The organism is Aureisphaera galaxeae, assembly GCF_028561275.1.
Lineage (GTDB): Bacteria > Bacteroidota > Bacteroidia > Flavobacteriales > Flavobacteriaceae > Aureisphaera > Aureisphaera galaxeae.
In genome coordinates this window covers 57,282-114,952 of sequence record NZ_JAQQTF010000019.1, presented here as the reverse complement: position 1 = coordinate 114,952, position 57,671 = coordinate 57,282, and the positions used below count along the sequence as shown (strand labels likewise).

General features: G+C 41.5%; 58 protein-coding genes and 1 tRNA gene (2 of these 59 cut by a window edge). 36 read left to right on the top strand and 23 right to left on the bottom strand.

What is annotated here, in order from left to right; genetic code table 11:
* On the bottom strand, window positions 1-401 hold the 5' portion of the coding sequence (locus tag POV27_RS19080; protein WP_272864395.1) for a (2Fe-2S)-binding protein. 58 nt of this gene lie to the left of the window's left edge; 401 of the gene's 459 nt are visible here — the first part of the coding sequence; the start codon lies at window positions 399-401; its stop codon lies off the left edge, out of view.
* A gap of 345 nt (window positions 402-746) precedes the next feature.
* Between POV27_RS19080 and POV27_RS19075 the strand changes: the two genes are divergently transcribed.
* The 5 genes from POV27_RS19075 to POV27_RS19055 are packed head-to-tail and all read left to right on the top strand — an operon-like array spanning window position 747 to window position 8,448.
* Window positions 747-3,032 (top strand): PSD1 and planctomycete cytochrome C domain-containing protein, encoded by a 2,286-nt coding sequence (locus POV27_RS19075; protein WP_419179958.1) that lies wholly within the window; start codon window positions 747-749, stop codon window positions 3,030-3,032.
* 3 nt (window positions 3,033-3,035) lie between these two features.
* Window positions 3,036-4,493 carry a DUF1501 domain-containing protein gene (locus POV27_RS19070; RefSeq protein ID WP_272864393.1) on the top strand — a complete coding sequence of 486 codons (1,458 nt, stop codon included), beginning with the start codon at window positions 3,036-3,038 and terminating at the stop codon, window positions 4,491-4,493.
* On the top strand, window positions 4,494-5,537 hold the full coding sequence (locus POV27_RS19065; protein ID WP_272864392.1) for an NHL repeat-containing protein: 1,044 nt from the start codon (window positions 4,494-4,496) through the stop codon (window positions 5,535-5,537).
* The gene (locus tag POV27_RS19060; RefSeq protein ID WP_272864391.1) at window positions 5,534-6,319 is read left to right on the top strand and encodes a chitobiase/beta-hexosaminidase C-terminal domain-containing protein; all 786 of its coding nucleotides are present in this window, start codon (window positions 5,534-5,536) and stop codon (window positions 6,317-6,319) included. The genes POV27_RS19065 and POV27_RS19060 overlap by 4 nt, the downstream gene beginning before the upstream one ends.
* Window positions 6,319-8,448 (top strand): chitobiase/beta-hexosaminidase C-terminal domain-containing protein, encoded by a 2,130-nt coding sequence (locus POV27_RS19055; RefSeq protein WP_272864390.1) that lies wholly within the window; start codon window positions 6,319-6,321, stop codon window positions 8,446-8,448. The genes POV27_RS19060 and POV27_RS19055 overlap by 1 nt, the downstream gene beginning before the upstream one ends.
* Window positions 8,449-8,498: 50 nt before the next feature.
* On the opposite strand, the gene POV27_RS19050 is transcribed toward POV27_RS19055, so the two are convergent.
* The 3 genes from POV27_RS19050 to POV27_RS19040 all read right to left on the bottom strand — a co-directional run bounded on the left by POV27_RS19050 (window position 8,499) and on the right by POV27_RS19040 (window position 12,078).
* Window positions 8,499-9,344 (bottom strand): NAD(P)H-binding protein, encoded by an 846-nt coding sequence (locus POV27_RS19050; protein ID WP_272864389.1) that lies wholly within the window; start codon window positions 9,342-9,344, stop codon window positions 8,499-8,501.
* A gap of 103 nt (window positions 9,345-9,447) precedes the next feature.
* The gene (locus POV27_RS19045) at window positions 9,448-10,302 is read right to left on the bottom strand and encodes a helix-turn-helix domain-containing protein (protein ID WP_272864388.1); all 855 of its coding nucleotides are present in this window, start codon (window positions 10,300-10,302) and stop codon (window positions 9,448-9,450) included.
* Between the two features lie 234 nt (window positions 10,303-10,536).
* Complete coding sequence (locus POV27_RS19040; protein WP_272864387.1) at window positions 10,537-12,078, bottom strand: hypothetical protein; 1,542 nt, start codon at window positions 12,076-12,078, stop codon at window positions 10,537-10,539.
* A gap of 529 nt (window positions 12,079-12,607) precedes the next feature.
* Between POV27_RS19040 and POV27_RS19035 the strand changes: the two genes are divergently transcribed.
* From POV27_RS19035 to POV27_RS19025, 3 genes are read left to right on the top strand one after another with little or no spacing between them, the layout of a single operon-like run.
* On the top strand, window positions 12,608-13,735 hold the full coding sequence (locus POV27_RS19035) for a DUF8173 domain-containing protein (RefSeq protein WP_272864386.1): 1,128 nt from the start codon (window positions 12,608-12,610) through the stop codon (window positions 13,733-13,735).
* Window positions 13,736-13,739: 4 nt separating this feature from the next.
* Window positions 13,740-14,135, top strand: a complete 396-nt coding sequence (locus POV27_RS19030; RefSeq protein WP_272864385.1) for a nuclear transport factor 2 family protein — start codon at window positions 13,740-13,742, stop codon at window positions 14,133-14,135.
* Window positions 14,132-14,893, top strand: coding sequence for a GNAT family N-acetyltransferase (locus POV27_RS19025; protein ID WP_272864384.1), 762 nt, complete (start codon window positions 14,132-14,134; stop codon window positions 14,891-14,893). The genes POV27_RS19030 and POV27_RS19025 overlap by 4 nt, the downstream gene beginning before the upstream one ends.
* A 240-nt stretch (window positions 14,894-15,133) precedes the next feature.
* Here the strand turns inward: POV27_RS19025 and POV27_RS19020 are convergent.
* The 8 genes from POV27_RS19020 to POV27_RS18985 form a co-directional block, all read right to left on the bottom strand.
* A tRNA-Arg gene (locus POV27_RS19020) sits at window positions 15,134-15,207 on the bottom strand.
* Window positions 15,208-15,318: 111 nt separating this feature from the next.
* Window positions 15,319-16,179, bottom strand: a complete 861-nt coding sequence (locus tag POV27_RS19015; RefSeq protein ID WP_272864383.1) for a M57 family metalloprotease — start codon at window positions 16,177-16,179, stop codon at window positions 15,319-15,321.
* Between the two features lie 166 nt (window positions 16,180-16,345).
* Window positions 16,346-16,621: an ATP-dependent Clp protease adaptor ClpS gene (locus POV27_RS19010; RefSeq protein WP_272864382.1), complete on the bottom strand. Its 276-nt coding sequence runs from the start codon at window positions 16,619-16,621 to the stop codon at window positions 16,346-16,348.
* A gap of 63 nt (window positions 16,622-16,684) precedes the next feature.
* Window positions 16,685-17,521, bottom strand: a complete 837-nt coding sequence (prmA, locus tag POV27_RS19005; RefSeq protein WP_272864381.1) for a 50S ribosomal protein L11 methyltransferase — start codon at window positions 17,519-17,521, stop codon at window positions 16,685-16,687.
* 14 nt (window positions 17,522-17,535) lie between these two features.
* Window positions 17,536-18,285 carry a triose-phosphate isomerase gene (gene tpiA, locus POV27_RS19000; RefSeq protein ID WP_272864380.1) on the bottom strand — a complete coding sequence of 250 codons (750 nt, stop codon included), beginning with the start codon at window positions 18,283-18,285 and terminating at the stop codon, window positions 17,536-17,538.
* Between the two features lie 23 nt (window positions 18,286-18,308).
* Window positions 18,309-19,382, bottom strand: a complete 1,074-nt coding sequence (locus tag POV27_RS18995; protein ID WP_272864379.1) for an ABC transporter permease — start codon at window positions 19,380-19,382, stop codon at window positions 18,309-18,311.
* 1 nt (window position 19,383) lies between these two features.
* Window positions 19,384-21,096, bottom strand: a complete 1,713-nt coding sequence (locus POV27_RS18990) for a BT_3928 family protein (protein WP_272864378.1) — start codon at window positions 21,094-21,096, stop codon at window positions 19,384-19,386.
* A 21-nt stretch (window positions 21,097-21,117) separates the two neighbouring features.
* Window positions 21,118-21,663 (bottom strand): DUF1599 domain-containing protein, encoded by a 546-nt coding sequence (locus POV27_RS18985; RefSeq protein WP_272864377.1) that lies wholly within the window; start codon window positions 21,661-21,663, stop codon window positions 21,118-21,120.
* An 83-nt stretch (window positions 21,664-21,746) separates the two neighbouring features.
* Here POV27_RS18985 and folP point away from each other — a divergent pair, with 83 nt between their 5' ends.
* The 6 genes from folP to POV27_RS18955 all read left to right on the top strand — a co-directional run bounded on the left by folP (window position 21,747) and on the right by POV27_RS18955 (window position 26,184).
* Window positions 21,747-22,553 (top strand): dihydropteroate synthase, encoded by an 807-nt coding sequence (gene folP, locus POV27_RS18980; protein ID WP_336375849.1) that lies wholly within the window; start codon window positions 21,747-21,749, stop codon window positions 22,551-22,553.
* Window positions 22,554-22,685: 132 nt separating this feature from the next.
* Window positions 22,686-23,114: a VOC family protein gene (locus POV27_RS18975; RefSeq protein ID WP_272864376.1), complete on the top strand. Its 429-nt coding sequence runs from the start codon at window positions 22,686-22,688 to the stop codon at window positions 23,112-23,114.
* 66 nt (window positions 23,115-23,180) lie between these two features.
* On the top strand, window positions 23,181-23,918 hold the full coding sequence (locus POV27_RS18970; protein WP_272864375.1) for an SH3 domain-containing protein: 738 nt from the start codon (window positions 23,181-23,183) through the stop codon (window positions 23,916-23,918).
* A gap of 83 nt (window positions 23,919-24,001) precedes the next feature.
* On the top strand, window positions 24,002-24,397 hold the full coding sequence (locus POV27_RS18965; protein WP_272864374.1) for a toxin-antitoxin system YwqK family antitoxin: 396 nt from the start codon (window positions 24,002-24,004) through the stop codon (window positions 24,395-24,397).
* A 179-nt stretch (window positions 24,398-24,576) separates the two neighbouring features.
* The gene (locus POV27_RS18960; protein WP_272864373.1) at window positions 24,577-25,359 is read left to right on the top strand and encodes a diadenylate cyclase; all 783 of its coding nucleotides are present in this window, start codon (window positions 24,577-24,579) and stop codon (window positions 25,357-25,359) included.
* A 3-nt stretch (window positions 25,360-25,362) separates the two neighbouring features.
* Entirely contained in the window at window positions 25,363-26,184 is an 822-nt protein-coding gene (locus tag POV27_RS18955) for a DUF3667 domain-containing protein (RefSeq protein WP_272864372.1), read from the top strand.
* Here the strand turns inward: POV27_RS18955 and POV27_RS18950 are convergent.
* Both POV27_RS18950 and truA read right to left on the bottom strand, forming a co-directional pair.
* Window positions 26,148-27,929, bottom strand: a complete 1,782-nt coding sequence (locus POV27_RS18950; protein WP_272864371.1) for an ABC transporter ATP-binding protein — start codon at window positions 27,927-27,929, stop codon at window positions 26,148-26,150. The two genes, POV27_RS18955 and POV27_RS18950, sit on opposite strands and share 37 nt — an antisense overlap.
* Window positions 27,930-27,937: 8 nt before the next feature.
* Window positions 27,938-28,681 (bottom strand): tRNA pseudouridine(38-40) synthase TruA, encoded by a 744-nt coding sequence (gene truA / locus POV27_RS18945; RefSeq protein ID WP_272864370.1) that lies wholly within the window; start codon window positions 28,679-28,681, stop codon window positions 27,938-27,940.
* Window positions 28,682-28,786: 105 nt separating this feature from the next.
* Between truA and POV27_RS18940 the strand changes: the two genes are divergently transcribed.
* Window positions 28,787-29,278, top strand: a complete 492-nt coding sequence (locus POV27_RS18940) for a metallophosphoesterase family protein (RefSeq protein ID WP_272864369.1) — start codon at window positions 28,787-28,789, stop codon at window positions 29,276-29,278.
* A gap of 57 nt (window positions 29,279-29,335) precedes the next feature.
* Here POV27_RS18940 and POV27_RS18935 read toward each other — a convergent pair whose 3' ends face one another.
* A complete protein-coding gene (locus POV27_RS18935; protein ID WP_272864368.1) occupies window positions 29,336-29,746 on the bottom strand; it encodes a DUF4293 domain-containing protein in 411 nt (136 codons plus the stop codon).
* A gap of 203 nt (window positions 29,747-29,949) precedes the next feature.
* Here POV27_RS18935 and rho point away from each other — a divergent pair, with 203 nt between their 5' ends.
* Entirely contained in the window at window positions 29,950-31,569 is a 1,620-nt protein-coding gene (rho, locus tag POV27_RS18930; protein ID WP_272864367.1) for a transcription termination factor Rho, read from the top strand.
* Window positions 31,570-31,638: 69 nt separating this feature from the next.
* On the opposite strand, the gene POV27_RS18925 is transcribed toward rho, so the two are convergent.
* Together POV27_RS18925 and POV27_RS18920 are read right to left on the bottom strand one after the other, a co-directional pair.
* Window positions 31,639-32,853: a T9SS type A sorting domain-containing protein gene (locus POV27_RS18925; RefSeq protein ID WP_272864366.1), complete on the bottom strand. Its 1,215-nt coding sequence runs from the start codon at window positions 32,851-32,853 to the stop codon at window positions 31,639-31,641.
* A 194-nt stretch (window positions 32,854-33,047) separates the two neighbouring features.
* On the bottom strand, window positions 33,048-34,232 hold the full coding sequence (locus POV27_RS18920) for a T9SS type A sorting domain-containing protein (RefSeq protein WP_272864365.1): 1,185 nt from the start codon (window positions 34,230-34,232) through the stop codon (window positions 33,048-33,050).
* Window positions 34,233-34,401: 169 nt separating this feature from the next.
* On the opposite strand from POV27_RS18920, the gene POV27_RS18915 reads away from it, so the two are divergent.
* Complete coding sequence (locus POV27_RS18915; RefSeq protein WP_272864364.1) at window positions 34,402-36,150, top strand: M14 family metallopeptidase; 1,749 nt, start codon at window positions 34,402-34,404, stop codon at window positions 36,148-36,150.
* Here POV27_RS18915 and POV27_RS18910 read toward each other — a convergent pair.
* A complete protein-coding gene (locus tag POV27_RS18910) occupies window positions 36,112-36,741 on the bottom strand; it encodes an NUDIX hydrolase (RefSeq protein ID WP_272864363.1) in 630 nt (209 codons plus the stop codon). The two genes, POV27_RS18915 and POV27_RS18910, sit on opposite strands and share 39 nt — an antisense overlap.
* A gap of 7 nt (window positions 36,742-36,748) precedes the next feature.
* Between POV27_RS18910 and pyrE the strand changes: the two genes are divergently transcribed.
* Window positions 36,749-37,387: an orotate phosphoribosyltransferase gene (gene pyrE, locus POV27_RS18905; protein ID WP_272864362.1), complete on the top strand. Its 639-nt coding sequence runs from the start codon at window positions 36,749-36,751 to the stop codon at window positions 37,385-37,387.
* A 40-nt stretch (window positions 37,388-37,427) separates the two neighbouring features.
* Window positions 37,428-37,820: an SRPBCC family protein gene (locus POV27_RS18900; RefSeq protein WP_272864361.1), complete on the top strand. Its 393-nt coding sequence runs from the start codon at window positions 37,428-37,430 to the stop codon at window positions 37,818-37,820.
* On the opposite strand, the gene POV27_RS18895 is transcribed toward POV27_RS18900, so the two are convergent.
* Entirely contained in the window at window positions 37,817-38,542 is a 726-nt protein-coding gene (locus POV27_RS18895) for a biotin--[acetyl-CoA-carboxylase] ligase (RefSeq protein ID WP_272864360.1), read from the bottom strand. The genes POV27_RS18900 and POV27_RS18895 overlap by 4 nt on opposite strands.
* A gap of 85 nt (window positions 38,543-38,627) precedes the next feature.
* Between POV27_RS18895 and rsfS the strand changes: the two genes are divergently transcribed.
* The 14 genes from rsfS to POV27_RS18825 all read left to right on the top strand — a co-directional run bounded on the left by rsfS (window position 38,628) and on the right by POV27_RS18825 (window position 50,132).
* Window positions 38,628-38,999 (top strand): ribosome silencing factor, encoded by a 372-nt coding sequence (gene rsfS / locus POV27_RS18890; RefSeq protein ID WP_272864359.1) that lies wholly within the window; start codon window positions 38,628-38,630, stop codon window positions 38,997-38,999.
* Between the two features lie 16 nt (window positions 39,000-39,015).
* Window positions 39,016-40,968, top strand: coding sequence for an ATP-dependent zinc metalloprotease FtsH (gene ftsH / locus POV27_RS18885; RefSeq protein ID WP_272864358.1), 1,953 nt, complete (start codon window positions 39,016-39,018; stop codon window positions 40,966-40,968).
* Window positions 40,969-41,082: 114 nt separating this feature from the next.
* Window positions 41,083-41,685 (top strand): LUD domain-containing protein, encoded by a 603-nt coding sequence (locus tag POV27_RS18880; RefSeq protein ID WP_272864357.1) that lies wholly within the window; start codon window positions 41,083-41,085, stop codon window positions 41,683-41,685.
* Window positions 41,686-41,688: 3 nt separating this feature from the next.
* Complete coding sequence (locus POV27_RS18875; protein WP_272864356.1) at window positions 41,689-42,495, top strand: phosphatidate cytidylyltransferase; 807 nt, start codon at window positions 41,689-41,691, stop codon at window positions 42,493-42,495.
* Window positions 42,485-43,135 (top strand): phosphatidylserine decarboxylase family protein, encoded by a 651-nt coding sequence (locus POV27_RS18870; protein ID WP_272864355.1) that lies wholly within the window; start codon window positions 42,485-42,487, stop codon window positions 43,133-43,135. The genes POV27_RS18875 and POV27_RS18870 overlap by 11 nt, the downstream gene beginning before the upstream one ends.
* A gap of 3 nt (window positions 43,136-43,138) precedes the next feature.
* Window positions 43,139-43,405 (top strand): acyl-CoA-binding protein, encoded by a 267-nt coding sequence (locus POV27_RS18865; protein WP_272864354.1) that lies wholly within the window; start codon window positions 43,139-43,141, stop codon window positions 43,403-43,405.
* Between the two features lie 86 nt (window positions 43,406-43,491).
* Window positions 43,492-44,505 (top strand): tetratricopeptide repeat protein, encoded by a 1,014-nt coding sequence (locus POV27_RS18860; protein WP_272864353.1) that lies wholly within the window; start codon window positions 43,492-43,494, stop codon window positions 44,503-44,505.
* Between the two features lie 54 nt (window positions 44,506-44,559).
* A complete protein-coding gene (locus tag POV27_RS18855; RefSeq protein WP_272864352.1) occupies window positions 44,560-45,390 on the top strand; it encodes a hypothetical protein in 831 nt (276 codons plus the stop codon).
* Window positions 45,391-45,399: 9 nt separating this feature from the next.
* Window positions 45,400-46,206 (top strand): CPBP family intramembrane glutamic endopeptidase, encoded by an 807-nt coding sequence (locus tag POV27_RS18850; protein ID WP_272864351.1) that lies wholly within the window; start codon window positions 45,400-45,402, stop codon window positions 46,204-46,206.
* 116 nt (window positions 46,207-46,322) lie between these two features.
* Entirely contained in the window at window positions 46,323-46,556 is a 234-nt protein-coding gene (locus POV27_RS18845; RefSeq protein WP_272864350.1) for a thioredoxin family protein, read from the top strand.
* Between the two features lie 61 nt (window positions 46,557-46,617).
* Window positions 46,618-47,346, top strand: a complete 729-nt coding sequence (locus POV27_RS18840) for a hypothetical protein (RefSeq protein WP_336375848.1) — start codon at window positions 46,618-46,620, stop codon at window positions 47,344-47,346.
* Between the two features lie 3 nt (window positions 47,347-47,349).
* The gene (locus tag POV27_RS18835) at window positions 47,350-47,613 is read left to right on the top strand and encodes a DUF2024 family protein (protein ID WP_272864349.1); all 264 of its coding nucleotides are present in this window, start codon (window positions 47,350-47,352) and stop codon (window positions 47,611-47,613) included.
* A gap of 57 nt (window positions 47,614-47,670) precedes the next feature.
* Window positions 47,671-48,273: a MarR family winged helix-turn-helix transcriptional regulator gene (locus POV27_RS18830; protein ID WP_272864348.1), complete on the top strand. Its 603-nt coding sequence runs from the start codon at window positions 47,671-47,673 to the stop codon at window positions 48,271-48,273.
* A 128-nt stretch (window positions 48,274-48,401) separates the two neighbouring features.
* On the top strand, window positions 48,402-50,132 hold the full coding sequence (locus POV27_RS18825; RefSeq protein ID WP_272864347.1) for a tetratricopeptide repeat protein: 1,731 nt from the start codon (window positions 48,402-48,404) through the stop codon (window positions 50,130-50,132).
* A gap of 132 nt (window positions 50,133-50,264) precedes the next feature.
* Here POV27_RS18825 and POV27_RS18820 read toward each other — a convergent pair whose 3' ends face one another.
* Together POV27_RS18820 and POV27_RS18815 are read right to left on the bottom strand one after the other, a co-directional pair.
* Entirely contained in the window at window positions 50,265-51,116 is an 852-nt protein-coding gene (locus tag POV27_RS18820; protein ID WP_272864346.1) for a type 1 glutamine amidotransferase domain-containing protein, read from the bottom strand.
* Window positions 51,117-51,187: 71 nt separating this feature from the next.
* Entirely contained in the window at window positions 51,188-51,913 is a 726-nt protein-coding gene (locus POV27_RS18815) for an SDR family oxidoreductase (protein WP_272864345.1), read from the bottom strand.
* A 98-nt stretch (window positions 51,914-52,011) separates the two neighbouring features.
* Here POV27_RS18815 and POV27_RS18810 point away from each other — a divergent pair, with 98 nt between their 5' ends.
* Window positions 52,012-52,887: a LysR family transcriptional regulator gene (locus tag POV27_RS18810; RefSeq protein WP_272864344.1), complete on the top strand. Its 876-nt coding sequence runs from the start codon at window positions 52,012-52,014 to the stop codon at window positions 52,885-52,887.
* Between the two features lie 106 nt (window positions 52,888-52,993).
* Here the strand turns inward: POV27_RS18810 and POV27_RS18805 are convergent, their stop codons facing one another.
* Window positions 52,994-55,627, bottom strand: a complete 2,634-nt coding sequence (locus POV27_RS18805) for a valine--tRNA ligase (protein WP_272864343.1) — start codon at window positions 55,625-55,627, stop codon at window positions 52,994-52,996.
* A 134-nt stretch (window positions 55,628-55,761) separates the two neighbouring features.
* Between POV27_RS18805 and POV27_RS18800 the strand changes: the two genes are divergently transcribed.
* A complete protein-coding gene (locus POV27_RS18800) occupies window positions 55,762-56,154 on the top strand; it encodes a DUF1573 domain-containing protein (protein ID WP_272864630.1) in 393 nt (130 codons plus the stop codon).
* A gap of 50 nt (window positions 56,155-56,204) precedes the next feature.
* Here POV27_RS18800 and POV27_RS18795 read toward each other — a convergent pair whose 3' ends face one another.
* Window positions 56,205-57,530, bottom strand: coding sequence for an aspartyl protease family protein (locus POV27_RS18795; RefSeq protein ID WP_272864342.1), 1,326 nt, complete (start codon window positions 57,528-57,530; stop codon window positions 56,205-56,207).
* 127 nt (window positions 57,531-57,657) lie between these two features.
* On the opposite strand from POV27_RS18795, the gene POV27_RS18790 reads away from it, so the two are divergent.
* Window positions 57,658-57,671, top strand: partial view of a pyridoxal phosphate-dependent aminotransferase gene (locus tag POV27_RS18790; protein ID WP_272864341.1) — the beginning only. The gene runs 1,177 nt beyond the window's last position; 14 of the gene's 1,191 nt are visible here — the first part of the coding sequence; it begins with the start codon at window positions 57,658-57,660; its stop codon lies off the right edge, out of view.

Genomic DNA, 57,671 nt, shown 5'->3' with positions numbered 1-57,671 from the left:
CAGCGGCAGATATTGCCGTTCATGGCTTCGCGTATTTCTGCTTGTGAAGGATTTGGATTTTCCTTCAAGAAAGAAGCAGCGGTCATGATCTGACCCGATTGGCAGTACCCGCATTGCGGTACGTCGATTTCCTTCCAGGCTTCTTGCACAGGGTGCGAACCGTCTTCAGAAAGTCCTTCGATGGTGGTCACTTTACCTTCTACGGCCGAAACGGGGATCAAACAGCTTCGAGTGGCGGTACCATCAATATGTACGGTGCAAGCTCCACATTGGCCAATTCCGCAGCCATATTTGGTCCCAACCATATTGAGTTCATCGCGCAGTACCCAAAGTAACGGGGTATCGGCATCTGCCGTTATAGTAACGGTATTTCCATTAATTTTTAGAGAAAAGCTAGGCATAATAAATTGATTTAGTAGTCCCCTACAAGTTAGCCAAAATTGAGCGCCTTTCTCATTTTTTTAACAGTTTGGAATTGAATTTTATAAGAATTTTAGAAAAAACCTACAAACCCAACCTTATTCGGATAAACTGAAAATTAATTGGTTACAAAGAGGGGTAAGTTTCTAGTAAGTTTTTACTAGGGGTATCTATTGCATTCTAAATCAATATATTCATAAATTAGCAGGACATCCAAAATGAATAAGAGTGTAACTCACTCCATAACTGTATAGCATTACCGAATAGTGGCAAAAAAGAGCCCAAATAGCCCCTTTTCATGGGTATTATACTTCGTAATACCTTTTGTGCTTGTCTTGGCGTATAAATACGTAACCCGAGACAGCAAAGACAGTTATGTCCCAAAAGAAGAGAATGCTCTTGGAGTGGCAAACACCAAAGAAGTTCCTGAAACTGTGGATTACATCTTCGATGTAAAACCCATCCTTTCCGATCGATGTTATCTATGCCATGGTCCCGACGAAGGCACTCGGGAGGCAGGCTTGCGTTTTGACATTAAGGAAGATGCCTTTGCCGCCTTAGGTGAAGATAGGGATAGATTTGCCATAGTACCTGGCGATACGCTTGCCAGTCAATTGGTGTTGCGCATCAACAATATTGATACTGAAAAGAAAATGCCGCCAGAGGATTCTAACCTCAGCCTAAGTGAGTATGAACGAAAAGTCCTGACCCAATGGATCGCACAGGGAGCCGAGTGGAAAGACCATTGGGCTTTTGTCGCTCCGGAAAAAAAGGAAGTGCCTGAAATTGCTAACAATCAGCTTGCAGCAAATGAAATTGATCATTTCGTTATTCAGAAATTAGAAGAAAAAGGCTTGAATCCTTCCGTAAGGGCTAGTAAGGAAAAACTTATCCGACGGGTGCATTTCGACCTCACCGGATTGCCTCCAAGCCTAGCAGCCATAGATGCCTTTTTGCAAGATTCAGATGCAAATGCCTTCGAAAAAGTAGTCGACAAACTATTGAATTCCCCAAGCTACGGGGAACACATGGCCGCCAGTTGGTTGGATATTGCTAGATACTCAGACACACATGGCTATCAGGATGATTTGGAGCGTGTCATGTGGCCTTGGCGGGATTGGGTGATTAGTGCCTTCAATAGAAATATTCCCTATGATGAATTCGTAAAATGGCAATTGGCTGGAGACTTATTGCCTAATGCCACCTTGGAACAAATTGTAGCAACGGGCTTCAACCGAAATCATAAAATCACTCAAGAAGGCGGTGTCATCGACGAGGAATACCGTGTGGAATATGTACTGGACCGAACCAATACGGTTTCTAAGTCCTTGTTGGGCCTTACCATGGAATGTGCCCAATGCCATGACCACAAATACGACCCCATTTCACAAAAAGAATATTTCGAGTTCTTTGGATTCTTCAACAAGGTGAATGAAAAAGGGCGTATTGAATATGGTGAAATACCCGAGCCAAATGTTACGATTACACCCAAAGAGATTGAAGAAGTGCTCACTTTTATAAATATGCCGGACAGCATTCCAGAAGTAAAATTGATGGTGATGAAAGACGACGCTCCTACCCGAAAAACATTCATTCTGGAAAGAGGTGCTTACGATAAGCCTGGAGAAGAAGTGCAATTGGGCACACCGGAGTCGGTATTGCCCTTCACCAGACAGTACGAAGCCAATAGATTGGGATTAGCAAACTGGTTGTTCGATGAAAAAAATACACTGACAGCAAGAGTAGCAGTGAACCGGATTTGGCAACAAATCTTCGGGACAGGGATTGTTTCTACCAGTTCAGATTTCGGAAATCAAGGCGCCCTACCCACCCATCCTGAATTGTTGGATTGGTTGGCCATTACCTTTCGGGAAGAAGGATGGGATATGAAGAAAATGGTAAAACGCATGGTCATGTCCAATACCTACCAACAAACTTCGAAAACCACTCCTGAGTTACTAGAAATTGATCCTTACAACCAATGGTTGGCCCGAAGTTCCCGTGAAAAATTGACCGCCGAAATGATTCGTGACAATGCACTTTTGGTAAGCGGATTGTTGGTTGACAAAATTGGCGGGCCCAGCGTTAAGCCGCATCAACCTGAAGGCCTTTGGGCAGAGACCACATCGGGACAAGGTCTTACCAAATACATTATGGATTCTGGTGAGAACCTATACCGCCGAAGCCTCTACACCTTTTGGAAAAGAACGGTACCACCACCTTCCATGCTCACCTTCGATGCAGCTACCCGTGACTTTTGCGAAGTGAAAAGACAGAAGACAAGTACGCCCTTGCAAGCCCTTGTCATGCTGAATGATCCACAATTATTGAAAGCTGCAGAAACCTTGGCCCAGAAAGTGATAGCCAACGAAACCCTTTCAGATGAGGAGCGGATCGCGACCATTTTTAGGATGATTACCTCCCGAAGACCCAATGAAGGAGAGATTGAAAATTTAATGCAGTTTCTAGATGAAGAAATACAAGGCTATAATGAACTAGCCGAAGATGATGATACAAATGAGGTGATGACCGAACTGGATAAAAAAACACAGGCCTTTAGTAGGCTTACGAGTCTTATTTTTAATTTGGATGAAGCCATTGTAAAAGGATAACCTATGGAAGAGATCACCAACCATTTCCTAAACAATAACCGACGGCATTTCTTGAAGAAATTGGGCCTGGGTATTGGTGGACTGGCAGTTGCCTCTATGTTAGATCCTTTTTCCTCAATAGTGGAGGCTCAAGGCTCTCCTTTGGCTGGGATGAACTTGCCTCACTTCGCCCCCAAAGCGAAACGGGTTATTTATCTTTTCCAAAGTGGAGGACCCTCACAATTAGAACTATTCGACTATAAACCCTTACTCCACAAGCTTCGCGGTGAGGATTTGCCCGATTCTGTGAGGAAAGGTCAGCGCTTGACGGGAATGACCTCCGGACAGGATCGTTTTCCTTTGGTGGGAAGCAGCTACAAATTCGATCAATATGGAGAATCCCGGGCATGGGTGAGTGAATTAATGCCTTACACCGCAAAAATCGTGGATGAATTATGCTTTATAAAGTCCATGCATACTGAGGCGATTAATCACGATCCCGCCATCACCTTTTTCCAGACCGGTTCGCAACAGGCGGGAAGACCTAGTATCGGTTCTTGGATGAGCTATGGCTTGGGAAGTCTCAATGAAAACTTACCCACTTTTACGGTCTTGTTATCCCGTGGTACGGGCAGGATTATGGCTCAGCCCCTATATTCCCGACTTTGGGGGAATGGCTTCCTAAGTTCCCTACACCAAGGGGTGCAATTCAGATCTGGGAAGGACCCCGTGCTCTATCTTAAGGATCCCGAAGGCATGACGCGTGCGGAAAGAAGGAAGATGTTGGATCATATAAGCGAACTGAATGCCAAACAGGAACAAGAATTTGGCGACCCAGAAATAAATAGTAGAATTGCCCAATACGAAATGGCCTACCGCATGCAAACATCGGTACCCACTACCATGAATATTGAAGACGAACCCGATTATATCCTGCAAATGTATGGTGCGGATGCCGCGATTCCTGGCACCTATGCGGCTAATTGTCTATTGGCCCGCCGATTGGCGGAACAGGATGTTCGGTTTATTCAATTGTATCATATGGGTTGGGATCAGCACGAAAACTTACCTACCCAAATAGAAAAGCAAGCCAAAGACATTGATCAAGCTACGGCCGCTTTGATCTTAGACCTGAAACAACGTGGATTGTTGGAAGACACCTTGGTTGTTTGGGGAGGAGAATTTGGGCGTACCAATTACAGCCAAGGAACTTTGACGAAAACGAATTACGGAAGGGATCATCATCCTAAATGCTTTACTATGTTTATGGCTGGCGGCGGCGTAAAACCCGGCTTTTCGTATGGTGAGACGGACGACTTCGGGTACAACATTCAAAAAGATCCCGTGCATGTGCATGACTTACAAGCTACCATGATGCACCTTATGGGAATAGATCACACCAAGTTTACATTTAAACACCAAGGAAGAAGGTACCGTTTGACCGATGTTTCCGGCCATGTTGTTCATGATATCCTAACCTAAATGAGCCGTAGAAAATTTCTGAAACAATCTTCGTATCTGGCCATGGGTTTGTTAACCTATCCTGCCTACAGCCGTGCCTTTTCCCTTAGTGCTTCCAATGATGTCATAATAGGACACAATTCGCATCGTTATAAGGTAGATCTTAACTGGGGAAATCTAGATCCATTGCAAACACCCGTTCAGGATTGCCATGAGATGGCACAGGATTCCAAAGGGCGCATCGTTTTGTTGACCAATCACACCAAGAACAATGTCATCGTGTATGACAAATCTGGAAAGTTATTGGAAACATGGGGTACAGAATATCCCGGAGCGCATGGATTGACATTGGTTAAGGAAAATGGTACCGATTTCTTATTGATTTCGGATTATGAACGTCATCAGATCATTAAAACCACCATAGATGGCAAAGTGGTAATGACAATTGATTACCCTGAAGAAACGGGTAAATACAAGACCAAAGAAGAATTTAAACCCACAGAAACCACCGTTACGGAAAATGGCGATATTTATGTGGCCGACGGCTATGGAAATCAGCACATTCTTCATTACAACCATAAAGGGGAACTGTTGAATTATTTCGGTGGAAGGGGAACGGATAATGGACAATTCCTGAACGCTCACGGAATCTGTTATGACAACAGGGATTCCAACAACCCTTCGTTATTGGTTTCAGCAAGAGAAATGAATGTCTTGAAACGATTTAGTTTGAATGGGGAATTTTTAGAATCCATAGCGGTGCCCGGTGCTTTGATTTGCCGTCCAGTAATTCACAAAAATGATATTTACTTTGCCGTGTTGCGTTCGAAAAGTGCTGCACAGTCAGACTCGGGATTCATCCTGATTATGAACGAAAACAACGAAGTGGTCTCCTGCCCCGGTGCCACAGGACCTTCGTACGAGGGAAATGAACTTCAGGAACTGTATCAAACCATTCGACTCTTCAGGCATCCCCATGATGTATGTATCGATAATGACGAAAACATGTATGTGGCCCAATGGAATTCGGGACAGACCTATCCTATAAAACTGGTACGAGTATGAGAACAGCACTGATTTTTTCCTTGCTTGTGGCTTGCCTAGGCTGTTCCGAAAAAAAGGAATCAACTTTTGTGCAGGAGCAAGCCATTCCCTTGACACAACCCCGCATTCAAACCACCAATCAGATGATCGATTCTACCGTGACCATCACAGCCGATTTACGTATGGAAGGTGTTGAACTGCGGTATACATCCGATGGTTCGGAACCGACGATGGCATCTTCTTTATATTACGCGCCTATTGTTACGGATCACCCGGGAACCTATAGTTTCCGTGCATTTCATCCTCACTGGAAGCCCAGTGAAACTGCCTCAATAACCGTATATGAAAAAGGACATATCCCTACCCGAACAGCATGGCAAACCCAAGCCAATGCACAATATCCTGGAATGGGTACGGGCACGTTGGTAAACAATACAAAAGCATCTTTAAGTTTTCGCGACAAACAATGGGTAGGATTCGATACCATAGCGAGTGCCACAGCTTATTTTGAAAACAAACCATTTATAAAAAAAATGACTGTAAGCTATCTGTTTGATACCAAATCATGGATTTTTCCTCCAGAAAAGGTGATGGTCTCTATAAATGAAAAAGACACCATTACCATGGATATTCCTTTGGCATCGGAAACTGATCCCGCGGGCCTACGCGATATTGGAATTTCTATCAATCAAGAAGTTTCATCCATCAAAATACAGCTGTACCCTACCGCCCAACTTCCCGAATGGCATCCGGGAAAGGGGAATAAAGCATGGTTATTTATGGACGAATGGATTTTTAATTAATGAAAGGAAAAGGCACACTATACAAACGCATTTTAATCGGGATTCTCGGTCTTTTCGTGCTTGCCGCCTTGTTTGCTTTACAAGCCGATGAACCCCCAAGATTCATTCTGTTTTTGGGTAGGTTCCATCCCCTACTTTTGCACCTTCCTATTGGTGCACTGGTTTTGGCCTTCTTCCTTGACATATTAGGGCGGATACAAAAGAACTACCCTTCAGCCGCTATTAAGAACATCTTGGGTTTCACCACCTTTTTTGCCATTATCACCTGCTTCTTGGGGTATTTTCTGTCCTTAGAAGGTGGTTATGAGGAGAACACCTTGGATTGGCACTTATATACCGGAATACTCACGGCATTGCTTACAGCAGTTCTTTTCTTCCGAAGTTTGAAAGCATCCTTTCACTCGGAAAAGTCCTTTTTAATCTTATTCATCATTTCCATAATCAGTATCAGTGTTGCTGGACATTTCGGAAGCGTGCTCACCCATGGCGATCAGTTTTTATTCGAATATGCTGGAGCTGCTAAGAAGGAACGGACCATAGAGATGGTCGACAGTCTAAAAATATACGATGATGTGGTGGCAAAGATTTTCAATGATAAGTGTTTGCAATGCCACAATGCCACCAAAATGAAAGGAGAATTGTCGCTCACTTCTGAAGCAGCCATGTTAAAAGGCGGGGAAACGGGTACTATTTTTCTAAAAGGTAATGCCGAAGAAAGCTTGCTCTATCAACAGTTGTTACTGCCCATTCACCATGAGGACCACATGCCACCCGAAGGCAAAGAACAATTGACCAAGGACGAAATATGGTTGATAAAGCATTGGATAGACCATGGCTTGGATTTCAAAAACTATGTGGTGAATCCCACTGAAAACGATACGTTAGAAAAATTGCTTTCAAAGTATTTGGTCTTCAACAAAATTGAAATCCCAAAAGCTTCCAAAAGCGATATTGAAGAAATTCAGGCCGCAGGTTTTAGAGTCTTGGAAATTGTCCCTGGAGAAGCTGCCTTGAACATAAAATACATCGATACCCTTCCCTCACAAGAAACCATCGATCTACTTTCGAACCTAAAAGAACAAATCGTGGAGTTGGATTTTGGAGCCAGCCCGATTACCGACCCCATGACACAGGTATTCCGAAAGTTCCAAAACCTAAAAACACTACGGCTGAACAGTGATAGCATTACCGATGCTTCGGTAAAAAACTTCAAAAACCTGAAGCAATTGGAGGTATTGAATATCTACAACACCAATATTACCAATAAGGGACTGGAAGCCTTGCTTGGGACCATTCAACCCCAACAAATTTACACCTGGCAAACTCACGTAGATCGGGATTTTGCCTATAAAATGGCCACCGATCATAACGTAACCATTCATAATAACATTCAGGACGGCTTTGTGGCCATCGGTAACCTGAAGCCCCCTACCCTAGCTGCTCGGAGTATCTTTTTTACCGATACGCTTTCCGTAGAAATTGAAAGTAAATTAAAAGGGGTGGATATACGCTATACCCTAAATGGCGAGACTCCCGATTCCACTTCGAATGTATACGATGAAAAAATCATGCTGGACCGCTCCAAAACCCTGAAAGTAGCCACCTTTAAAAAAGGATGGCTACCCAGCGAGATCATCGCTCAGGATTACACCAAGATACTGCACACAGTTCCTAATTATACGATGAGCAAACGGCCCGATGAGCGTTATGCACCTGCCGAAAAGCTGTTCGACATGGAAGAAGGCACCCTTTCGTTTAGGGACGAGAAATGGACAGGTTATTTTGGTTATGATGTGAACGCCACCCTCGATTTGGGAGCTTCGAAAATGGTGGATCATATTTCCTTCAATTGTTTGGAAGATGTGGGCAGTTGGATTTTATTTCCCAAAAGGTTTACGGTCTATGCCTCCAATAGTCCAACGGGTAACTTCAGAAAATTGGGGGAAGTAGCCATTGCTCGGGAAGGAGAAAGTCCAGAACCAGCCATTAAAAAAGTGACCTTGGACATCCCTGAAACCAAGGCGCGCTACTTCAGAATTGAAATTAAAAACCATGACAAACTACCGGACTGGCATCCCAGTGCCGGTAATCCTGCCTGGGTGTTTGTGGATGAAATCTATTTTTGGTAATTCTATGACAAAAAAAGGCGGTCCAAAGAACCGCCTCAATGGTTGATGGTTTAGATGGATTGTTTTACAGCAACGTCCCATACTCCGGTAGCCGCTGTTCTTCGAACATAGTCCGAAAAGTCGGTGGGCTTTCTACCGAGTACCTTCTCCACATCGTTGGTGATTTCTGAATTGTTCGGATTCCCCAATACTTCCGTAAACAAATACTCGATGAGCCAAATGAAGTCCTCTGGCAAGTTAGCCTGTCGCATTCCTTGGCCGTATTCTTCTACTGTGATAGGCACAAAAGTGATCGGCCTGTCAATCGCTTGGGCAACCGTTTCAATAGCCTGTTTAAAGTTCAATGTACGAGGACCAGTGAGTTGATAGATCTGTCCGTTATGTGTAGCATCTAACAGGACCTTCACCGCAACTTCTGCAATATCATCTGTATCTACAAAGGGAACCTGTACCTCTGCTTGTGGCAATGCTACAAATCCATCGAGAATGGGTTCCAACATAAAGCTTTCACTAAAATTCTGATTGAACCAACTGGCACGTACAATAGTGTAGTCCAATCCTGAGTGAATGATCACTTGCTCACACAATTCGGCTTCACGTTCTCCTTTTCCGGATAAAAGCACCAATTTCTTTACAGAAGCTTTTTTTGCTTCTTTCACTAATCGTTCAATGGCTTCCAAGGCTCCCGGTACAGCTAGGTCTGGCTGATAGGTAATGTATACTTTTTCCATTCCTTCCAAGGCCGTTGCCCATTGTTCGGGTTGGTGCCAATCGAAGGCAGGCGTTGCCGACCTTGAACCTATTCGGACATTGTGTCCCATTTGCTCCAGTTGATTTACAATTTTTCTTCCTGTTTTTCCGGTTCCTCCAATAACTAAGATGTTTTCTGCTTTCATTTCTGTTCGTTTTAAAGATTACTATTTGTTTCTGAAGCAAAATTCAGCAGAAAGCCATCGAATGATTTATTCGAAAAGAAGTTTGATTTGTTCGAAAAGTGCGCTATCGGATTTGACTGGGCCTATAGCCGTATTTTTTGGCAAAGGCATTGGAGAAGGAACTTAGGCTATCATACCCCACTTGCCAAGCAGCTTCCTGAACGGTGGCCCTCTTCTCGCTAATGAGTGCATGGGCCGAAGAAAGACGTTCGTTTTGAAGGTACTTGAATACAGGTACACCAAATACTTCCTTGAATTCTTTTTTGAGCTTGGTGGTGTTCAATCCAATTTGAAGGGAAAGTTCAGATAGCGAAGGAGGATTGTCCAATCGGGACAATAGAATTTCCCGAACCTCATTCAATTGATCCCGATAATCGGGTTTGGAAGCCCTTTCTTGCATGAGGGCCAACTGTCCGAAAAAATGGGAGAGCAAGGCCGTGATCTGACTCCGGAAGAACATCATTTTGGTTTTGCCTTCGTATTGATTGGAAAAGATGGCATCTACAATTCGTTCCATTTCGGGCGTCATGAAAAAACTGGGACCTTCCACATAATGATCTTTGGGATTGACCAGCTCTTGTAGCATTTCCATAAAGATCTCCCCATCTTGGTTGGGTAGTTGATCCAAATTCCGCAAAGCGGTGGCTACCACAATGCATTCTAAGGGTTTATCGGGAGAAATGGTATGCACAAACTCCACTTGATCATCGGCATAAAAGGAAAGTGCCAGTCCTTTGGTATGATTGAAAGCCTTCTTATTGGAGCCGTATTTCACGTCCAGATCCACATTCCCCGAACCATAGAATGCCACGGCGATAAGTGGTTCCTCGAAACGACAGGCGTCCACCTCGACCGTATTGGAGTTGCCTTCTTCCACTAGAATAATAAAGTCATTGATATGAATAAAATCGCGGGTCATAGGGTGATATAAAGGTAAGGATAAGATGGGTTATTTGGAGCTTGACAACGAAAAATCCTTCTATCAATTTCCAGATTTTCTAATCCTCGGGAACCACAATGTGAACATAAGAAAATCTCGATCTGGGATCTTCTGGCCGCAGTACTTTCCTAATGAAATATTTAATACCCATCTGGGTCAAAAGACAACCAGCGAAAGAGGAGTTAAGCTAAAAGTTACTGAAATATATTATTGTTATTTCCTAACGAATTTCCTGAAAGATCTAATTGTTTCATATATACCAATGGCTACAAATATTCTACCAAGGAAATCGAAAAGGACAAAGAAGAAGTTCGATGAGTATATATAGGAATCTATTTTATTATCCATAAAACTTAATTTGTGTGTGGGGTTAAGAAATTGCAAATAGTAAACAGAAATCTCCTTGAATTTATCTAACCCTTCTTTTGAAATTTCAATATCGTAATTAGTTAGAAGGATCATCAGAGAAAAAAATATACCAGCTAATATCGGAGTCGTTAAGAGCATTGATCTATGCCATTTGGTACCATGGTCGCTATAAATCTTGGAGACCCCTAAACTAAAGATGGAGGGAATATTTCTATACCACTTTTCTTCCATCAAGTGTTTAAAAAGCGCCGTTTGGCTTGCTTTATAATATTCAATTTGCTCTCTTTTATTATTTTTCTTTTGGGCTATTGAATAAAGATTATTAAATATCTCATAAAGCGAACGGTTATTCCCTTTTATTTTATGGATTGGGAAGGGAGCGTTGAAGGTGCTCAAACTTGTAAGTTCGGTATTTATAACTCTTACACTTGAAAAGTTTTGAAGCTCCATGTTCTTGAAGCTCATGTTGCCTATTTCGGCATTATTTAATTCGAGAGTTGAGTCACTAAAATTGTTTGGTAAAATTTTGATAAGTTTATCAGGGTAATGTTTCAGTAATAAAGGAAGCATCTGAGAACCAATCATATTCAATCCTGTCAATCTCCTTGATTCATTATGAATAAATTCTATTTCGGATTTCTTCAAATTTATATTTCTCATTATTTCATGAATATCGATATTCCCGAAATCAATCTCCTTGGTGCCATAAATCTGAATATTATTGAATTCTATCTTGCCTTCATTGGTTAAGGAATTTAAATTAATACTATTAAACATTGATCTACTAATAGAAACTCGGGTTCCTTCCATATAAGAACCACTTACAAATAAATAATTTGCGACAACATTGTGTATCGCAATATTTGATTTTGCCTCTTCTAGATCTAAGCTAAGGAGATTTATATAAACCCTATAACCGCCAAACAAAATGTTTTTAATTTTCCACCCCGTTATAATTAATTCATTGAATACTCCTTGATTTACTTTGATCAACGATATATCATCATTTGAATCAATATAAATCTGATCATATTTACCACCATTAAAACGTATGCCATTTTTTGGGACTACTGAATTGTTTATAAAAATCTCATCAAATTGACCATTAATATCTATTCCATTAGCAAATAAACACCTAGAAAAGATCAACTTATTATTGAAAACAACTCCACTTAACCTAAAATGCCCTTTAAAATTGCATAAATCGAATTTTACCGATAATGAGACTTTCTTTGACAATGAACTAATAAGAATATCTTCTTCAAAATCAACACCTTCAATGACAATACGTTCAACATCGTCTTTTATACGGTAATACTTTGAAAGCTCCATCCTTATGGAATTACCGTCACCCTGGATAATTTCTAACAATTCTTCTTGTTTCATCTATCTAATTTAATAAACCCTCAAATTCTCGTACAAATATTCTGTTTTGCCTTTAGAAAATCGAAATGGAGATTCCTCAATATGATTAGGACTTTAAGTCGCTAAACGTGTCTGGATAATTTAATAATTAATTAAGGGGAGTTAATTTAAAGGTAATGAATTCGAATAGAATAACGACTGTCTCTATTTAGATGACTTCAAACTTCAATTGGCTACAGCAAGTATTGATAAAACCCTTGAAGTGCATAGCAAAATTACCATGTAACCCCAATTATAGCCCTTATACAAAATTAGTCGATTAACCTTTTCAAGGTGTTCATCGATTATCGAATTAGGCGTCCTCCCCTCGTAATTATATGTAATCCAATCGGATTAATGGCCTTGGATCTGGGATACCACTATATTCGATATACCTATTACAGATTAATCCACATCAACTAGGGCATCCCAAGGCCTCATATGATTTTCATCATTTTTTAAATAATTGACAATCAATAGGTTTGCTGTTCATTTAAAAAACCTAACACCCATGAAAAAGCTAACTACCCTATGTCTTTTGTTATTCTCTATACTGGCATTTAGTCAGTCTGAAAACAAGGAAGGCATCATTATTAACGACATACAGCAGGACGATAAATACCTTGCTGATGAAAAAATACAAGTGAATGCTGCCGTACAAGGCGACCTTGTTATTGCTGGAGGAAACCTGATTGTAAAAGATAGTATTCACGGAGATCTTATTGCGGCTGGTGGAGAACTTTCAGTAGAGGGATACGTCATGGATGATGTTCGCATCGCGGGAGGAAAAGTAACCATAGATTCGGAAATCGGAGACGATTTGGTTGTCTTTGGCGGTGAAGTCCTCCTTTCCGAAAATGCCCGTATACATGGCCAGTTGCTCTGCTACGCAGGGGACATTACCATGAACGGGGAAGTCATGGAGCGACTAAAAGTCCGTGGAGGGGATGTTTCGATCAATGGAACCGTACGCGGTCCCGCAAAACTCGTCGGAGAAGAACTCACCATTGGATCTAATGCTAAATTCCATGGGAATGTGGAATACTGGAATGACGATGGCGAAATGGATTTCCAAAATTCCCTGGTAAATGGCAAAGCGCAATTCAATGAAGAACTTAGTAAAGAAAATTCACAATCCTCACTAACCACCTTAGGAACTGCTTCCATCAAATTATGGATATTCTATATACTGTCTGCCTTTTTAGTCATTCTGGTATTGCACGCCCTCTTTAGAAACGCATTTTCTAATGCGGTTGAAGGTCTAAAAGACAACTGGTTAAAGAGTTTTGGTTTCGGGCTGATTTATCTTATCGGTATTCCATTATTAATCCTCCTCGCCTTTCTAATGCTTATAGGGATCCCATTAGGGCTCTTCGCTACTGTCATATTTATATTTAGTCTTTTGTTCGGTCATTTGGTCGCGTCCCTATTGGTAACTTATTACTTGAAGGAACGAAATGGAAAGAATTGGGGCTTTTGGAGTATTACATTTCTGGCGCTATTGATTGCCATTGTATTGCGTTTGTTCACGATTATTCCCTACGCAGGCGTATTAGTCTCTATAGTCATACTATCAATCACCTATGGCGCATTGACGTTAAAGGTGCTTCAGTCTAAAAAACAACTTGCAAAAACATAAAACCATGAATAAGGAACATCCCAATCTAAGCGTAGTAATGGGCTTTAATCCGACCGATATGACTGCCACAGCAGAGGTATTGGCAGAAGATTTCATTTGGCACTATTTCAATCCCGAATTACCTGAGCTAGAAGGAGACTACCTGGGCTCTAAAGGTCTAACAGACTTCTTCCGAAAAATGGCTCAGAACTCCAAGGGAAGTTTTAAGGTGAACCCCATATCCATTACCCCTATGGGAGATGAATTTGTTGTAGGCCATGTGAAGGACACCATGATACTGGAAGACAATGCCATGGAGGTAGACGCAGTTGTAGTTTGGCGTATCGTGGATGGTAAGATTAAAGAAGCCTGGGATATGCCCGCGGTGAATACCGTAAAATTTTTAAATCAAAAACCATGAAACTCGTAGCCGTAACCCCCGAAAATGCACTGAAAGAAACTTTCTTCTGTATTAAAGACACCAAAAGGCAAGGATTTAAGGACAAACTCAATTGGTTTGAAAAACGCCACAAAGAAGGATTACGAATAAAGATCCTTAAAAATGAGGAAGAGAAAATGATCGGGTTCATTGAATATGTTCCTGCCAAATATGCTTGGCGACCTATCGATGCCGACAATTATATGTTCATTCATTGCACTTACATATACTCCAAAAAACAAAGAAGTAAGGGCTATGGCACCATGCTCATTGAAGATGCTGAAAAAGAAGCCAAGTCCCTTGGAATGGATGGTGTTTGTGTAATAACAAGCAAAGATGGATGGTTGGCCAATAAGACCCTTTTCGAAAGAAATGGCTTTGAACAAATTGAAACCAAAGATCGGTTTGAGTTATTGTCGAAGAAATGGAATGCCAAAGCCGAAAACCCGAAGTTTCACGACTGGACCAAGCAACAGAAAAAATACAAGGGCTGGCACATAAGCTATGCAGACCAATGTCCTTGGAGTGAAAAGTCTGTAGCGGCGATACTTGATGTTGCCATGGATCATGGCATAGATATGAAAGTTTCTAAAATAAGCACGGTAAAAGAGGCGAAAATGGCTCCTTCCGGTTTTGGGGTTTTCAATCTCCTGCGCGATGGCAGACTGTTGGAAGACCATTACATAAGTGCTACGCGATTTAGAAACATTTTGAAGAAAGAGCTAGGTATTGCTACTTAGGAGATTTAGTAACTTCTGGTGATCGAGCCTGCCGGTAGGCAGGCAGGTGTTCCGCAAGGCGAAATGTATCGAGAGCACCAACATGTCAGGATTACCGTGTGATCCTGATAAAGTTCCCCTTTGCAAATAAGAAACCCCGAGCTTACGCTCGTGGTTCTTGTTTTATTCCAAAGCTTCAAACTTCGTTTGGCTTTTCCATAAAAAAGAACCACGCCAAATGGCGTGGTTTCTTGCTTGTAGTGACCTCGGCAGGATTCAAACCTGCAACCTTCTGAGCCGTAATCAGATGCGCTATTCAGTTGCGCCACGAGGCCGTTTTAAGGGCTGCAAATATAAAACTTTTTTATTTATTTCGTCAAATATAAATTTAAAAAAACCGCCATCTTTAGATGGCGGCATAGCGTTGCAATACTAAGGTCGGTTTGTTAATACATATTTTGCAAAGCTGTAATGTCGTTTCCGTTAAACTCTCCATCCTCACTGCTGCTAAAACAAGCTAGCATTACGGAAGTAGAATCGTATCCGGTAGGTGTTCCACTTACGTGAACAGCGCCAACTCCGGCTTGTCCTTCGTTAACATTCTGCCCGCAACTTTGACGGCTGAACCAGTCCGTGTGACGGAATCCAACGGAGTGTCCAATTTCGTGGGTAATTACGTGCTCATTCACATTGGTACTGAAACCAGATAGTCCATAAATCTGAACGAACTGATACGGTAGACCGTTGCTTGGGAATCCAGCGCTTCCACCAGATCCAGACTGGTTAGGATTACGGTATACTACCATATCCTTGGTTTGCCAGTTGGTTCCAAAAGTAAGCGTAAAGCTAATAGAAACCCCGCTTAGACGGTTGTAATTGTTCACTGCCCATTGCAGTGCGGTACGCTCCTTATTGGAAAGCCCAAATCCGCCTCCACCGGTATAACCGATAATGGAAATATTTCTTCCTTGGCTAACTAAATTCCAGGTGCGATACTGACGATCGGTGTCACCAGCCTGCTCTTCGACGGCTTTTGATAAAGTGAACAGTTCATCTTCACTCAAAACGATGTCTTCTTCGAAGAATAAACGCTCTTCTGAAGTACCATCCGGGAAGTAGAAAGTATCGTACTTCACGAAGTTGGTGTTGAGGCCTAAAGTGCCTGCGGCATCGATGACTTCTTGCGGAACTTCTTTGGTAAGATTAGCCGTTTGTTGTTCGTCTGTGATTTCCTCATCTTTAGAACAGGAAACCACGGTGAGACCCAGGGCTAGAACGCCCAAAAGTCCATACTTGAATTTTCTCATAGTTGATGGTATTAGTGGTTTTACTAAATTACGTCTGTGGCCCAAATCTAATAGTTTTTTATAAAAAACACAAGCATTTGGGATTTTTTTTGAACATAATTCAATAAAAATCAAATATCACTGAATAATCATTAACCCATAAAACTGGTAGGGAAAAACCGTAAAATCAGATGATTTCGGCCGATAAGCCCGCTTCCAGCAACTTACTGCAACGCGGTTTCAAATCGTCATACGAACCGGATTTTACCGTACATTTTCCTTTGTAATGAACAATAATGGAACATTGTTCTGCTTGCTCGGGAGTATGGTCGCAAGCATAGATCAACATATTGATGACATGGTCGAAAGTATTCACATCATCATTGTATAAAACTATCTGATTTTCCTTTTGCTCATCTTCCAGAATGAGCAGCTCTTCTTGATATTTCTCCTGTGTACCCATAGCGACAACTAAAATAGAAATTTTCGCACAAAAACCATAAAATCAAACCCTTAGAAAGGCAAATTATGACTTCACGAATTTAGCCGCGATCCAACTGTTCTTTTGTTTGTGTTCTTGGTAGCGCATTCCCAACCCTTCACAACATTCCTTGATCATAGGTAAATCTTCTTCATAAAACCCGCTTAGGTAGAGTTCCCCCGAAGATTTTAATGCCGCTTCGTAGATGGGCATATCATTCAACAAGATGTTTCTGTTAATATTGGCAATGAGCGTATCGTAAGTCGCCTCTTTCGGAATTAAAGCTGCATCCCCCAATTGTACAGTAATGGCATTACACTGATTGCGCTCGCAGTTTTCAGTACTATTTTCCACGCACCATTCATCAATATCAATGGCATCCAACCGTACCGCTCCCCGCTTTTCAGCAAGTATAGCGAGGACCGCAGTACCGCAGCCCATATCCAAAACCGTTTTTCCTTCAAAATCATTTTCCAAGATAAACTGCAACACCATATAGGTAGTTTCATGGTGCCCAGTACCAAAAGACATTTTGGGCTCTATAATGATCTCATAAGGTACATTGTAAGGCTCATGGAAAGGCGCTCGAACTGCGCAGTCTTCACTTACCACAATGGGCTTGAAATTACTCTCCCATTCGGCATTCCAATTCACCTGTTCAATTTCTTTATGTTCATGGGTGATTTCGAATTCGGTGGAATTCAATATTTGGATGTCCTCCAATAGGTCGGCATTCCATTCTTCTTTCTGAATGTAAGCCTTAACTCCTTCTTCATTTTCAACGAAGCTTTCAAAACCCGCATACCCCAACTCAGCAATCAGGATTTCTGTTCCGGGTTGCAAAGGAGACACTTTGAAATCGTATTCAATATAAACTGCCACTGTATCTAGTAGTATTAAAAAGCATTTACGATAGCAGCGAAATCATCTGCCTTTAATGAAGCACCTCCAATAAGACCTCCGTCCACATCGGGTTTACCGAAAATTTCTGAAGCATTATTGGGTTTTACACTTCCACCGTATAAAATAGAAACTTCATTCGCAATATCCTGACTGTAAGCTTCGGCAATAGTTTCGCGAATAAATTGATGCATTTCTTGTGCTTGCTCAGGAGAAGCGGTCTCTCCGGTACCAATGGCCCAAACGGGTTCGTAGGCCAGGACTACTTGCTTCCAATCGTCATTGGAAATATGGAACAATCCTTCTTGCAATTGTTCTTTTACCACATCGAAATGGCGTCCCTCTTTTCGCTCCTGCAATTCTTCCCCGAAACAAAAAATAGTTCTCATTTCTTGAGACAGTGCCGTAGAAACTTTCTGGGCCAAGAGTGCGTTGTCCTCCCCAAAATATGCCCTTCTTTCACTATGCCCAAGTATAACGGTTTCCACGCCCACGCTCTTTAGCATAGTAGCTGAAACTTCTCCTGTATACGCCCCGTTTGCTTCTTGATGCATATTTTGAGCGGCAACATCGATGGGTGCATTTTTCAACAAATTGAAAGCGGTATATAAATTAGGAAAGGGGGGTGTTACGATTACCTCCACTTCTGGATTCAGTTTCTGCTCCATTAATCGGGACAACAGATAATCTGTTTCCGAAAGATCACAATTCATTTTCCAGTTTCCTGCAACGATTCTTTTTCTCATAGTTCAAATATTTTCAACAACGTTTAAGCTTTTACTTTTGGGTCCAACCATCCGTACAGGATATCGACCACAATATTGATGACGATAAATAATATCGCAATAATTAATACGGCGCCCATAATTATGGGTAGGTCCAAGGTATTTAGGGCATCTACGATTTCCTTTCCCAAACCATTCCAACCAAATATATATTCTACAAATACCGCTCCGGCCAGCATAGAGGCGAACCATCCAGACACCGCTGTCACCACAGGGTTAAGGGCATTCTTTAAGGCGTGCTTCCTTATAATCGTAAAGAAAGACAAACCCTTCGCCTTGGCAGTTCTAATATAATCCTGTGCCAAGACCTCGATTAGTGAATTCCGCATGAGCTGACTCACCACTGCCAAGGGTCTTATTCCCAATACAACAGCCGGTAGTAATAAGTTTTTCCACTGAATGTAACTTCCTTCCCCGAAATCGTCCACCTCGTACCAACTTCCAGTCATATTCAGGTTGGTATATTCGTGCAATACATAACCAAATAGCCATGCAAAGACAATGGCACTAAAGAAAGAGGGAACACTCATTCCCAAGGTGCTCACCAATTGTATCGTTTTATCCACCCATCGATCCTTGAACAGCACCGAAATGATTCCCAATCCTATTCCCAAAAAAATGGCAATGGCAATAGCCGAAACGGCCAAAATAAAGGTATTGGGCAAGGTCTCTCGAATGACACTACTCACTTTCTTCCCATTCTTCTGAAAGGACTCACGCAAATAAGGCTTTTTAAGAACGACTTGGGTATTTCCTATCGAAAAAAGGGAAGACGCTTGGTACTTGCCCTTCAACAAAAAGGTATAATCACCTTCGGTCTTACTATGAAAAGACAAGGGCGAAAGATCATTTAAATAATAAAGATATTGTTGATAAACGGGCTTATCGAACCCATACTTCTTTTTAACAATGGCAAGCTGTTCCTCACTTTCATTCTGTCCCAGCATCATCCGTGCGGGATCGCCAGGGAGAATGGTAAATAACAAAAAGATCACGGTAACTACCCCAAATAAAGTGAGTAATGCATATCCCAATTTTTGAAGTATGTACCCAGCCATCCTAATTCTTTATATCATCCAACGTAAGCACTTCGTACTCGAAATCGGCTCCAAACAAACGCTTGGCATATTCCTCTACGGTTTCGGTAAAGCCTACTTCGGTTCTTCTTGTATTTACATTTTCCGGATCTTCAATAGGCCAGATGTAGCTTTTACCATTCATACTTTGCCCTTGTGTTCCGTAAATTTGGGGCTCACCTTTACCCATAAGATACCGGTCTTCCATCATGGCTACCAATCGCATGGACAATTCTCCATCTTCTCCTGCCTTCTTTATGATCGAGATATAGTCTGGAATTCTATTGCTATGTTGCAGCACATACCAAGCGGCACTCTGTGTTTCCTCACCAACCATCGACTTACCTGGATAGCCCTTTTCATCGAATATCTTGGCCACCAATTCCATATTGGACTCATCAATGGCAGTCTGCTTCGCCCAAAGTGCATCAATGCTATAATCATCTTCTTGAAAGCCAGCCGCCTCAGCCATTTTGGCACGTTCTTCTTCAGAATCGGTAGACATAAGGTTACGATATTTCTGATCCAATACGGCTACACTGTCCAAGGTATGCTTCAATTCGAAATCCAAATTGGGCATGGCACCTTCCTGTTCACTCAGTTCTATATCCAAAGCATCGTTCCAATGCAGTTTCTGCATGATGGTTCCACTTTGTAATTCTAAGACTCCAGGATTACTACGCACAATGGTTTTAAGGGTAGTCATATCGCAGAAGTAGAATTTGAAATTCAGTTTGTGCAATTTGGCCAACTCTTCTGTTTCTGCAGTACTGGAAGCCGAAAGTCCGATCACCTTGTATCCTTTCTTAAGGGCGTCGTTGGTTACCGTTCTTATGTTTCCGAATCCTTGGTGCTCGGTATTGTCCAAATTGTAGGCAATTACTACCAACAGGTTCTCTTCCCCCAGGAATTCGTAAGTATAATCCTCATCATCCCGTTCCATAGAGAAATCGTGGATAGGCGGCTCATAGGGTTCTCGGATAAATCGCGTTTCCACTCCAATACGGGTGCCACCTTCGGGTTTGGGATCCCTTCCTGTAGTATTAGCAATGACCTCTTTCTCTCCATTAATTTCATATTCCCACAAATATTCAATGATTGGAGGCGGCGCATCTTCCGGTACGGTCATGCCTTCTTCAATATTGGCTCCAATCTTATAGGGCCTATAATCTTTTACGGGTAGGTGCATCAATACGTGATATCCCAACCAAAGGCAAAGCACCAATGAAATCGTTACTATAATGCTTCGTGTCAATTTGGAGAAAAAGGGTTCTATGTGTTTTCTTCCGAAGTATAAAACCAGAATCATGGCTAGCAGCACCACATCTTTCCAAAAAGATTCCCAAGGGGTCAATTTCATGGCGTCCCCAAAACAACCACAATCGGTTACTTTGTTGAAATAGGCCGAATAAAAAGTGAGGAACGTAAAGAATATGATCATTGCCAATAGACTGAACAACGTAAATCGCTTCGCATAACCTATAATGATCATCACCCCTACCATTACTTCAAATACCACCACGAAAAGGGCAATTGCCAAAGAATAAGGAACCAAAAACTCTAAGTTCAATACCTCGGGAGCAAAATAATCCTGAAGTTTGAACGAAAATCCTACGGGGTCGTTCAGTTTTATAAGCCCACTAATGATAAAGAATATCCCAACAAAAATTCGGAGGAATCCAACAATATATTTCATATGTAAAGGGTTATGGCAGTATTAATCCAAAGATTCACTCAAATGAATCATCGCAAAAACACTGTAATTAATCATATCTTGATAATTAGCATCTATACCTTCGCTCACCAAGGTTTTCCCTTGGTTATCTTCAATTTGCTTTACACGCAATAATTTCTGAAGGATGAGATCGGTTAAACTACTTACCCGCATATCCCGCCAAGCTTCCCCGTAATCATGGTTTTTGTCCATCATCAATTGCTTGGTAAGAGCCACCTGCTCATCATACAGCTCGGTAGCCTTGTCCAAATCCAAATCGGGTTGCTCCACCACACCTAACTGCAACTGTACCAAGGCCATGATGGAATAATTGATAATACCTATGAACTCACTTCGTTCCCCTTCGTCTACTTTTCGCACCTCATTTTGTTGAAGGCTTCTAATGCGCTGCGCCTTGATAAAAATCTGATCCGTTAGGGAAGGCAATCTAAGGATGCGCCAAGCGCTTCCATAATCTTTCATTTTATTGATAAACAACGATCTACAGGTCGCTATAACGCTATCATACTGAAGGGAGGTGTCTGACATAAATATGTGTAAGAATTTGTGTAAATTTCGCTTAAATAAATCAATTTAAAAAATTGTACACCCTCAATTGCAAAGGCTCCCTTTTGGACCTCTCCACACCCAAGGCCATGGGGATCTTAAACATAACCACAGACTCCTTTTTTGAAGGAAGCCGGGTCACGGATTCGGCCAAAATTCTTTCGAAAGCAGCAACCATGCTAGAAGAAGGTGCCACCTTTTTGGACATTGGCGGATACAGCACCCGTCCCGGAGCTCAGGAAGTGAGCGTTGATGAGGAATTGAAGAAGGTTATCCCGGCCATTGAAGCCATTTGCAAGGAATTTCCAGAAGCCATTGTTTCCATAGATACATTTCGAAGCAAAGTGGCCCAATCTGCACTAGAAGCAGGCGCTTCCATGATCAATGACATTTCTGGAGGGGGTATGGACGAAGCCATGTTATCGGTGGCGGCCAGCCATCAGGTTCCTTACATCATGATGCACATGCGGGGAACGCCGCATACCATGATGGATGACACCGAATACGACAACATTACAACGGATGTGTTATTATACTTTTCGGAACGCTTGGCGGCGGCACGTGCAGCGGGAATTAATGATGTGATTGTAGATCCCGGTTTTGGTTTTTCGAAAACCTTGGCCCAGAATTTCGAACTGTTCGATCATTTGGAGCAATTTCAACATATAGACGCACCTTTACTGGTGGGCATCTCAAGAAAATCGATGATCTATAAAACCCTTAAGAGTACGGCATTCGATGCACTTAACGGAACCACTGCCTTGCACAGCATTGCGTTGGAAAAAGGGGCTTCTATCTTACGCGCCCACGATGTAAAGGAAGCGGTAGAATGTATTACTTTATGGAAAAATTTGAAGCAGCATTCCTTCTGAAAATTCAAGAATGTAGAAAATTAATGAGGACTAGTTGGTTTTCTAAATAATACATCATTACATTTATTTCATAATTGACTGGATATAAGTAGTTTTCTACATATTGAATGGTTGACAGTAATTAAAACAAGCATGAAAACAACGACATTTCTAACATTTGTAGGTGACCAATGCGGAAAAGGGGAAGAAGCCATTAACTTTTACACTTCTATATTTCCGAATTCGGAAATTAAAAACGTAATAAAATATGCGGAAGGAGAGCCGGGAGGAACACCTAAACTTATTAAATATGGAGAATTTATATTAAATGGAACCGAGTATATGGTTTCAGAAAGTAATTATAACCATGCTTGGACATTTTCACCTGCAGTTTCAATTTTCATAAGTGATAGCTCTGAAGAAATGATACAAGAACTTTTTGACAAACTTTCTTCAAATGGCGGCCAAGTAATGGTTCCTCTTGATAGTTACAATGGTGAAGGCGATTACGGATTTGGCGAAAAATTTGGATGGTGTGCGGACAAATATGGCATATCATGGCAATTTGTTGTTACAAAATAGAAATTACTACTGCCAACAATAGCTTTCCGTAATTGCACCCAACTACGCATAGCAGAGACCTTTAATATGAAAGCAACAACTTCAATTTTACTTCTATTATTGTCATCCACTTTTCTTTTTGGACAAGACACAAGTTTTGTACTAGCCGAAAATGGACTCATTGTTCGAAAAAGCCCGGACCAAAAATCGGAAAGAATCGGAAAATTACTTTATGGAGCAGAAGTTGAAATACTAGATGAAACTGGAATTGAATTACAAATCAGAGACGGGGAAAAAAGCATAAAAGGTGAATGGTTCAAAATAAAAGAAGTTGACGGAATAAATAAAGGGTATGTTTTTAGTGCGTACCTGGTGGATGATAAATTATTTACTTTAGACGACCCAGATATCGAAAAATTGAAAAAGCAGATTGCCATTTCTGACCAAAACACTGAAGTTATTTATAATTACCTCATTAATAACTACAAACCACTTGGTGAAAAATCCGAGTTGGAGTATTATGAATGGGACAATAAAATGCTTTGTTCATTTTCTCAAGAGTTCGAGCCTGGAATAAAATATTCCATCTTTGAATGTAAGGAAGCTGGAGGAACAACAGTCGAGCTGAAATTACCTAGAATCAACAGAAAAAAACTGATGAAGTGGGTTGAACAAATTTACGAAGTGGGCAAAATGGACATAGACCAAAACGTATGGAAAGAGAATAATACCAAGTTCGAACCAAAAAAAACAAACCCTGGGTGTTATTTCAAAATCGAAGAAAAAGGGCAAGCTACATTGGTGGAATTATATTGTGGATGTTAAAACATACTACTGCCAACAATAGCTTTCCGTAATTGCACCCAACTACACATAGCCGAGACCGTAAGCAATAAAAAAGAATACCCATGAAAGACATTCCTGGAATCGATGAAAACGGCAATCCTAAAAATGGCCCTTTTAAGCTGTTCTTCAAAAATGGCCTTGTCTCTTGCCAAGGCGAATTCACCAACGGAAAGAAATCAGGAAAGTGGAAGTACTTTCTCAATAATGGCCAAATGCAATCCTCCGGAAGCTTCAAGGACGGAAAGATCGTTGGTCGATGGAAATGGTTCTTCAAGAATGGTGAAACGCGTGGGACGGGCAGCTTCGACGATGAAGGCCAAAAGCACGGTGTATGGAAGCGATACCATACCAATGGACAACTCTGGGACGAAGGCCGCTTCGAACATGGTAAGAAGAAGGGTACTTGGAAAGTCTATAATGAGGCTGGTGAGCTCCAGAAAACGCAAACTTTCAAGTAGCGGAACGGGTGTCGCCGTCTATCCACCAAGCTCTACATGCCATTGCTTTAGAAAAGGGCTTCTTTACTCTTGCTCATGACGTGAAAGAAACGCCAGAATGCATTAACTTTTGGGAAAACCTGAAACGGCATTCTTAACATTTCAAAAATTAACCTACTTTTACAAAAAGCCCAGTTGCATTGGAATTTTTTGATCTCCAGGAAATACGAATCATAGATATAATCGACGTCGTCCTTGTGGCGGCCCTCATGTACTACCTCTACAAACTGGTAAAGGGTACCGTAGCTATCAATATCTTCGTAGGGATTGTGATCATGTATGGTATTTGGCGTCTCACCGTGTTTTTGGACATGCTTCTACTCAGTAGAATCCTTGGAGGTTTCCTGGGGGTTGGGATGGTTGCTTTGGTGATTGTATTTCAGCAGGAAATACGTAAGTTCCTTCTTATGATCGGGTCTACGAACTTCTCGGCCCGAAAGCGGATGCTACAACGTTTTAACCTGTTTGCAGACGAAGAACTGCAAACCAATATTCCGGCTATTATCGGAGCTTGTGGAAAAATGAGTCGGAGTCAGACTGGAGCCATTATTGTGTTGAAACGCAATAACAGTCTGGAATTCGTGAAGACCTCCGGTGACCGAATGAATGCAGAAGTTAACCAACCCATTATAGAGAGTATTTTTTACAAGAACAGTCCCTTGCACGATGGTGCCATTCTTATTGAAGACAATATGATCACCGCCACCCGTGTTATCCTGCCCGTTTCCAACGAAAAGAAAATTCCGCAACGTTTTGGCTTACGCCATCGCGCAGCATTGGGCATTACCGAAAAGAGCGATGCGGTGTGTATTGTGGTTTCCGAAGAAAACGGTCAGATATCCTATTTAAAGGAAGGGGATTTTGTGCTTTTTGAAGGTTTGGACGAGCTTCAAAGACTCTTGGAAAAAGACCTCAGCCTCTAGCTCATGGAATGTAAAAACTGTACTGCTACCCTTACTTCCGAAAATAACTATTGCTCGGCTTGCGGAGCCAAGGTCATCCGCAATCGACTCACCATGCGAAATGTATGGGAAAATTTTAGTGAGCAGTTTCTCAATTATGACAATCGATTCCTGAAGACATACCTAACTATGTTTAGGAATCCATTCGATGTTATTACAGCCTACATAGATGGGATACGGAAAAGATATTCCAATCCCTTGAGTTACTTTGCTATTGCAATTACCCTTTCGGGTTTTCAGTTGTTCATACTACGTAAGTTCTTTCCCGAAGCGATGGACTTAAGTGCTATTGTGCCAAATCAGCCAAATGCTTCTGTAAATGTGGATTGGATTTATGATTACTACAGTATCGTAGCCCTAATCAATTTACCGATCTATGCTGTCATGGGAAAACTTTCGTTCATCGGGCTCAAGAAGTTCAACTATACCGAGCATCTAGTGATTATTACCTATGCTGTTGCTCAATTTTCGATTACGAATTTCTTTGTCCTTTCCATTGGGGTGGGACTGGGTGTGAATTATTATATCATGGGGAATGTAATGAATATCATCATGATGTTTTACATAGGATACCTATACAAGAAATTATATTCGCTGAGCTTAGGGCAAATTCTGTTGCGAACACTTCTATTCTTCGGTGTCATGCTTATCATGCTTATCATAGTAAGTATTATACAGTTCGTAATTCTGGTGTTTAATGGAGGCTTGGAAGAAATGATCCAAGCAGAAAAGGAAAAACGGGGTATTTCCTATATCGCCTCCTCGATCATAAACTGGACCTCGTAAAGATTTTTGTAGAAACCTTCTTCTTTTTTCAGTAATTCCTTGTGGGTTCCTTTTTCCACAATTTTACCCGCGTCCATTACCAGAATCTGATCGGCTTTCTTAATAGTCGCTAATCTGTGGGCAATCACAATAGAGGTTCTTCCTTGGGTAATCTTATCGGTAGCATTCTGAATCAACTCTTCGGAATAACTATCTACGGAAGAAGTCGCCTCATCCAACACCAAAACGCTAGGCTTGCTTACATAGGCTCTAAGGAAGGCAATCAATTGGCGCTGTCCTGAAGAAAGCATGCTACCTCTTTCTTTTACGTTGTATTGATAGCCTTCTGGCAAAGAAGAAATGAATTTATGCACCCCAATTTCCTTGGCTGCGGCAATGACCTCTTCTTCAGTAATGTCTGGATCGCCCAAAGTGATGTTATTGAAAATCGTATCCGCGAACAAGAATACATCTTGCAACACCACAGCGATATGGTTACGAAGGGATTTTAGGGTATAGTCTTCTATGGAGACGCCATCGATACTAATTTCCCCTCCATTAATTTCATAAAAACGGGAAAGCAAATTAATGATGGTCGACTTCCCTGCTCCTGTCGCGCCCACCAAAGCAATGGTCTGCCCTGGGGAAACGGAGAAAGAAATTCCTTTAATTACTTCTTCATCTTCGTTATATCCGAATCGCACGTCCTTAAAATCGATATGCCCGTTCACCTGATTCAGTTCTATGTTCCCTTCGTCGGTAATATGGGATTCCGTATCCAACACTTCGAACACGCGATTGGCGGCTACCATTCCCATTTGGAGGGTATTGAATTTATCGGCGATCTGCCGTAAAGGACGGAACAACATCTGGGTAAGGGTAATGAAAATCGTGATGAGCCCGAGGGTAATATCCCCTACTCCAGCTATATTTTCTGCCACCGCATTTAGACCTCCATACCAGACCAAAAGACCGATGGCAATGGAACCGGACATTTCAGCAATAGGGAAGAAAATAGAGTTGTACCACACGGTTTTTATCCATGCCTTTCTGTGCTTTCTATTGATCTCCTTAAACTCCGTATAATCCTTGGCCTCCCTTGCAAACACCTGTACGATCTTCATTCCTGTAATACGTTCCTGTACAAAGGAATTGAGGTTGGCCACTTGGGTACGCACTTCTTCGAACGCACTTTTCATGGCTCTTTGGAAAACGCGCGTAGCATATACAATAAAAGGTAGAATAGAAAAGACAATGAGCGCTAGTATCCAGCTTTCGTAGAGCATGTAGGCGGCAACGGTTAACATCTTCAATAAGTCGCTTACAATCATGAACAATCCCTGACTGAAGATGCTGGAAATCGTTTCAATATCATTTACAGCTCGTGTGGTTAATCTTCCCACCGCACTTTTATCGTAGTACTTCATTCTGAAACTCAACATTAATTTGAAGAGTTTCACCCGAATGTCCTTAATTACATTTTGTCCCAGCCAGTTCGCATAGTAGATAAAAGCAAACTGAAAGAGTACCTCAATAATCAATATCGCTAGCATAAGGGATACCAGCGTCACCATTAAGGAGTAATCGTATTTTAAAATGGCTTCATCGATCACCCTTCGGAGAATGGCCGGACTTAAAACGGCCAAGCCTGCCATAGCGATGGCAGCGAAGGCAGTGAAATAAAAAGTTAAGCGGTACTTACGGGTGTATCCCATTAGCCGCTTAAAAAGTTTAAAATCGAACGCTTTTCCTTTTGCGTCTGCCATGTTGCTTCTTACAATTTAATATCTTCTGGATAGACCACTTGTGTTAGGTACAATCCGGTAGCGGGAGCCGAGGCACCAGCCTTTCCACGATCTTTGCTCTGTATTACTTCATGGAATTCTTCCAACGTCATTTTTCCATAACCCACTTCCAATAGGGTTCCTACAATGGCCCTTACCATATTACGAAGAAATCGATCTGCCCTAATGGTAAAAATCAATTGATCTTCGTTAGATTCCCAAGATGCCATTATGATATCACAATGATACGTTTTTACATCGGTTTTTGATCTAGAAAAGCATTGAAAATCTCGATAGTCCAATAGAACCTGAGCTGCCTCATTCATAAGATCAACATCGGGCTTCTGATGCACGAAATAGGCAAAGCCTTCCCAAAAGGGATCTTTTTGAAGTGCCAGGTAATATTTATACTCCCTCTCGGTAGCGTGAAATCGTGCATGTGCCTCTTCCTTAACTCTAAAAATACGATGTATCGCAATATCTTTTGGGAGGAAAGCATTCAATCGAAACCGAAAGTGATTCAAATCCTCGATCCCTTCTGCGTCGAAATGGGCAAAAATTTGTTTGGCATGTACTCCAGTATCGGTCCTTCCCGCTCCTGTAATCTTTATCTCGGAACGGAGCAAGGTAGAAATGGCCTTTTCCAAAACCTCTTGTACACTAACGGCATCGGGTTGAATCTGCCAGCCGTGATAGTTTTTTCCGTTGTATGATAATTCAATAAAATACCGCAAGGGAATGCTTTCAAAAATTTCAGTAAAAATACAAAATACACCCTCGGCAAAAAGGTTAATCCTTTCTTAATAAATTACATTTGTAAAAGCCATAGCCCGTGTAGCATGACCAAAATCTTATTACTTAGCGACACCCATAGTTATATAGACACCAAAATACTGAAGTACGCTTCGGAAGCCGATGAAATCTGGCATGCAGGCGATATTGGCGACCTCAAGGTAACCGATGCCTTAAAAAAGCTAAAACCAATTCGTGCTGTATATGGAAATATAGACGATGCCAAGGCACGAACCGAATTTCCTCTGGACAACCGTTTTATGTGCGAGGGCGTGGATGTTTGGATTACCCATATTGGCGGCTACCCAGGGCGATACAATGCTCGAATCCGCGAGGAAATAAGGGAGCATCCACCACGATTGTTCATTACGGGACATTCGCATATTCTCAAGGTAATGCCCGATCCTAAGCTGAAATTGCTACACATGAATCCCGGTGCCATTGGTAAACATGGCTTTCAGAAAGTACGAACGATGTTGCGTTTCGAAATAGACGGAAAGGAAATAAAGAATCTGGAAGTGATCGAGTTTAAAAGATAAAACCCCCAAAGCTGGCATACTTTGGGGGTTTCGCACTAATAATACTAAGCAATAGTTTTAACGTAAACGATCTACAGATTTTACGAGATCCTCGTCCCTTTTAATGGCCTTATTGGCCAGCACTAAAAAAACGATAGAAATGATGGGAAGTAGCATCCCAATACCCTTCTCAGAAACCAAGGTTTCTCCGGATACGGTTAGAGATCGATATACGAAAACTCCCAGTAATACAAAGTTTAATATGATTGCCAAGCGGTTCAACACAAATTGTAATTGCCGCTTTTTGAAGTTTAAAATTGAAAGGATACACAACAATACCACACCGCCCATAAGACCCAATAATAAGGGGTTATTTTTGGCCATCACCACGGCCCCAGAATCGTCCGTTAGGGATGGAAACCATTGATACAAAGCCCCCATGGATAGGGCAGCTAGAATCATATATATGGTTTGTATGCGTTGTAACATTGCTTTTTTATATACCGAGGGCAAAAATAGGGTTTCTTTTGAAGAAATTAACTACTTGTTTTAAATTATTGTTGTATACTTGCACTAACAGTTCGTAACCATTTCAAATAAGGTTACTTAGTCTTCGACTTATTTTCAACTAATTTACCTACATCAAGTAAGATATTCTTTATCGCAATTAATTTTATTTATTCATTTTTTAAATGTTCGAAATTTCAGAATTAAAATCGAAAAAGCTGCCCGAACTTCAAGAGCTTGCAAAGACCTTGAGTGTCCCAAAATATCGTAGCTTAAAAAAGCTCGATTTGGTATATCAGATCTTAGATTACCAAGCGGCCAATCCTTCGGCTGTAAAAGCGGCAGTAGCTGTGGAAGAAAAACCTGCAGAAGCAAAACAAGAGAAAAAACAACCTCGCCAAAAAAGTGATTCAAGGGAACGCAGACCGCGTACCCCACGCAATGACAATCGCAACAACCAGCGAAACCAAAAAAATCAGCAAAATCAGCAAAACAAACAGGACAACGCTCCCAAAAAACAAGCTGAGGAAGAAAAGCACCAAAACAATGGTGAGGTAAAGGAAAGTGCTGAGCAAAAACCTAAGCAACAACCCAAAAACAACCAGCAAAAACAACAGGCTAACAAAGGCAAAAGCGACAAAAACGGGAATAAAGATACCCGAAACCGCTACCGCGAGCCTGACTTCGAATTCGAAGGAATCATTGAAAGCGAAGGTGTCTTGGACATCATGCAGGATGGTTATGGATTCTTGCGTTCCAGTGATTACAATTACCTGTCTTCACCGGACGACATTTACGTTTCCCAATCGCAAATCCGCCTTTTTGGTCTGAAAACAGGAGATACCGTATTAGGGGAAGTTCGTCCACCCAAAGAAGGTGAAAAGTACTTTCCGCTTATTAAGGTAAACCAGATTAATGGACTTTCGCCCAATGTGGTGAGAGACCGTGTTTCTTTTGAACACCTTACTCCCCTTTTCCCGGAGGAGCGATTTAAAATCGCCGAGCGACAAGGCAATGTCTCTACCCGAATTATCGATCTCTTCTCTCCTATTGGAAAAGGACAAAGGGGAATGATCGTGGCCCAGCCAAAGACGGGTAAGACCATGTTATTGAAAGACATCGCCAATGGTATCGCGGCAAACCACCCAGAAGTTTATCAGATCATTTTGCTAATCGACGAACGTCCTGAAGAGGTAACCGACATGCAGCGAAATGTAAGCGGGGAAGTAGTAGCTTCTACGTTCGATAAAGAAGCGTCCGAGCACGTTCGTATTGCCAATTTGGTGATTGAAAAAGCAAAGCGTCTTGTAGAATGTGGACACGATGTGGTAATCCTTCTCGATTCCATTACACGTCTAGCACGTGCATACAATACAGTACAGCCTGCTAGTGGTAAGATCTTGAGTGGTGGTGTGGATGCAAATGCACTTCACAAACCAAAACGTTTCTTTGGAGCAGCACGTAACATCGAAAACGGAGGTTCCTTGAGTATCATTGCTACGGCACTGACCGAAACGGGATCTAAGATGGACGAAGTAATCTTTGAAGAATTTAAAGGAACCGGTAACATGGAACTGCAGTTGGATAGAAAAATTTCCAACCGTAGAATCTTCCCTGCAATCGACCTTACCTCATCCAGTACGCGTAGAGACGATCTATTATTGGATGAAAATACCATTCAAAGAATGTGGGTAATGCGAAAGTACTTGGCCGATATGAATCCTGTAGAAGCTATGGAGTTTATTAACGACCGAATTAAACGTACCCGAAACAACGAAGAATTCTTAATATCCATGAACAGCTAATGTTCTGGATACATTCCATAAAAAAGCCCCGCATTGCGGGGCTTTTCTTTTTAAACCTAAAAAACCTATCTATTGTTTAACTACCTTCTGACTTAAAACCCCTTCAGAAGTATTAATTTTAAGTATGTAAATACCTCTTGGTAATTGAGAAAAATTGATTTTACTGTTTATCATTTCTATTCCCATATTTCTTCCAAGAACATCGAAAACAGACACTTCTTCAATTGCAATTCCAGCAAGACCTTCTAGGGTGAGCTCTGTAGTTACAGGATTGGGGTAAGTTTTAATATAGAACCTACTATTGTCTTCCACACCCAGATCTGGGATTCCTTCAATGGACATAACCGCTAATTCTACATCCAATGGAGTAGTTTCACCAATTAAAGTAGCAACTCCCGTTACTTTATCTATGGAATGAATCGCTCCAACACCCCCTCCTTGATAGCCTGCCATGTATAGAGTGTTCGTAACAGGGTCTATTGCGGCTCCTTGGGCAAAGGAAATATCCACCCCCAAAGGACCGATTAAGGTTGCATTTCCTGTATCCAAATCGACAGAATAAAATGAATCGTCCTGAATATCTGCAGCAAACGCATTTCCATTGTTATCAATTTCCAACCAAATCACTACGCCTCCTGCAGTGTCAAAACTACCTATTGGCGCTGCCGTTCCGTTAACATAATCGACTTCAAATAAAACATCTCCTGTTGTTGCGTACATCGTGTTGGTAGTAAAATCGAATGTAAGTCCCGTAGGAACATCTTGCCCCATATAAGTGCTCATATCTCCAATAACCGTTACAGACCCATCAGTTGTATCTATAGTTACTAAATCCTTGACATAGGGAAATCCATTTACAGGATCGGGTTCTGTGGTTAAGGCATATAAAGTTCCTGTATTATCAAAATCCCCAGCAAAACAAGTTGCCGACAAAGGTTCGATAATAGTATTTATGGCATCGAAAGGAGCTTCTCCATCGAGCGTACCAAATGTAAGATTCCCGGTAGACCTAATATCATGAACATAGAACGTATGGCTAAGTTGGCCTTCATGCATAGGACTTTGCGTGATCGCTTCCAATCGCTGTTGTTCAAGGTAATGGGATAATAGTTCCCTTTCTTCTGAATTAAAATAATTTTGAAGCACGTCGTGCTCACTCAATGCTGTACCGGAAAGGTCTTCATAACGTTGTATGCAATCCTCCAGATTTACTTCTTGTCCATATCCTTGGAAGAACATACATGTTGAAATAAGTACCGCTAAGCTAATTGTAGTTTTTTTCATGTCAATGTTTTTTAGATGATCACGAGAGATCATTTTCGATCTTTCTTCAGATAAAACTAAATACTCCGGTGCGCATATAAAATAGAGTCTGCATATGCGTACTGACAAATTTCATATCTGTGTTCATTGAATTCAAATATGAAAAAGAAAAAGCCCCGCATTGCGGGGCCCTTTTTAGTTTTATGTGGTGAAATCTATTGCTTCACTAGTTTCTGACTCAGCTTTCCTTCTGTAGTTTCCATAATCAGGATGTAAACACCTCTTGGTAAGGCAGACACATTCATAAATCCATTGCTATACCCAATCCCCATGTCTTCACCGAGAACATTGTACAATCTGGCTTGAGTGATTTCAATTCCAGAGTGGATGTCGAAATTCAATTCATTCTGCATCGGGTTAGGGTATACTGAAACTTTTTGCTCCAAAATGTCTTCAACCCCTAAAGAAGGTGGTGGAACAGAAAAGCCACCAAACTCTGCGTCCATTGCATCTGTTTCGCCAATAAACGTAGTCAATCCCGTATTTGTATTTACCGAATAAATTCCTCCGGTCCCAGATCCGAAATAAGCAGCCATAAACAGTTCCCCGTTCTCATGGTCATAGCTCGCATCCTGAGCAAAATTGATATTGATATCCAAAGGACCTATGGGGGTAGCAACTCCTGTAGAAAGATTCACCGAATACAATTGGTCACTAAATGCATCTGCCATCCAAGCATTTCCGTCATTATCTATTTCCAACCAGATTCCCACATTGGTTCCCGTTCCGGTTCCGATAGGAGTTACCACTGCCGTAAGTAAGTTCATACTGTACAATTGGGTTCCATTTCCATCGGTAGAAAGGGCGTACATTACACCATCGTCGAAATTATAACTCAATCCCGAAGGTGCATGCCCCGTAGACAACCCCGCAACCGCATCTACAACTGCAAAGGTTCCCGTATCCGTATTTATGGACACAAGGGCAGCTGTCATATTATCCGAATCGTAATCAAGTGCATAAAGGACATCATTCCCGTCAAAATCATCAGCGAAAGTATTGAGCCCATTCGCATTGATCAGGTTGAAGGTATCGTATGGTGGAGCTCCGTTAATGGTTCCGAAAGAATCGGCATCCCCTCGTATGTTCTGTACATAGAATAGTTCGGGAAGGGAAGAAGCCCTGTTGGCCGCAGGAATTTCTCTTATCTCCTTAAAATGAGCCAACAGTACTTGCTGTTCTTCTACCGAGAAATTTGCATTCATTACATGATCGAAACTAAGGGGAGAATCTGGTAAGTTTTCGTAACGCTGCAATAGGCTCTCCAAGGCAGCACTATCTTGGGCCCAAGCGAAGGTCGTCGCCAGAAGAAGGGCTAGTAGGGTAATTTTCTTTTTCATATTGGTTTTGTTATGTGTTTACCCAAAGATAAAAAATAGATTCCTTACTTCTTAAGATAGATCTTGCCCCCTTACTCTAGATACATAAATTACGACTCCTTTAAACTTAAATGTGTATCCCTTCCTTTATTTTGCATACTTATCTATCTTTGAGCAAAGTCAATTTCCCATGAAAAAAATCTTCGTTCTTCTTTTGGGCGCTTTATTACTTACCAACTGCGGTTCTAACGAAAGCCCTTCCGATTTCGATTTCACCACCCGATTCGAAAAAACCGAAGGTACCGAAACTGCCACCTATGAAGAAGTTATTACCTTTTACGAAAATCTTTCCGAGGCATATACCAGTGTATCCATGTATAAAATGGGGCGCACCGATAGTGGCGAACCCTTACATCTGGTGACCTTCAACCCCAATAGATCGTTCGAATCTGAATTCTCCGATGACAAGCGGGAAAATAGCATTCTTATCAATAATGGAATACATCCGGGCGAGAGCGATGGGATCGACGCTTCCATGATGCTCATCCGGGATTTTGCAAACGGAACATTAAAAGCCCCAGAGAATACCATTGTCGCTGTTATTCCTGTGTACAATATTGGAGGGGCACTCAATAGAAATTCAAGCTCCCGAACCAATCAAAATGGGCCTAAGGAATACGGATTTCGCGGCAATGCCCGGAATTACGACCTAAACCGGGATTTCATCAAGGCTGATACCCGAAATGCCCGCGCCTTTGCCGATATTTTTCAGGCGCTCGATCCCGACCTATTCATCGACAATCACGTGAGTAACGGAGCCGATTACCAGTATGTCCTCACCCACCTATTCACGCAACACAATAAATTGGGAGGCCCTTTGGGCAATTACCTGCACACCAGCTTCATGCCGCAACTGGAGGATTCCTTGGCAGTTAAAAAGTGGGATATAACGCCTTATGTAAACGTTTGGGGAAGGACCCCAGAAAGTGGATTTTCCCAGTTTATGGATTCCCCCAGATATTCTACGGGTTATACCACCTTGTTCAATACATTAGGAATGATGGTAGAAACCCATATGCTGAAACCTTACAAAGACCGGGTAGAAGGGACATACGAGCTTATGACCAGCTTTATTGCTATTGCCGATAATGAAGCAGAAGTCATTAAGGAACTTCGAAAAAATGCCAAAACCCGCTTCAAAGTTGGAGATGAATACCCATTGAATTGGAAAGTGGACAGCAGCCAGACTACTACCCTATCGTTTAAAGGATATGAAGGGGAAATGGTCCCTAGCGAGATTACGGGTGCCGACCGATTGAAATACGACAGAAATCAACCATTTACAAAGGATGTTACCTACTACAATTACTTTACCCCAACCACTACGGTAACTATTCCCGAGAAGTATATCATTCCGAAGGGGTATTGGAACGTCGTAGAACAACTTAAAAATAACAACATTAAATATTCAAAGATTCAAAAGGATACTACCTACAGGGTGCAGGTATATCGTATCAAAAATTATGAATCGCGAAGAAGTCCTTATGAAGGCCACTACCAACATTACAACACCGAAGTGGAGATGTTCGAGGAAGAAATGCAAGTAACCAAGGGGGATTACATCTTAAACACACAGCAACCCGGTATTCGATATATTTTGGAAACCCTAGAGCCTACGGCACCCGATTCCTTTTTCAATTGGAACTATTTCGATACCATTCTTCAGCAAAAAGAAGGTTTCTCCCCGTATGTTTGGGAAGACAAAGCATTGGCATTATTGGCTGAGAATCCAGATATAAAAGCAGAGTTTGAAGCCAAGAAAGCGAGTGACGAAAGTTTTGCCAGTAATTGGTGGGCACAATTGGATTGGCTTCACAAGCAATCCGAGCATTATGAAAAATCACACCTGCGGTACCCTATCGTTCGGGTGGGTGGTTAAGTATTCCTTCGGAAATAGCAGTTTTATGTTTTCATAGGAGTTCTGAAGGGCCTTTTGGGTTTTTTCAAAATTCTTCCATTTCACTTTTTTGATACCCTCGTTCTTTTGAGGTTTCAAATCTCCATCATATTCGGTATACATTTCATACCAATAGGTTACCTTTAATAGAAACTCACCATTCCTTCTAAAAACATGGTAGGTTTTCTGAAGGAATCGTTTTACCTCCAAATCCTTCACCCCTGTTTCTTCTTCTACTTCACGCTTGGCTGCGTCTTCATACGTCTCTCCCCTATCCAAATGTCCTTTGGGTAAATCCCATTTTTCATTCCGGTGTATAAAAAGGATTTCCTTTTTATTGTTATAAACCAAACCTCCGGCAGCTTCTACCAGTGGAAGTTTTTCTCTTAGGAATTTCTCAATTTTTTCCTCGTTTTTATGGTAAAGATTTACATAAACGAGCTTCCCATTATTGATCTTCTTAATGATCTTCTTAAAACGGGCAAACTTAAGCGGAATGGCGGTATACTGCTTCCCTATATTTTTCTGTGTGGAAAGAATTATGGGGATGTCTTTCACAAAAACTTTATACATTTGCACAATGGTTCTAAATAAGGAAACTGCTCAGAAAACAGCCGAATTACTTTTGCAAATTAATGCAATTAAATTGCAACCGCAAAACCCATTTACATGGGCATCTGGATGGAAGTCTCCCATCTATTGCGACAACAGAATTACCCTATCGTACCCTCCCATTCGGAATTACCTAAGGGAACATTTGGCCAATCAAATAGAAGAATTGTACGGAAAACCCGATATCATCGCTGGTGTAGCAACAGGTGCCATCGGAATTGGGATGTTGGTAGCCGATTATATGAATCTGCCCTTCTGCTATGTACGGCCAGAGGCCAAAAAACACGGTAGGCAAAACCAGATTGAAGGCAACCTTCAAGAAAACCAAACGGTAGTAGTGGTCGAGGACCTTATCAGTACAGGTAAAAGTAGCCTTTTGGCCGTAGATGCTTTGCGCGAAGCGAATGCCCAAGTAAAAGGAATGGTCGCCATATTTTCGTATGGGTTCGATATATCTGAAGAAAATTTTGAAAAATCAGGCCTTTCTTTAAACACCTTAAGTAACTACGACAACTTGCTGGAACAAGCGGAAAAATCGCATTATATCACTGCCGAAGAAGCCACCACACTGGCAGAATGGCGAGTCGATCCTGCCAATTGGAAATAGGCACACTATTTGTCATACTCCCACAAACGAAATACCCCTTATGGAAATAAAAAGTAAAAAAGTAAGCGTACAGAAATCTGCGCAAGGTCTTTATGAGTATCTAAGCGATGTAAAAAACTTCGAACATCTTATGCCAGATAATATCGCAAAGTTTGAAGTAATCCGTGAAGACGCTTTTGTATTCGCATTGAGTGGAATGCCAGAAATCGCTTTAGAATTAAAAGAAGTTGTGGCCCCTACCAAAGTTGTTCTGGGAGCTATTAGCGATAAAATTCCATTTACCCTAACAGGTAATATTACTGAAGTTTCCGATACTTCCTCTGAAGTTGAATTGTTATTCGAAGGGAAATTCAATCCCATGATGGCCATGATGGTAAAAGGTCCTATCACCAAGTTTTTAGAGACCCTTTCTACCAAATTGAGCGAGCTTTAATTAAGCAATTGAATTTCTTTGAGGCGATACGTTTGTACCGCTTCATCTTCCAATTCCACTTTCAATTCACCCATGGGGCTAATGCCCCTGATAATACCATTGAACTGTTTTTCATTGGCTGAAAAAACGGAAACTTGATCCTTTCGGAACAAGGATTCTTCGTACATGCCAAATAAATGGTGATGATCGGCATAAAAATGGGTTAATCCCCCTATAATTTCTTGGATAATGGTTTGAAACACCCCTTCCACAGGGAAAGTATGACCGCTCGACAATAGCATAGAGGTAGCTTTCGGAAGTTTTGGGAACGCATTATTGTTTACATTCAACCCAATCCCAACAACTGTTGCTGTAACACGATTTCCCTGCACCTGATTTTCAATTAAAATCCCGCATAATTTCTTTCCGTCTGACATAATGTCGTTAGGCCACTTTACAGATAGGTTGGGTATGCCAAATTGTTGCAGGCATTTTATCAAACTCAATGACACCTGAATTGTTATCGTAAATTGTTGGTCCAATGCAATACCTTCGAAGCTCTTAAACACACTAAATGCTAGGCTTTTCCCCGATTCGGACCACCAGGAAGTGCCCATTTGTCCACGGCCTTTGGTCTGGTCTTTGGCCATCACTACAGTACCATCTGCCAAGTTGGTTTCCTTGCTCAGATTTTTTAAGTACTCATTTGTAGAGCCAATGGCATTAAGTTTGATTATATTCACTGGAATTAATATTGTGTTAATGTTGCCGCGGAAATCGGCAGCAAGAAACAAAAAAGTAATAAATTTGTTGTATTAAAACGTTTGAATGGCAAAAAAAGAAGCAAGCACAGATCAACTTGTAACACAAATAATTAAAGGAATTGAAGAGGTAAAGGGACAGGATATTCAGATTTTGGACCTTCGGGAGATAGAAAATACAGTATGTGATTATTTTATTATCTGTAATGGTACTTCTAACACACAGGTGAATGCCATTGTAAACTCAATTCAAAAAACCGTTAGCAAAGCACTTAAAGAAAAACCCTGGCACATTGAAGGACGCGACAATGCAGAATGGGTATTGATGGACTTTGTGCACGTGGTAGTACATGTTTTCCAAAGACATATACGCGAATTTTACGATATTGAAGGTCTTTGGGGAGATGCCAAGACGGTGACGATAGAAACTACTTATTAAAACAGAAAAAAGCCCTATGGCCGAAGAAAATAAAAAACCTGAAGCTAAAAAACCGAAGTTTAACGCCTGGTGGATCTACATTGGCATCTTTGCACTTTTTGTAGGAATCCAATTTTTTGGAGGCGGAAGCTTAACACGCCCCAAGGATACGACCCAAAGAGAATTTGAAGAATACCTAAGGGCTGGTGATGTAGAGCGCATCTTAATCATAAATAAGACCAAGGCGCAAGTCTATCTTACGCCCGAAGCGCGACAGAAAGAAGAACACAAGCCCAAATCGGGCAGCACTATGTTCGCTCCCGGACCAAACGATCCGGTATACGAATTCGAAATTGGTGACCTTCAAAACTTCGAGAACAATTTTAACGGAATTAAGGAAGACAGTGGTCTGGCTACCTATGTAGAATGGAAGACAGACTCCAATATGTGGGGGGAACTATTGCTCACGCTTCTACCCTTTATTGTCATTATAGGAATTTGGATTTTCATCATGAGACGCATGTCTGCCGGTGGCGGTGGCGGTGCCGGTGGTCAGATTTTCAATATCGGAAAATCCAAAGCCAAACTATTTGATGAAAAGACCGACGTAAAAACTTCTTTTAAGGATGTTGCCGGTTTGGAAGGTGCAAAAGAAGAAGTACAAGAAATTGTGGACTTCCTTAAGAATCCGACAAAATATACTTCCTTGGGAGGAAAAATCCCGAAAGGAGCCCTTTTGGTAGGACCTCCGGGAACGGGTAAGACCTTATTGGCTAAAGCCGTAGCTGGAGAAGCCAAAGTACCTTTCTTCTCACTGTCTGGATCAGACTTCGTAGAGATGTTTGTAGGGGTGGGAGCTTCCCGTGTACGTGACTTGTTTAAGCAAGCCAAAGAGAAATCGCCTTCAATTATTTTTATCGATGAGATCGACGCCATTGGTCGTGCCCGAGGAAAAAATAATTTCTCCGGTTCTAACGACGAGCGTGAAAATACCTTGAACCAGTTATTGACCGAAATGGATGGTTTCGGAACCAATACCAACGTCATTGTATTGGCAGCTACGAACCGAGCGGATATTTTGGACAAGGCTTTAATGCGTGCTGGACGTTTCGACCGTCAGATTTATGTGGACCTTCCCGATGTACGTGAGCGAAAAGAGATTTTTGAAGTACACCTACGTCCTTTGAAGAAAGACGACTCCTTAGACACCGATTTCCTAGCAAAACAAACTCCTGGATTCTCCGGAGCCGATATTGCCAACGTATGTAACGAAGCGGCACTTATTGCAGCGCGGAATGATAAGAAAGCGGTTGGGAAGCAGGACTTCTTGGATGCGGTAGATAGAATCGTGGGTGGATTGGAAAAGAAAAATAAGATCATTACCCCCGAAGAGAAAAAAGCAATCGCTTTCCACGAAGCGGGTCATGCCACGGTAAGCTGGATGTTAGAACATGCCGCTCCATTGGTAAAAGTGACCATTGTCCCCAGAGGACAATCTTTGGGAGCTGCTTGGTACTTGCCAGAAGAGCGCCTAATTGTGCGCCCTGAGCAAATGCTGGATGAAATGTGTGCCACTATGGGAGGTCGTGCAGCAGAGAAAGTAATTTTCGACAAAATATCAACAGGAGCCTTGAGCGACCTAGAAAAGGTAACCAAGCAGGCAAGAGCTATGGTTACTATTTATGGATTGAACGATAAGATCGGAAACCTCACTTATTACGATTCGTCGGGTCAAACGGATTACAATTTCAGTAAACCGTATAGTGAGAAAACAGCCGAAATGATCGATAAGGAAATATCGAACATTATCGAAGCGCAGTACCAAAGAGCCATCGATCTTTTGCTCAAACATAAAGATAAACTCACCGAACTGGCCAATGAACTCCTTGAGAAAGAAGTTATTTTCAAGGAAAGTTTGGAGCGAATTTTTGGAAAGCGTCCCTTCGAAAAAGAAGAAGAGGCACCAGAACAGAAAATCGCTACCACGTAGTGCTTCAATTTTAACTTTTTGGGGTAGGAATGTTTGATTTTTTCTTACAAAACTTACCCTCAGATTTTATATATTTGAAGATTAACGTATAGAAACTCCTCAATTTAGGCCTTTATGAGTCTGTTTAAGAGACTTTTAAAATCGAGTGCGAAGTCGGAACCCAAGACCAAGAATTCTGACCATAGCAAGTACTTCCCGGAAGAGAAACTTCCTGTGGATGAGAAGTTTACTTACAACTTTAACAAAAACGGGGGCAAGTTTCTCTACTGCGAAAACTGGGACGAAATCTCCGAAGCTTTTGATAACATCCTCTTGGAAAATGACTGGTACGAGAAGGATGTTTTTTGTATCAATGACCAGCTGTGCGATAAGTTCGATGGGTACAACCTCAATTTTGGCAAAGGCTCCCAATCCTCCTTCTTTTTGTCCGATTGCGAATCGCTCGTAGCCAATAACGGTTCTATTTTGCTATCCTCAAATCAGATAAAAGAAAAGAAGTTGCACGAACTGCCAACGAATTTTGTCATTTTCGCAACCACGAGTCAATTGGTGGAAAGCATTAGCGAAGGATTGCGCATTATTAAAAACCAAAGCAGGCAGTACATTCCCAGTAATATTACTACAATTCAAGACTTCGAGAACGATAAGGAAAAAGACTTTATGAGTTATGGAAGTAGCACAAAAAACCTATATTTGCTGCTACTCGAAGACCTATAGTTTATGAAGGAACTCATCGTTCGCAGCATTTCGGGATTGCTCTATATCTCGATCATCCTATTTTCCATGTTTGCTTCACGAGAGTGGTTCTTGGTTCTTTTCTTTCTTTTAGGGGCCATCACGGTCTACGAGTTTCAAAAACTGGTTCATTTAAAGAGTTTTATCTCCTATGTCATCCTAGGAGTATTGTTGTATTTCCTAAGTTATACCGTATGGGATGAAAATGCCATTTACCTTTACTGTATCCTCGCCATATTCGTGAATCTTTTCTTGCTGAAAGATCTATTGGTGGTGGGTAAGATCATCCCCATGTTCGGCAGGAAAAAATACATTGCCCTTATCTTTTACCTCATCGCCGGTTTTACGTTTCTCACCTTGATTCCCTACCATAATGGAACGTATCAAGTATGGCTTATCATCGGTATCTTTATCCTTATCTGGGCCAATGACAGTTTTGCTTATTTGATTGGTAAGAATTTCGGGAAACGCAAGCTATTGGAGCGGGTATCTCCCAAAAAAACCGTAGAAGGGTTTATTGGAGGTTTTGCCGGGACTTTCTTGGCAGGATTTCTTATCTTTAACTATACCCAATTGCTCAGCTTGGGCGCTTGGTTTGCGATGGCAGTTATGGTCACCGTTTTAGGGACTTTGGGCGATCTTATACAGTCCAAATTTAAACGACAGGCTGGCGTTAAGGACAGCGGTTCTCTTATGCCCGGACATGGTGGCATCTACGACCGATTGGATAGCGTTATCTATGTTAGCCCATTTATTTATGCATTTTTAGAAATCGTGGATTATGTTTCATAAGGAAGGACACAAGATCATTATCATCACCTTTTTTATTGTGATTGGTGCCGCATTGGCCGTGAATCAATTTGTAACGTTAGAATGGCTCCGAATGCTGTTGCTCATTACGTTAATCGTACTTTTGGTACTGGTGCTTCAGTTTTTCCGAAACCCGAAACGAAATTTCAGTACGGACAAAAATCAGGTACTGTCTCCCGTAGATGGAAAAGTGGTGGTGATTGAAGAAGTATTCGAGAAAGAATATTTCAAAGATAAACGCCTTCAGATTTCAGTGTTTATGAATCCGCTGAATGTGCACGTAACGCGATATCCGGTAGGAGGCGACGTTACCTTCAGCAAATACCATCCCGGAAAATACCTTGTGGCATGGCACCCAAAAGCCAGTGAGGAAAACGAACGAACCACTGTGGTAGTAAAAAGCGAAGAGTTTGGTGAAGTGTTGCATCGACAAATAGCCGGTGCTCTCGCCAAACGAATCGTAAATTATGCCGAAGAAGGACAGAACGTAACACAAACCAATGACAGCGGTTTTATAAAATTTGGTTCACGGGTAGATGTATTCCTCCCCTTAGATGCCAACGTACAAGTTTCATTGAATGAAAAAGTTAAAGGAGGACTCAGCGTCCTTGCAACTACTTAATGCATGACCTCCGAAGAATTGGATATCGCCTTTACCAATGCCGTGGAAAGTATTAACAAACACATCGATCCTTTCCCGGCCGATGTCTTATTGAAACTATATGCCTATTACAAGCATGCCACCAACGACCAATCCTCCCCTGGCAGTAGCAATCCTCTTATAAATGCCTTTAAAACCAATGCCCTGTTCCAAACCCAGGGACTCACGGCAGAAGAAGCCAAGAGGCTCTATGTAGAAACAGTGAATCATTATTTCTTGTACAGGAAGTAGTCTAAATTCATCAATAACAGGAAGCTTTTCCATTTAGCACTCCCTAAAAACGTATCTTGGTAAAAGTAACTTTCATTAGCACTACCATGAGATCATTTCACATTGTACTTTCTCTATTATTTATTAGCACTACTGCCCTAGCACAGACTATTGAAGATTTTGTAAAAGAAGGGATTCAATACCACGACGGTGGTGAATTCGACAAAGCCATTGCTACCTATCAAAAAGCCTTGGAAATAGATCCCAATTCGGCTTTGGTGCACTACGAATTGGCGCTGAGTTATTTTTCGAAGGCAGATTATGAAAAAGTAATAGAACATTCGGATAACGTACTGGAACAAAATGGGGATTATATGATACAAGCCTACCTTACCAAAGGATCTGCTTTGGACGTCATGGGCAATACCGATGCCTCCATCAAATTTTTTGAAGAGGCCATTCAGAAGACGGAGGGGCATTATCTGCTGTATTACAACCTGGCCATAAATTATTACAAGCTGGGCGATTTAGACAATGCCGAATCTAACGTCATGGGAGGTATTCAGTTTAACCCCAATCATGCGAGCAGCCATTTAATGTTGGCCACGATTCATAACGGGAGGGGAAACAAAGTACAGACCTTATTAACTTCCTACTACTTTTTGTTTCTGGAACCCGACTCGAAACGTTCTCCAGCCGTATTTTCCATGCTACAGGAAAATTTGGGCGGCAATGTTAGTGAGGACAAGGAAGATCCCAACAATATAAATATCTTGCTTAATCCGGGTGGTGATAGTGAATTTGGCGCTGCCGAATTAATGATCTCCCTGTTGGAAGCCTCCAAAACCCTAGAAGAAAACAAGGGTAAAACCGAAGACGAAATGTTTGTGCAAAACACAGAGTCTTTCTTTAAGATTCTTGGAGAACTTTCTGAAAAGGATAAAAAGGAAGGTATTTGGTGGGGCTTCTATATCCCCTATTTCTACGAACTGGCAAAAAGTGATCACATGGAGACGTATTGCAAATACATTACCAGTGGCGTGAATGAAAATTCTTTTCAATGGCTTGGTGAAAATGAAGCGAAATTAATTGCCTTCGACAATTGGTTGCAGGGTAATTAATGGCGAACGTAACTTTTGGAAAGAAAACAACACCTATCTAACTAAACGCTCTTAATGAAATATATCATACTACCACTTCTGTTTCTGGTCTCCATAGCCTCAGCGCAACAATCCGAAAAGTACGATCTACAATGGAAGGTAACAGACACGCTTACTTATAAAACGATTATGGATGAGAAGCATGTACCTACAGAAGGCAAAGAAATGAAAATGGATTCCTTGTTCGGGGAATTGGGTAAGTCTTTTGATAAAATGCGATCTCAAGCATCCAAACTAAAATATGCATCAAAACTATTTAATGACTGCCGTGGAAATATAGACATCGTAATGGAAGTGGTTCGGGAGGAAGAAGATACTACCGACAATATGTTTACTAGTATGGTTTCAATGAATGGAAATGTGATGCTTAGGGGAAAGATAAGTCCTGCCGGTGAATTACTGAGCCATTACTACAATACTTCCCAAAGTAATCTCATTGCGTTGTTATTCGAATTACCTTCGAAACCCGTTGCCATAGGTGAGAAATGGCATCTTCAGGTAGATTTAATCGCTATGGATCAGAATTTTGTGGGAGAAGAGTTTTCAAAAGAAAACGAGGTGTTCATAGAGGAGATTAGAGAAAAAAATGGTGATACTGTAGCAGTGATAAAATACAATATCGCAGAATATGTATCTGGCACTTTTGGAAATGCCGCAATGAGCTTATTTGGCGAAGCCAAGGAACAGAACATCTACATGAAAATGACGCATAAAGCGACCGCTCTATTTTCCATTGAAAAAGGAAGATGGTTAGAATACAAAGGAAATACGGAGATTGACACCAATTTCTCCCTTTTGGGAAGTGGAGGTGTAAGAACCACTGTTTTTGAACTGATTCCTGAATAATTCCCCACCATGATTCCATCCAATCCCAATCTAGGTTCCAGCATAGCCGTGGTCGGAGGCTTTCTGTTTTTATTGCTATTACCTTTCGATCAGTTATTGACGCCCTTTGGATTGAACGAATTCAAAATGCAATACATTGGGGACATTTTGAAGAATTCGGTCATTATTATTGGGGGAATTTTTCTCATTATCCAATTTGGATACACCAAGATTTCCGGACTTACCCAGTTTAAGCCCAAACATACTATTCTGGTTCTCATCCCTCTCTATTTCATTCTTGCGGGCCCAGCCGAATATATCGTATTGGGGTATCAATTTGATAATGTAAATCCTATCAATGTTCTGATCCTATTTCTGGCCATGATGTCGGTAGGTTTTTCGGAAGAGATCATTTTTCGTGGGTTTGTTTTACCCCATCTCATTAAGGGAGCGCATTCGGAGCAGTCATTACTTGCGCCCATTGTACTTTCTGCCTTCATGTTTGGGGTATTGCATTTTTTCAATCTATTCCAAACCGACTCGCATTTTGTCACAGTACTGGCCCAAGTGATTTATGCAACCATGTTCGGGGTGGGATTCGCCATTATGCTATTGCGAACAGGCAGTATTTATCCCATCGGATTTTTGCATGGTATTATCAATTTCGCTTCCAACTGGGATGATTTACCAGGCACTGTGATCACTAAGGAAATTGCCAACTTCAGAACCTACGAGGCCATTGTAAGTGTGCTCATCGTACTACCCTTCTTCTTTTATATGCTTAAACAGCTTCCAAAAATCGATCGAAAATCCCTGATGGAGCGTTACAACACCTAGGCGTCTTTTACTCAAACAGACATCCAAGAGCTAAAAAAATCTTAAAACGTTTTTTTAGTTATGATTCCTTACTATATTTACACCGCAATAATGCATTAACCAAAATAAATAATACAATGAGCAAATCCATTTTTTATCACGCCGGTTGTCCTGTATGCGTAAGCGCAGAACATGACATCCTCGAACTTGTCGGATCCGAAAACGTAGAAGTTGTACACCTTGGAGAAGATACATCTCGAATCCCCGAAGCAGAGACCACGGGAGTACAATCCGTTCCAGCGTTGGTAACCCCTAACGGTAACGCCCTGCACATCAATTTCGGTGCTTCCATGGCCGACTTGAAAGCTTAATTTTTTTAACCCTAAAAGTTAGGAATCCTAACTTTTAGGGTGATAACCTTTAAATTCCTAAATGATGAAATTAAACACAATCATAGCAAGTATGCTACTTATCTTGAGCGCAACGCTTTCGTCTTGCGCTCAGGAGAGCCCCTACAATACTGACGACTTTCAAATTACTGAAGTCAGTGTGACTCACCATCCCGACTTTTCCATAACGGTTTGGGAAATGACCGTTACAGGCAGTGCCGGAAATACAATTCCTGTTAAAAATGGGCAATTAGATGGCGCTCCTGTTTTAGGCTATGTATTTCCCACCACATTAGCTGCTACCGATGTGGGATTCAGCCAAACCGAGGGAATCGTTGCTTTGGCCCTTACCTCTCACCCGGATTTCGACGACACTCCTTTATGGGATGAGAACAATGATGCAGATTACGCCAATGACGGTGTTATTTGGCATCCCCACTGGGTCGTTTTGGTAACGGACGAACGGGTTGCCGGAGGTCTTTCGGTAAAACAATTTAAAAAGGCCGACGAAACCGTTGTACTCCCTCCTACCAATCCCGGTATGCCCATGTACATGGACTCCCCTGGATATCCAGTAACGGCAAAGAACAACACCATAAGAGTGGTAGTACCCGATTACCGCATGAATCGCAAAATCGACTTCAGTTTTGATGGAGTTACCGCCTTTATGCAAGTAAACACCAGTAAAGAAGACCTTCCCATGTTAGGCGTATATGCAGTATTCGGCGTGGCAAGTGGGGATCTGTCCCTACCTTATAAAGTAAAGCAATAGATTATGAGAGTAGCTGTTTGGGACACCTATGTAACGCGAAATGATGGTCGTGTCATGCATTTCGACATTTTGGTACCGCACGAGGTTACCGACGAACACACTGTTTTTGAATATGGAATGGATTACTTGAAGCGGAAGTCTGTTTCTTCACAAAAGCTGAGCACCAAGGAGTGTCGCTTCTGTCACATGGAAGAAGCACTACCTGCCATCGCCCACGAAATTGAATCCAAAGGATATGATATTATCGAAATGGAAAATTGCGATTAGTTTAATTAGGATTACTAACTTAGCCTGCCGTTTCCCATGTAACGGTGGGCTTCTACTATGAAAGACAACAGTTTTAACCCAGAGCAACAGCAGGTGGATATTTCCAGCAAGATCATTGCAGGTTTCGATCGTATTTCGGAAGTTTTCAAGGTCTTACTTTGGGAAAAAGCAAAGGCCATGGGCCTTAGTCCCATTCAGATTCGGATTCTCATTTTCGTTGCCTTTCACAAAGAAGCACTTTGCAATGTGAGTCATCTGTCTAAAGAATTCAACGTGACTAAACCTACCATTAGCGACGCGGTGAAGGTATTGGATAGAAAGGGACTCATCATCAAGGATTTTTCTTCTCCGGATAGTCGAAGCTACACCATCCTGCTATCTGCAGCTGGTGAAAAGATCGTTTCCGAAAGTCAGGATTTTGCTGGGCCATTAAAGGCACAAATCGACACCCTCGATCCAGCGGACCAAGAAGCTATCTTCCAAACCCTAAGTAAGTTGATCTTTCAACTGAACCAAAAAGGGATATTGGCCGTACAGCGCACTTGCTTTAAGTGCAGGTTCTACGAAAAAAATGGCAATGGGGATTATTGCAATTTATTGGAAAAGCCCTTGGCGAGTAAGGATATTCGATTGGACTGTCCGGAATATCAAGACAAGTAGCCATTAGAGAGCAATCGACTGATTACAAGATAGATAAACTTAATTTATCTAAATCTTCTTATCTTTATTGAAACCTAACCACTGACATTTTGATTCCCTGCCCTACCGTCAGTTCAAAAGTCGTATATATGAAAATACAAACCTATCTTCCCCTAATTGTATTGCTATTACTTTTTGGATGCAAAGAACGAGCACAAGAAACCGAGACAGTCGTTATAGCCGAACGCATCTCTTTGGGTTGTGCCCCTCCGGTGCTGTCTGATAAAGATTGGTACAAAATTGATAATGCTGCACCCATCATTGAAGGGCTCGATGTACTTCACTTTCCCGTCACTACCCAGGACACTTTAGTACAACGCTACTTTAACCAAGGACTAATCCTGGCCTATGGGTTCAATCATGCCGAAGCAGCGCGTTCCTTTTACTACGCCACAAAACTGGATCCCAATTGCGCCATGGCCTATTGGGGATATGCCTATGTGTTGGGGCCCAATTACAATGCTGGGATGGAAAGTGATAATTATGAAAGGGCCTATGACGCCATTCAGAAGGCCCTAGAATTATCAAAAGACAACGCCACCCTCAAGGAAAAAAAGTTGATAGAAGCTCTGGCAAAACGCTATGTCAAGGAACCAGTAGCGGATAGAATGCCTTTGGATAAAGCCTATTCGAAAGCGATGAAAGGAGTTTTTGAAGCTTATCCAGAAGATGCTGATGTAGGCTGTCTTTACGTAGAATCGCTAATGAATCTTCATCCCTGGGATCTATGGGACATAGAAGGTGCTCCCAAGGCATGGACACCAAAAATTATATCCGAGTTCGATAACTTGTTTACCATCGACTCCCTTCACCCAGGTGCGCATCATTTCTACATACATGCTGTAGAGGCATCTGCGAGCCCAGAACGAGGATTACGAAGTGCCCAATTGTACGACGATGATCTAGTTCCAGGGGCTGGACATCTAGTCCATATGCCCTCCCACATTTACATACGAACGGGTGACTATCATAAAGGCACCTTGGCCAATATACGGTCCGTGGCGGTGGATAGTTCTTACCTAACTACCTGTCATGCTCAAGGGACCTATCCATTAACCCTGTATCCGCATAACTATCATTTTCTTGCCGCGACAGCTACCTTAGAAGGAAATAGTGAATTAGGTATCATGGCTGCTCAGAAAGTAGCAGAAAACGCGAATAAGGCATTAATGAAAATGGACGGATGGGGTACCATTCAGCATTATTATACCATCCCTTACTACGTCATGGTGAAATTTGGAAAGTGGGAAGAAATCCTGGCCATGGAAAATAAAGGGGTTTCCCTGAAATATCCGGATGCCATTCGTCATTATGCACATGGCATGGCCTATGTTGGATTAAAGGACTTAGACAAAGCGAAGCAAGAATTAGTGGCACTACAGGGGTATGCGGAAGACAAAGGCTTGGAAACAGTCACCATTTGGGATTTCAACAATGTCCACCAATTATTGCAAATTGCCTCACGGGTTTTGGAGGCTGATATTTTGGCCAGCGAAGGCAACTACGGCGAAAGTATTAACTTATTGAAAGAGGCGGTTGCCCTAGAAGACGCTTTGGTATATCAGGAACCGCCCGATTGGTTCTTTTCGGTACGACATAATTTAGGAGCCATTCAGCTAAAAGCAGGAAATTATGAAGATGCCATTGCAACCTATGAAGAGGACCTAAAAACCTATCCCAAAAATGGCTGGTCCTTGCATGGATTACAACAGGCCTACCAACAATTAAATGACACGGAAAAATTTAGCGAAACTTCGGAAAAACTGGAAACCATTTGGGCCACAGCCGATATTGAACTCGAAAGTTCGAAAATGGAATAGTCCTTAGTTTTCCAGTACGGCAAGGTAAAGATTCAAAAAACAGAATCCAGCGTTGCTGATATCGGGGTGACAATCAAAGCTGGATTCTATTTTAATTAATTGGAAAGGACTATTCTTGTTGCAAGGCCTAATTTAATTGTTCAAAAGCAGTTTGATTACGGCCTCTCCCACTGCTGTAGACGACTTATTATTCTGGCCTGTTATAAGCTCTCTATCCACAACAAGATGCGGAGCCCAGTCTTGTGTGCCTTTAGAATACTGGCCTCCTGCATAGGTCATCGCGTTCTCTGGCCAGTAGAACAACTGGTCACCACCTAAGTAATATTGGGTGGCAATCGTCTCTTCCGAATTGCTAAATACGGTCATGTTATAGCCTTCGTAAATCCAACCTTTTCCGGGCTTTGCTTTTTTTCCTGCTTTCAACTCAGCCTCAAATTCCTTGCTATTTGGCAGGGAAGATAAAAGTGCTACCGGGCCATGGCATACCAAACCCGTTGGTTTTGATTCGGAATGGAAATGATTCAAAAACTTACCCAATAATTCGTTTGCGACCAAGTCGCCTAAAGGGGCATGCCCCCCAGGCATAAATATGGCATCAAAATTTTCAATACCCATTTGCTCTATACGAGCGAAACTTACGACTGGACTATGTGCTTTATCGGTTAGCATTAAGCGATTAAATAAAGCCTTGTGTTCATTGTAGTTTTCCTGACTCGTATTTAGAAAATGATCCGGTGTATCCGATACGGGATCCAATGTTGGGGCTAGACCAGTTGGTGTGGCAAAAGTCAACGTATGACCTGCATCCATAAATATTCTTACTGGTTCCATAAGTTCATTCAGATAAAAACCTGTCTTGTAGTCGTATCCACCTTTCAGTTTCATTTCCGAAACTTCGGAGATAACGACCAAGATATTCGCTGCAAAAACCGCTTGAAAATTTATAAGAGCGGTTAATACGAAAAGAAATGTTACTTTTTTCATAACTATAAACTTTGTTCAATAAATTAATTTTAAAATGACCCCTAGCGATTGTTCTAAAGGGGTTGAAAATCTTACCAAGCTATTTCCTCACCATTGTGTACGAATTTGCCTGTGAAATCTGCGGAGGACAAGCTCACGGAGGTCTTGGCACCGTCCGTTGCTTCTAATGGAGCATTCTTACCTCCCAAATCGGTTTTTACCCATCCAGGATGTGCCGAATTTACTTTGATATTTGTGTCCTTTAAGGCAGCCGCCAAATGCACTGTAAATGAATTCAAGGCCGCTTTAGATGCATTGTAGGCAAATGGTTTAATTCCGCTCCAAGGAGAGCTCTCGTCGCTTTGTACGGTATTAGATCCCAAAATGCTCGAAACATTAATAATCCTTCCGGATTCGCTTTTCTTAAGAAGAGGCAACAATTTTTGTGTAAGATGTACCAGACTGAAGAAGTTCACATCAAATGTTTCCTTTAATACTTCTGCTTCTACAATTTCCGCGGTATTTACACCCCCAGGCTCTCCATTATGCATGATTCCCGCATTGTTGACTAATACATCCAATTTGCCATAATCGGTCGAAATGTGTTCGACCAACTCATCTACTTCGGTGTCATCTGTAACTTCTAATTGTACGAATGCTACATCCAGCCCTTCATCTTTCAATTTTTGAACGGCTACCGTACCTCTTTCCTTATTCCGAGAAGCCATCAACACCCGTGCACCCTCTCTTGCCAACTGTCGGGCAGTTTCCAGGCCTAAGCCTTTGTTTGCTCCCGTTACCAATACGATTCTTTTCATTTGATCACGATTTTAAGTTTCACTTTGCAAGTGTAAGCAATAAGTGATATTAAATGAAATAGCTTAATTTGCATTGTGATATAAAAAAATTAATATCTATGGTGAATCTAGAATGGTACAGGACTTTTAAAGCCGTATATAAGCATCGAAATTATTCAAAAGCCGCAGAAGAGTTATTCATGAGTCAACCAGCCGTAAGCAATCAAATGAGTATGCTCGAGGCCTATGTCGGCCACAAACTGTTCATAAGGAAATCCAAGGGTGTAGAAGCTACAGAGAATGCCAAATTTTTGAATAACCTTATCATTGAATCCCTTGACACCCTAGAGGAAGTGGAATCCATGTACAGTCGGAGTGTGAAGAAAGAAGAAAAACTATATGTCTTGGGAATAAGCGAACATTTGTATAAAAGTTTCCTATCTAACAAACTAACCCGCTTTAAACATTTAAGTATCCGATTTGAAGAAATAAACGAGAAACTCTTTGACCTTGTAAATCAGCAAGAAATTGATGCTGCAATTATTCATCAAGAAATAGAAACCTTTGATACCCTCTCCCATAAAATTCTAAGTTCTCCTTTGGTCATTGTTGGACACCCCAACATTGATACAACCGAACTCGATAGGCACATAAAAAAAGAAGATCTACGTAACGTTCAACATTGGCTAGAACAACAAACCTGGTTCTCACACATGTCCACCAACCCTTTTATTAAGCTGTTCTGGCTACATTGCTTTAATAAGAGAAGACCCAAAGTTTTCACAAACTATATAATCCCCAATGAATACTTCATGCTTCAAGAACTGACCAAAACAGAAGGGATTTGTGTTACCTTATTGGAAAATGCCAAAGAATTTCTCAAGAATAAATCACTTAAATTAATATGGGAATCGAGCGAATATCCTGAGAGGGATTATTTCCTAATAGCACACAAAAAGAAGCAGCACTTTTTTGAACTAATGAAGAATCTCTAATTAAAATAACAAAGAAGCGATCGTCATTTACAAACAGTAAGACACCTAATCCTACATTGGACTTACAGCCAATACTACCCTTTCGAGTTCGAAAATGAAATATACGCTAGTTTTCCAATCCCGCCAAGCTGGCTTTAATGGTCTCGATTTTCGCTAAAGCATCCGCTTCCTTCTTGCGCTCGTTGGCTACGACCTGTTCTGGCGCATTGTTTACGAAACGCTCGTTTTTCAACTTGCCCTGTACGCTTTTCAGGAATCCTTCGGTATATTTTAGCTCTTCGGTAAGCTTGGCTATTTCTGCATCCACATCGATAGCTCCAGCCATAGGAATAAAATACTCATTGGACTTTACACGGAAGGTCAACGCACCCTCCAATTTCTCATCGATGTAGCCCAGATTTTCAACATTGCCAAGCTTTTTAATCAATGCATCGAATGCATTGGTCATCTTTTCATTATTGATTATGGAAAGATCGATTGTTTCTTTATAAGAAATGTTCTTCTCCTTTCGAATGGCTCGGACACCAGAAACAACTTCTGAAGCAAACTCGAAATCCTTGATGTATTGTTCGTCGTATGACTTGGATGCTGGCCATTGACCTATGATCAAGGCATCTTCCGGACTTCTTTCTGCTATATGTTGCCAAATCTCTTCAGATATAAAAGGCACAAAAGGATGTAGTATCTTCAGGTTATCTTCTAAAATGGAAATTACCTCAGCTTTCGTGGCCTTAGAAATCGGCTCTCCATATTCGGGCTTCATCGCTTCTAAGAACCATGATGAGTAATCATCCCACATCAATTTATAAATGGCCATCAAGGCATCGCTAATTCGGTATTTACTGAAATGATCTTCAATTTCAGCCAAGGCTTTCTGGAACTTATTCTTGTACCATTCAATAGCAATGGTCTGTACTTCGGTTTGTTCCTTGGTTTCGGAAACTTCCCAACCACTGATAAGTCGGTATCCTTGCCAAATTTTGTTCAAAAAGGTTTTTCCTTGTTTGCACAGATCTTCATCGAACATTAAGTCGTTTCCTGCCGGAGAGCTCAATAGCATCCCTACACGAACACCATCGGCGCCGTACTCTTTCATCAACTCGATGGGATCGGGAGAATTACCTAAAGATTTACTCATCTTACGACGTTGCTTGTCGCGAACAATCCCTGTAAGATATACATTGGTAAATGGCTTCTCGTTTCTATATTCGAAACCAGCGATCAACATACGTGCTACCCAGAAGAATAAAATCTCTGGTGCCGTTACCAAATCGTTGGTCGGGTAATAATAGTTTACCTCGTCATTGTCTGGCTCTAAAATCCCATTGAAAACAGTGATGGGCCATAACCAAGAAGAGAACCAGGTGTCTACCACGTCTGGATCTTGGGTAAGGTCGTCAGCGGTTAAGGAATCATTACCTGTGCGCTCTTTTGCCAAGGCAATCGCTTCTTCCAAAGTTTCCGCTACTACGAAATCTTCTTTTCCGTCCCCATAGTAATAAGCAGGAATTTGCTGACCCCACCACAACTGACGGCTAATGTTCCAATCGCGAACATTTTCCATCCAATAGCGATAGGTATTGATGAACTTTTCAGGAACCAGATTTACATCTTTTTCCAAAACGGCATCCAAAGCAGGTTGTGCCAATGCTTTCATTTTCAAAAACCACTGGTCGCTCAATTTAGGTTCAATAACGGCTCCCGTTCGTTCACTGGTTCCTACTTTGTTGTTATGTTGTTCTATTTTTTCGATAACACCCATTTCTTCCAATTCCTTGGCGATCTTCTTACGGGCTTCGAAACGGTCCATACCTTCGTAATGCAATCCGAAGCTATTCAATGTAGCATCGTCATTCAGTACATCTACCACCTCCAAATTGTGCTTATCGCCCAGCATCTTATCATTCTCATCGTGCGCTGGCGTTACCTTAAGACACCCTGTACCAAACTCCATGGTTACGTATTCGTCTTCAATAATAGGAATGACACGGTTACAAATAGGTACAATCACCTTTTTCTCCTTTAAATGCGTATAGCGCTCATCCTCTGGATTGATGCAAACAGCAGTATCTCCCAAAATAGTTTCCGGACGCGTCGTTGCGATGGTTACGTATTCATCAGATCCTTCAATTTGATACTTTAGGTAGTATAAATTCCCTTGTTTTTCCTCATAAATCACTTCTTCATCGCTCAAGGTGGTTTGGGCTTGCGGATCCCAATTTACCATGCGATATCCTCTATAAATCTGTCCTTTTCGGTACAAATCCACAAAAACTTTGATCACGGAGGCTGACAGATCGTCATCCATGGTAAATTTTGTACGTTCCCAGTCACAGGAAGCCCCTAATTTCTTTAGCTGTTCTAGGATAATGCCTCCATGTTTATGGGTCCATTCCCAAGCATGTTCCAAAAACTCGTCCCTACTCAGGCTAGACTTCTCTATCCCTTCTTTTTTAAGCTTGGCAACCACCTTAGCTTCCGTGGCAATAGAGGCATGATCGGTACCGGGCACCCAACAGGCATTGTACCCTTTAAGACGCGCTCTACGAATAAGTACGTCCTGAATGGTATTATTTAACATATGGCCCATATGCAACACTCCTGTTACATTGGGAGGCGGAATGACGATGCTATAAGGCTCTCTTTCATCAATTTCACTATGAAAATAGTTATGCTCCATCCAGTAGCTATACCACTTATTTTCAACGTTTTGAGCGTTATATGTTGCCTCTAAAGCCATTTTTGGTCTGATTTTTGAAATATAGTCTGCAAAAGTAGGTATATCCTATTTATTATAAAATTATTAAAGTGAATAACTTCTTTTGTCTGTTGCATAAAAGTTACCTACTTTAGTAATCCCAAAATTCTTAAATGATGAAAAAAATTATTTTAATGGCAGTGATCGCTCTGGTTAGTTTTGCTGCCCATGCACAAGCCAACATTGAATTTAAAGATGATACGATAAACTATGGTCAAATCGCTAAAGGAAGCGATGGCGTTCGTTCTTTTGAATTCACAAACACCGGAAATGAACCTCTCATAATAAGTGACGTAAAATCTAGCTGCGGTTGTACCGTACCTGAAAAACCGAAAGGTCCTATACAACCTGGAGAATCGAGTGTGATCAAGGTAAAATACGACACTAAGAGAGTTGGAAAAATTAGAAAGACCATTACCGTATACTCCAATGCTACAGAGCCTATTAAGGCACTAAAGATTAAAGGAGAGGTATTGGCCGATAAGAGCGTACTGGAAAAAACCAAGTAAAAATTTCATTGTAAAGAGAAAAGGCCTCCTGAGATTTCAGGGGGCTTTTTTTATAGCACTTCTTTCAGGAAAAACTTCGTCCTTATAATAGAGCCATCACGATTCAATACTATGGTTATTTTCCGACCGGCTTTGGAGGAAAATAAAGCCGTTAGACTTTCCAAATCATACTTGTAGGCGGCCTTGCCATTTATAGAAATAAGCTCATCCCCTTTCCGTATCTCGGCTAGATCTGCCGGGGAGCCCTTCCGAACCTCAGAAACAATATATTTGGGCGCCAAAAAGAAGGTAAAAACCGGCTGCAGGTTAAAGCTCACTTTACCCGTACTATCCCCCGTTTCATCCGAGGCAAAATTGAAATTCCTCCCTGTGCCTTTCTTTAATTCCTTGGTAGCCACCAAACCATCGTGCTCTATGGTAAGACCAGACATGTTGTAGTGAAAAGGCTCTCCAAAGAACTTGTTCTTCCGAAGTACCATTTTTCTGGATCGATAGTCCATGGTAAATGTAAATCGCCTGAGGATACCAGCACCAATCGTTCCATTACGGTCTTTAAAGGCATTAAAGCTTTTAAGTGCGAGACTGTCGGGATAGGAGACATTAACCCTAGGGATTTCGAATCGACCGAGTTTTACTTTGTCTAGCTTGGACCGTTTCCCAAATACACCTCCGCTAAGACCTAGACCTAGGAAATCTGAAAAATAATTCTTGGGTTGTTCCCGTATGCCTATGGACTCCTGAAAAAGCCAAATAGCATCACTGGCCCCAGAATCGACCAGTAAGTTAACATCATGCATCCTTCCATTGGCCTCCACTTGTTGCGATATATACGGTTTCTTGCCTATCATATGAATGTTGATCTCCTCACAGCTCCTGCACCTTTTATGCGTATACTGTTCGGGATCGAATATGGTAATGTGCTCGGCCACATAATCGGTGCGCACCACAAAATCCTTGAAAAAATCATAGCCTATGACTCCATGGATGGGAATTCCCATCCGCGGTGAAAAGTTGATCGTTTCATCGAAAATAACGTAGAGGGTGTGGTCCTTATCTTCGGCATCGCCAATTTTAAGTTTGTTATGCACGCTTTTAAGGGCGTCGATATCGCCATTGCTCCCAACACCCCTAATCTTAACGGGGGTTACATTATTAATCTGGAGGGAATCATTTTCATACAAACTGAACAACAACGTATAATTAACCCCTGTATCGAGTAAAAAGGAAAGGGACTTACCATTCACTTCCACAGGAATAACTACCAAATTGTTCAAAAACTCGAAAGCAATCCTATCTTTTTTCTTACCATTGGGAAGCGTAAAACCTTCTTGTCCATACCCATAGGAGCAGAGCAGGAAAAATAGAACAAGGGCCATCCACCTGGGATGATTAAAGCGGCAAGTTTTCATTCATTGAAGAAGATATAAAAAAACGTTCAAAGTAGGGTAAATGGGATACTTTTTAATAAATATTTTGCAACTTTGTTGTCTCAATTTTTAAATCATGCCAACAGTTTC

Bases quoted from the DNA above. Each gene is read 5' to 3' on its own strand.
- POV27_RS18925 (WP_272864366.1), bottom strand. From the start codon at position 32,853: ATGAAAAAAACTACAATTAGCTTAGCGGTACTTATTTCAACATGTATG.
- POV27_RS18940 (WP_272864369.1), top strand. From the start codon at position 28,787: ATGACCAAAATCTTATTACTTAGCGACACCCATAGTTATATAGACACC.
- rho (WP_272864367.1), top strand. From the start codon at position 29,950: ATGTTCGAAATTTCAGAATTAAAATCGAAAAAGCTGCCCGAACTTCAA.
- POV27_RS18805 (WP_272864343.1), bottom strand. From the start codon at position 55,627: ATGGCTTTAGAGGCAACATATAACGCTCAAAACGTTGAAAATAAGTGG.
- POV27_RS19010 (WP_272864382.1), bottom strand. From the start codon at position 16,621: ATGGGTACACAGGAGAAATATCAAGAAGAGCTGCTCATTCTGGAAGAT.
- pyrE (WP_272864362.1), top strand. From the start codon at position 36,749: ATGGTTCTAAATAAGGAAACTGCTCAGAAAACAGCCGAATTACTTTTG.
- POV27_RS18870 (WP_272864355.1), top strand. From the start codon at position 42,485: ATGTTTCATAAGGAAGGACACAAGATCATTATCATCACCTTTTTTATT.
- POV27_RS18875 (WP_272864356.1), top strand. From the start codon at position 41,689: ATGAAGGAACTCATCGTTCGCAGCATTTCGGGATTGCTCTATATCTCG.
- POV27_RS19025 (WP_272864384.1), top strand. From the start codon at position 14,132: ATGAAACTCGTAGCCGTAACCCCCGAAAATGCACTGAAAGAAACTTTC.
- POV27_RS19065 (WP_272864392.1), top strand. From the start codon at position 4,494: ATGAGCCGTAGAAAATTTCTGAAACAATCTTCGTATCTGGCCATGGGT.
- POV27_RS18920 (WP_272864365.1), bottom strand. From the start codon at position 34,232: ATGAAAAAGAAAATTACCCTACTAGCCCTTCTTCTGGCGACGACCTTC.
- POV27_RS18860 (WP_272864353.1), top strand. From the start codon at position 43,492: ATGAGATCATTTCACATTGTACTTTCTCTATTATTTATTAGCACTACT.
- POV27_RS18840 (WP_336375848.1), top strand. From the start codon at position 46,618: ATGATGAAATTAAACACAATCATAGCAAGTATGCTACTTATCTTGAGC.
- POV27_RS19045 (WP_272864388.1), bottom strand. From the start codon at position 10,302: ATGACCCGCGATTTTATTCATATCAATGACTTTATTATTCTAGTGGAA.
- POV27_RS18815 (WP_272864345.1), bottom strand. From the start codon at position 51,913: ATGAAAAGAATCGTATTGGTAACGGGAGCAAACAAAGGCTTAGGCCTG.
- POV27_RS18835 (WP_272864349.1), top strand. From the start codon at position 47,350: ATGAGAGTAGCTGTTTGGGACACCTATGTAACGCGAAATGATGGTCGT.
- POV27_RS18810 (WP_272864344.1), top strand. From the start codon at position 52,012: ATGGTGAATCTAGAATGGTACAGGACTTTTAAAGCCGTATATAAGCAT.
- POV27_RS18900 (WP_272864361.1), top strand. From the start codon at position 37,428: ATGGAAATAAAAAGTAAAAAAGTAAGCGTACAGAAATCTGCGCAAGGT.
- POV27_RS18915 (WP_272864364.1), top strand. From the start codon at position 34,402: ATGAAAAAAATCTTCGTTCTTCTTTTGGGCGCTTTATTACTTACCAAC.
- POV27_RS18845 (WP_272864350.1), top strand. From the start codon at position 46,323: ATGAGCAAATCCATTTTTTATCACGCCGGTTGTCCTGTATGCGTAAGC.
- tpiA (WP_272864380.1), bottom strand. From the start codon at position 18,285: ATGAGAAAAAGAATCGTTGCAGGAAACTGGAAAATGAATTGTGATCTT.
- rsfS (WP_272864359.1), top strand. From the start codon at position 38,628: ATGGCAAAAAAAGAAGCAAGCACAGATCAACTTGTAACACAAATAATT.
- POV27_RS18990 (WP_272864378.1), bottom strand. From the start codon at position 21,096: ATGAAATATATTGTTGGATTCCTCCGAATTTTTGTTGGGATATTCTTT.
- POV27_RS19050 (WP_272864389.1), bottom strand. From the start codon at position 9,344: ATGAAAGCAGAAAACATCTTAGTTATTGGAGGAACCGGAAAAACAGGA.
- POV27_RS19070 (WP_272864393.1), top strand. From the start codon at position 3,036: ATGGAAGAGATCACCAACCATTTCCTAAACAATAACCGACGGCATTTC.
- POV27_RS19015 (WP_272864383.1), bottom strand. From the start codon at position 16,179: ATGAGAAAATTCAAGTATGGACTTTTGGGCGTTCTAGCCCTGGGTCTC.
- POV27_RS18935 (WP_272864368.1), bottom strand. From the start codon at position 29,746: ATGTTACAACGCATACAAACCATATATATGATTCTAGCTGCCCTATCC.
- POV27_RS19040 (WP_272864387.1), bottom strand. From the start codon at position 12,078: ATGAAACAAGAAGAATTGTTAGAAATTATCCAGGGTGACGGTAATTCC.
- POV27_RS18795 (WP_272864342.1), bottom strand. From the start codon at position 57,530: ATGGCCCTTGTTCTATTTTTCCTGCTCTGCTCCTATGGGTATGGACAA.
- POV27_RS18995 (WP_272864379.1), bottom strand. From the start codon at position 19,382: ATGGCTGGGTACATACTTCAAAAATTGGGATATGCATTACTCACTTTA.
- POV27_RS18830 (WP_272864348.1), top strand. From the start codon at position 47,671: ATGAAAGACAACAGTTTTAACCCAGAGCAACAGCAGGTGGATATTTCC.
- POV27_RS18820 (WP_272864346.1), bottom strand. From the start codon at position 51,116: ATGAAAAAAGTAACATTTCTTTTCGTATTAACCGCTCTTATAAATTTT.
- POV27_RS18825 (WP_272864347.1), top strand. From the start codon at position 48,402: ATGAAAATACAAACCTATCTTCCCCTAATTGTATTGCTATTACTTTTT.
- POV27_RS18910 (WP_272864363.1), bottom strand. From the start codon at position 36,741: ATGTATAAAGTTTTTGTGAAAGACATCCCCATAATTCTTTCCACACAG.
- POV27_RS18880 (WP_272864357.1), top strand. From the start codon at position 41,083: ATGAGTCTGTTTAAGAGACTTTTAAAATCGAGTGCGAAGTCGGAACCC.
- POV27_RS18970 (WP_272864375.1), top strand. From the start codon at position 23,181: ATGAAAGCAACAACTTCAATTTTACTTCTATTATTGTCATCCACTTTT.
- POV27_RS19030 (WP_272864385.1), top strand. From the start codon at position 13,740: ATGAATAAGGAACATCCCAATCTAAGCGTAGTAATGGGCTTTAATCCG.
- ftsH (WP_272864358.1), top strand. From the start codon at position 39,016: ATGGCCGAAGAAAATAAAAAACCTGAAGCTAAAAAACCGAAGTTTAAC.
- POV27_RS18985 (WP_272864377.1), bottom strand. From the start codon at position 21,663: ATGTCAGACACCTCCCTTCAGTATGATAGCGTTATAGCGACCTGTAGA.
- POV27_RS19035 (WP_272864386.1), top strand. From the start codon at position 12,608: ATGAAAAAGCTAACTACCCTATGTCTTTTGTTATTCTCTATACTGGCA.
- POV27_RS18850 (WP_272864351.1), top strand. From the start codon at position 45,400: ATGATTCCATCCAATCCCAATCTAGGTTCCAGCATAGCCGTGGTCGGA.
- POV27_RS18955 (WP_272864372.1), top strand. From the start codon at position 25,363: ATGGAATGTAAAAACTGTACTGCTACCCTTACTTCCGAAAATAACTAT.
- POV27_RS18855 (WP_272864352.1), top strand. From the start codon at position 44,560: ATGAAATATATCATACTACCACTTCTGTTTCTGGTCTCCATAGCCTCA.
- POV27_RS18865 (WP_272864354.1), top strand. From the start codon at position 43,139: ATGACCTCCGAAGAATTGGATATCGCCTTTACCAATGCCGTGGAAAGT.
- POV27_RS19060 (WP_272864391.1), top strand. From the start codon at position 5,534: ATGAGAACAGCACTGATTTTTTCCTTGCTTGTGGCTTGCCTAGGCTGT.
- POV27_RS18965 (WP_272864374.1), top strand. From the start codon at position 24,002: ATGAAAGACATTCCTGGAATCGATGAAAACGGCAATCCTAAAAATGGC.
- POV27_RS18975 (WP_272864376.1), top strand. From the start codon at position 22,686: ATGAAAACAACGACATTTCTAACATTTGTAGGTGACCAATGCGGAAAA.
- POV27_RS18800 (WP_272864630.1), top strand. From the start codon at position 55,762: ATGAAAAAAATTATTTTAATGGCAGTGATCGCTCTGGTTAGTTTTGCT.
- POV27_RS18950 (WP_272864371.1), bottom strand. From the start codon at position 27,929: ATGGCAGACGCAAAAGGAAAAGCGTTCGATTTTAAACTTTTTAAGCGG.
- POV27_RS19055 (WP_272864390.1), top strand. From the start codon at position 6,319: ATGAAAGGAAAAGGCACACTATACAAACGCATTTTAATCGGGATTCTC.